The sequence below is a fragment of the Acinetobacter sp. YH12138 genome (assembly GCF_015218525.1).
GTDB classification, from domain to species: Bacteria; Pseudomonadota; Gammaproteobacteria; order Pseudomonadales; family Moraxellaceae; genus Acinetobacter; species Acinetobacter amyesii.
Window position 1 is genome coordinate 461373 of record NZ_CP048670.1, and the last position, 57671, is coordinate 519043.

At 40.3% G+C, this 57671-nt stretch carries 46 protein-coding genes (2 of these 46 cut by a window edge); 22 read left to right on the forward strand and 24 right to left on the reverse strand.

Annotation, left to right across the window (positions count from 1 at the left end; all coding sequences use genetic code 11):
* A protein-coding gene (locus tag G0029_RS02225; protein WP_180109682.1) for a permease crosses the window boundary here: on the forward strand, positions 1-509 show its 3' portion. 373 nt of this gene lie to the left of the window's left edge; only the last 509 of its 882 coding nucleotides appear in the window; its start codon lies off the left edge, out of view; the stop codon is at positions 507-509.
* Positions 510-544: 35 nt separating this feature from the next.
* On the opposite strand, the gene G0029_RS02230 is transcribed toward G0029_RS02225, so the two are convergent.
* From G0029_RS02230 to G0029_RS02275, 10 genes are all read right to left on the reverse strand, one after another.
* Positions 545-838 carry a hypothetical protein gene (locus G0029_RS02230; protein ID WP_180109683.1) on the reverse strand — a complete coding sequence of 98 codons (294 nt, stop codon included), beginning with the start codon at positions 836-838 and terminating at the stop codon, positions 545-547.
* Between the two features lie 65 nt (positions 839-903).
* A complete protein-coding gene (gene rdgB / locus G0029_RS02235) occupies positions 904-1527 on the reverse strand; it encodes an RdgB/HAM1 family non-canonical purine NTP pyrophosphatase (protein ID WP_078192870.1) in 624 nt (207 codons plus the stop codon).
* Between the two features lie 103 nt (positions 1528-1630).
* Entirely contained in the window at positions 1631-2221 is a 591-nt protein-coding gene (locus tag G0029_RS02240; RefSeq protein WP_078189669.1) for a tetratricopeptide repeat protein, read from the reverse strand.
* Positions 2218-2811: a methionine biosynthesis protein MetW gene (gene metW, locus G0029_RS02245; protein WP_067763682.1), complete on the reverse strand. Its 594-nt coding sequence runs from the start codon at positions 2809-2811 to the stop codon at positions 2218-2220. Before metW ends, G0029_RS02240 begins: the two co-directional genes overlap by 4 nt.
* Positions 2811-3971, reverse strand: coding sequence for a homoserine O-succinyltransferase MetX (gene metX, locus G0029_RS02250; RefSeq protein ID WP_078192713.1), 1161 nt, complete (start codon positions 3969-3971; stop codon positions 2811-2813). Before metX ends, metW begins: the two co-directional genes overlap by 1 nt.
* 104 nt (positions 3972-4075) lie before the next feature.
* Positions 4076-5773: a 2-isopropylmalate synthase gene (leuA, locus tag G0029_RS02255; RefSeq protein WP_180106291.1), complete on the reverse strand. Its 1698-nt coding sequence runs from the start codon at positions 5771-5773 to the stop codon at positions 4076-4078.
* Positions 5774-6036: 263 nt separating this feature from the next.
* Positions 6037-7143 carry an alpha-hydroxy acid oxidase gene (locus tag G0029_RS02260; RefSeq protein WP_180106421.1) on the reverse strand — a complete coding sequence of 369 codons (1107 nt, stop codon included), beginning with the start codon at positions 7141-7143 and terminating at the stop codon, positions 6037-6039.
* A 33-nt stretch (positions 7144-7176) separates the two neighbouring features.
* Positions 7177-7860, reverse strand: a complete 684-nt coding sequence (locus G0029_RS02265; RefSeq protein ID WP_180106293.1) for a Fe2+-dependent dioxygenase — start codon at positions 7858-7860, stop codon at positions 7177-7179.
* Positions 7861-7970: 110 nt separating this feature from the next.
* The gene (locus G0029_RS02270; RefSeq protein ID WP_180106295.1) at positions 7971-10223 is read right to left on the reverse strand and encodes a TonB-dependent receptor; all 2253 of its coding nucleotides are present in this window, start codon (positions 10221-10223) and stop codon (positions 7971-7973) included.
* 315 nt (positions 10224-10538) lie between these two features.
* On the reverse strand, positions 10539-12713 hold the full coding sequence (locus tag G0029_RS02275) for a TonB-dependent receptor domain-containing protein (RefSeq protein ID WP_180106297.1): 2175 nt from the start codon (positions 12711-12713) through the stop codon (positions 10539-10541).
* A 273-nt stretch (positions 12714-12986) separates the two neighbouring features.
* On the opposite strand from G0029_RS02275, the gene tig reads away from it, so the two are divergent.
* From tig to G0029_RS02295, 4 genes are all read left to right on the forward strand, one after another.
* On the forward strand, positions 12987-14318 hold the full coding sequence (gene tig / locus G0029_RS02280) for a trigger factor (protein ID WP_078192708.1): 1332 nt from the start codon (positions 12987-12989) through the stop codon (positions 14316-14318).
* A 194-nt stretch (positions 14319-14512) separates the two neighbouring features.
* On the forward strand, positions 14513-15118 hold the full coding sequence (gene clpP / locus G0029_RS02285; protein ID WP_078192707.1) for an ATP-dependent Clp endopeptidase proteolytic subunit ClpP: 606 nt from the start codon (positions 14513-14515) through the stop codon (positions 15116-15118).
* 29 nt (positions 15119-15147) lie between these two features.
* Positions 15148-16458 (forward strand): ATP-dependent protease ATP-binding subunit ClpX, encoded by a 1311-nt coding sequence (clpX, locus tag G0029_RS02290; protein WP_078189661.1) that lies wholly within the window; start codon positions 15148-15150, stop codon positions 16456-16458.
* Between the two features lie 163 nt (positions 16459-16621).
* Positions 16622-17335 carry a DUF2846 domain-containing protein gene (locus G0029_RS02295; RefSeq protein ID WP_180106299.1) on the forward strand — a complete coding sequence of 238 codons (714 nt, stop codon included), beginning with the start codon at positions 16622-16624 and terminating at the stop codon, positions 17333-17335.
* A gap of 130 nt (positions 17336-17465) precedes the next feature.
* Here G0029_RS02295 and G0029_RS02300 read toward each other — a convergent pair whose 3' ends face one another.
* Positions 17466-18992, reverse strand: a complete 1527-nt coding sequence (locus tag G0029_RS02300; protein WP_078189659.1) for a fumarate hydratase — start codon at positions 18990-18992, stop codon at positions 17466-17468.
* 858 nt (positions 18993-19850) lie between these two features.
* Between G0029_RS02300 and G0029_RS18540 the strand changes: the two genes are divergently transcribed.
* From G0029_RS18540 to G0029_RS02310, 3 genes are all read left to right on the forward strand, one after another.
* Positions 19851-20042 (forward strand): hypothetical protein, encoded by a 192-nt coding sequence (locus G0029_RS18540; protein ID WP_413782958.1) that lies wholly within the window; start codon positions 19851-19853, stop codon positions 20040-20042.
* A gap of 344 nt (positions 20043-20386) precedes the next feature.
* Positions 20387-21607 (forward strand): OprD family outer membrane porin, encoded by a 1221-nt coding sequence (locus tag G0029_RS02305; protein WP_180106301.1) that lies wholly within the window; start codon positions 20387-20389, stop codon positions 21605-21607.
* A 49-nt stretch (positions 21608-21656) separates the two neighbouring features.
* Positions 21657-23279 carry an alkaline phosphatase D family protein gene (locus tag G0029_RS02310; protein WP_180106303.1) on the forward strand — a complete coding sequence of 541 codons (1623 nt, stop codon included), beginning with the start codon at positions 21657-21659 and terminating at the stop codon, positions 23277-23279.
* Positions 23280-23431: 152 nt separating this feature from the next.
* On the opposite strand, the gene G0029_RS02315 is transcribed toward G0029_RS02310, so the two are convergent.
* From G0029_RS02315 to G0029_RS02330, 4 genes are all read right to left on the reverse strand, one after another.
* Positions 23432-24106, reverse strand: coding sequence for an acid phosphatase (locus tag G0029_RS02315; RefSeq protein ID WP_180106305.1), 675 nt, complete (start codon positions 24104-24106; stop codon positions 23432-23434).
* A 259-nt stretch (positions 24107-24365) separates the two neighbouring features.
* Positions 24366-26507 (reverse strand): phosphate acetyltransferase, encoded by a 2142-nt coding sequence (gene pta / locus G0029_RS02320; protein WP_180106307.1) that lies wholly within the window; start codon positions 26505-26507, stop codon positions 24366-24368.
* 59 nt (positions 26508-26566) lie between these two features.
* Positions 26567-27784 (reverse strand): acetate/propionate family kinase, encoded by a 1218-nt coding sequence (locus G0029_RS02325; RefSeq protein ID WP_111884043.1) that lies wholly within the window; start codon positions 27782-27784, stop codon positions 26567-26569.
* Positions 27785-28276: 492 nt separating this feature from the next.
* Entirely contained in the window at positions 28277-29542 is a 1266-nt protein-coding gene (locus G0029_RS02330) for a glutamate-5-semialdehyde dehydrogenase (protein ID WP_180106309.1), read from the reverse strand.
* Positions 29543-29845: 303 nt separating this feature from the next.
* On the opposite strand from G0029_RS02330, the gene G0029_RS02335 reads away from it, so the two are divergent.
* Entirely contained in the window at positions 29846-31174 is a 1329-nt protein-coding gene (locus G0029_RS02335) for an alpha/beta fold hydrolase (RefSeq protein ID WP_180106311.1), read from the forward strand.
* 28 nt (positions 31175-31202) lie between these two features.
* Here G0029_RS02335 and G0029_RS02340 read toward each other — a convergent pair whose 3' ends face one another.
* Positions 31203-32072: a class I SAM-dependent methyltransferase gene (locus G0029_RS02340; protein ID WP_180106313.1), complete on the reverse strand. Its 870-nt coding sequence runs from the start codon at positions 32070-32072 to the stop codon at positions 31203-31205.
* Between the two features lie 130 nt (positions 32073-32202).
* Positions 32203-33225 carry a beta-N-acetylhexosaminidase gene (nagZ, locus tag G0029_RS02345; RefSeq protein WP_180088981.1) on the reverse strand — a complete coding sequence of 341 codons (1023 nt, stop codon included), beginning with the start codon at positions 33223-33225 and terminating at the stop codon, positions 32203-32205.
* Between the two features lie 200 nt (positions 33226-33425).
* On the opposite strand from nagZ, the gene G0029_RS02350 reads away from it, so the two are divergent.
* The 7 genes from G0029_RS02350 (at position 33426) to G0029_RS02380 (ending at position 43726) form a co-directional block, all read left to right on the forward strand.
* A complete protein-coding gene (locus G0029_RS02350) occupies positions 33426-35636 on the forward strand; it encodes a carboxy terminal-processing peptidase (RefSeq protein ID WP_180093328.1) in 2211 nt (736 codons plus the stop codon).
* Positions 35637-36071: 435 nt separating this feature from the next.
* Positions 36072-38138, forward strand: a complete 2067-nt coding sequence (locus G0029_RS02355) for an EAL domain-containing protein (protein ID WP_180109684.1) — start codon at positions 36072-36074, stop codon at positions 38136-38138.
* A 242-nt stretch (positions 38139-38380) separates the two neighbouring features.
* Positions 38381-39973, forward strand: a complete 1593-nt coding sequence (locus tag G0029_RS02360) for a peptide chain release factor 3 (protein WP_078192693.1) — start codon at positions 38381-38383, stop codon at positions 39971-39973.
* 106 nt (positions 39974-40079) lie between these two features.
* Positions 40080-40907 carry a hypothetical protein gene (locus tag G0029_RS02365; RefSeq protein ID WP_180106317.1) on the forward strand — a complete coding sequence of 276 codons (828 nt, stop codon included), beginning with the start codon at positions 40080-40082 and terminating at the stop codon, positions 40905-40907.
* 74 nt (positions 40908-40981) lie between these two features.
* The gene (locus G0029_RS02370) at positions 40982-41938 is read left to right on the forward strand and encodes an RsiV family protein (protein WP_180106319.1); all 957 of its coding nucleotides are present in this window, start codon (positions 40982-40984) and stop codon (positions 41936-41938) included.
* 8 nt (positions 41939-41946) lie between these two features.
* Entirely contained in the window at positions 41947-42768 is an 822-nt protein-coding gene (locus tag G0029_RS02375) for a TatD family hydrolase (protein ID WP_180106320.1), read from the forward strand.
* 151 nt (positions 42769-42919) lie between these two features.
* On the forward strand, positions 42920-43726 hold the full coding sequence (locus G0029_RS02380) for an enoyl-ACP reductase (protein ID WP_180024423.1): 807 nt from the start codon (positions 42920-42922) through the stop codon (positions 43724-43726).
* A 151-nt stretch (positions 43727-43877) separates the two neighbouring features.
* Here the strand turns inward: G0029_RS02380 and secB are convergent, their stop codons facing one another.
* The 4 genes from secB to rsgA all read right to left on the reverse strand — a co-directional run bounded on the left by secB (position 43878) and on the right by rsgA (position 46208).
* On the reverse strand, positions 43878-44333 hold the full coding sequence (gene secB / locus G0029_RS02385) for a protein-export chaperone SecB (RefSeq protein WP_078189641.1): 456 nt from the start codon (positions 44331-44333) through the stop codon (positions 43878-43880).
* 40 nt (positions 44334-44373) lie between these two features.
* Entirely contained in the window at positions 44374-44628 is a 255-nt protein-coding gene (gene grxC / locus G0029_RS02390) for a glutaredoxin 3 (protein ID WP_078189640.1), read from the reverse strand.
* Positions 44629-44648: 20 nt separating this feature from the next.
* A complete protein-coding gene (locus G0029_RS02395) occupies positions 44649-45056 on the reverse strand; it encodes a rhodanese-like domain-containing protein (protein ID WP_078189639.1) in 408 nt (135 codons plus the stop codon).
* A 93-nt stretch (positions 45057-45149) separates the two neighbouring features.
* A complete protein-coding gene (gene rsgA, locus G0029_RS02400; RefSeq protein ID WP_078192688.1) occupies positions 45150-46208 on the reverse strand; it encodes a ribosome small subunit-dependent GTPase A in 1059 nt (352 codons plus the stop codon).
* A gap of 125 nt (positions 46209-46333) precedes the next feature.
* Here rsgA and orn point away from each other — a divergent pair, with 125 nt between their 5' ends.
* Positions 46334-46891 (forward strand): oligoribonuclease, encoded by a 558-nt coding sequence (orn, locus tag G0029_RS02405; RefSeq protein WP_067763591.1) that lies wholly within the window; start codon positions 46334-46336, stop codon positions 46889-46891.
* 55 nt (positions 46892-46946) lie between these two features.
* On the opposite strand, the gene G0029_RS02410 is transcribed toward orn, so the two are convergent.
* Entirely contained in the window at positions 46947-47387 is a 441-nt protein-coding gene (locus tag G0029_RS02410; RefSeq protein WP_180024422.1) for a GNAT family N-acetyltransferase, read from the reverse strand.
* 199 nt (positions 47388-47586) lie between these two features.
* Here G0029_RS02410 and G0029_RS02415 point away from each other — a divergent pair, with 199 nt between their 5' ends.
* From G0029_RS02415 to G0029_RS02435, 5 genes are all read left to right on the forward strand, one after another.
* Entirely contained in the window at positions 47587-48357 is a 771-nt protein-coding gene (locus G0029_RS02415; protein WP_180106321.1) for a ThiF family adenylyltransferase, read from the forward strand.
* Between the two features lie 115 nt (positions 48358-48472).
* Positions 48473-50287 carry a tetratricopeptide repeat protein gene (locus G0029_RS02420; RefSeq protein WP_180109685.1) on the forward strand — a complete coding sequence of 605 codons (1815 nt, stop codon included), beginning with the start codon at positions 48473-48475 and terminating at the stop codon, positions 50285-50287.
* A gap of 236 nt (positions 50288-50523) precedes the next feature.
* Positions 50524-53304: a type VI secretion system Vgr family protein gene (locus G0029_RS02425; protein WP_180106323.1), complete on the forward strand. Its 2781-nt coding sequence runs from the start codon at positions 50524-50526 to the stop codon at positions 53302-53304.
* A 4-nt stretch (positions 53305-53308) separates the two neighbouring features.
* Positions 53309-55240 (forward strand): hypothetical protein, encoded by a 1932-nt coding sequence (locus tag G0029_RS02430; protein ID WP_180106324.1) that lies wholly within the window; start codon positions 53309-53311, stop codon positions 55238-55240.
* A 7-nt stretch (positions 55241-55247) separates the two neighbouring features.
* A complete protein-coding gene (locus G0029_RS02435; RefSeq protein WP_180106326.1) occupies positions 55248-55892 on the forward strand; it encodes a hypothetical protein in 645 nt (214 codons plus the stop codon).
* 41 nt (positions 55893-55933) lie between these two features.
* On the opposite strand, the gene G0029_RS02440 is transcribed toward G0029_RS02435, so the two are convergent.
* Both G0029_RS02440 and G0029_RS02445 read right to left on the reverse strand, forming a co-directional pair.
* On the reverse strand, positions 55934-57337 hold the full coding sequence (locus G0029_RS02440; protein WP_180106328.1) for an efflux transporter outer membrane subunit: 1404 nt from the start codon (positions 57335-57337) through the stop codon (positions 55934-55936).
* A gap of 10 nt (positions 57338-57347) precedes the next feature.
* A protein-coding gene (locus tag G0029_RS02445; protein WP_180106330.1) for a MacB family efflux pump subunit crosses the window boundary here: on the reverse strand, positions 57348-57671 show its 3' portion. It continues 1656 nt past the right edge of the window; only the last 324 of its 1980 coding nucleotides appear in the window; its start codon lies beyond the right edge, outside the window — the gene reads right to left on this strand; it ends in the stop codon at positions 57348-57350.

Here is a 57671-nt window from a genome sequence, read left to right on the forward strand (position 1 = left end):
TTACAGCCGTCAGTTCAGCCCAACTCCCATGGTCGAGCGTGATTCAAAAAGTGGCGATGTCACCGCCTGTATTTGCCTTGATGATTGCAGGTGTCTGTCGAATAGTTGGATTACAACATTTAGAAGAACATCAGATCTTAGATTGGCTGTATCAGGCTGCAAAAATTGGAATGAGTTTCACGGGGATGTGTGTCTTAGGCATGTGGCTGCGTCAAACCAAGGTGCAGTGGCGTGATCTGATGAACAGTAGTCGTATTTATGCGATGAAACTCACCGTTGGCGCGGTGATCTGTAGTTTGAGTTATGCCTTTCTTCCGATTCCTCAGATCGAGAAATATATTGGGGTGATGTTCATGCTGTTCTGCTTACCCCCTGCAGCCAATATTGTGGCTTTAGAAACGCATTATCAAGGAACAGGCACTTCGGCACGTTATATTGCTTCAGGCACGATTATGAGCTGTATCGTCGTCAGTTTTTATGGGTTAATTTTGCATCTTTTTTCGCTTTAAAATGAAAGTGAATTATAGATGCCCACAAAGGGTGACTACTTGAGCTGTTTGCGAATCTGCCAATCACGCACGAGGGCGTATATCATTGCGATACCTATCAGGCCTGGAAATCCAACCTGACCTTGCGACAGATTAAGCATGATCGACAGTATGATCAACACTGCAAAAATAGCGTAAGTGGTACGAAAGCCCGAGGTGAGCGGGTAGGTCAGTTGCGCATGGCAATGAGGGCAGCTTATTTTTTGAAAACCAAGAAATGAGCGTGTTGGGATTTCAGTTGAAGTGTGATGGCAAGCGTTGCATATGATCTGTATCGGTTGAAGTGCCATAATTATTCTATTTTTATTCAGGAATTGGAGTTAATCTTTGGCATTAAGATTAACTCCAATTCAAATTATTTCAAACTTGCTTTAAATAATTTCATCGCTTGACCACGATGGCTGATTTTATTTTTTTCTTCTTTTGATAATTCAGCACTAGAAACGTTTAGTTCAGGCAGCCAAAACAGTGGGTCATAGCCAAAGCCATTTTCACCGCGTGCTGCTTCCATCACTTCACCGCGCCAAATCCCTTGGAAAATTTGTGGGAGTGGGTCTTCTGCATGTTGGACCAAAGCCAAGACACATACAAACATCCCTTCGATGGCTTCACCCTCTTTACGGAGTGGTTTGAGGTCAGCAAGCAACTTGGCATTGTTAGCGGCATCATTGCCATGTTCACCTGCATAGCGCGCAGAGTAAATCCCCGGTGCGCCACCAAGCACAGGTACGCAAATGCCAGAATCATCTGCAATGGCTGGCTTGCCTGAAATTTTCGACGCATGACGCGCTTTGATAATGGCATTTTCAACAAAGCTTAGACCGTCTTCGATGGCATCTTCAATGTTCAACTGACCTTGTGGAATCACTTCAACAGGCAAATTCAGTTCCGCAAACATTTTTTCAAATTCTGCAATTTTGCCTTTGTTATTACTTGCAAGCACCAAAGTGCCTTGAGATAACCAATCAGTTGAAGCCATGTGAATATTCACCATAAAACAAGATTTGAGGCTATTTTAACAAGATGCTGTGGTTGACAGGCAATAAAAAAGCACCCGAAGGTGCTTTTTAAGATTCAAAAACTTATTGTGCTTGAATCCATTTGTCTGCACGGTCACGTGCTTGACGAATTTGGTCTTGGCTTAAGTTGGCTGCCAATGCCGTTTTCTTACCTTCAGACAAGCTAATCACTTTGTTGTCGAGCATGCCATCACGGGTAGAAAGCTCATACCATTGGTATGCACCCATGTAGTTTTTCTTTTGCTCTTCCATCATGGCTAAGTTAAAGCTTGCGCGGTTATCACCACGGCTGGCTGCTTTTTCGAAATATTGACGAGCAAGCGCTTCATCTTTTTTAGTCCCAATGCCATCTGCAAGCATACGACCTACATTAAGCTGTGCTGCAGATAAACCTTGATCAGCAGCAGCCTTATACCATGCAAAAGCTTGACGTTCATCTTTGGCAACGTCTTTACCTTGTTGATATTTAGTGCCTAAGTAAAACTGAGCACCGGGCTGACCTGCTTTAGCAGCTTTACTTAAGCTGTGAATATCCATAATTGAATATTGAGCAGCTTGGCTAGAAACTGAAGATGATGGAGCAACATAATCCGCATGGGCTTGTATGCTAAAAAGTCCAATCAGTAGCGTCGTGCTTAATAATAATTTTTTCATAGAGCGCTCACTCGATAAATTGCGACTTCACCAAATAGATTTGGAAGACGTTTACTGAGTAAACTGTCTTGTTGATCCCCATTCACGGCAAGTCGGTTAATAATCCGGATGTTATTTTCAGCACACAGCGCTTCAAAATCACGGAAAGTACATAAATGAATATTGGGCGTGTTATACCACATATAGGGTAACGCGTCTGAAACGGGCATCATTCCTTTTAATGCAAGGAAAGAACGAGTCTTCCAATGTGCAAAGTTTGGAAAGGTAATAATAGCCTGTTTCCCCACACGCACCATGTCTCTTAAGAGAACGTCTGGTGCATCTACAGCTTGCAAGGCTTGTGCCATAACCACATAGTCAAAAGACTGGTCGGCAAAGCGACTTAAACCTAAGTTCAAGTCCTGTTGGATGATATTTAACCCGCGACTGACTGCAATTGCAATCTTTTCTTGATCAATTTCTAAGCCATATGCACGAATATTGTGCTTTTTGCTCATATGTGCAAGCAGTTCACCGTCACCACACCCTAAATCGAGTACGCTTGAATCTGGTTTAATCCAACGTTCAGCCAGTTGATGATCAATACGCATTAGTTGGTCTCCTTCGGTGTTTCTTGCAGGTGTTTTACACCGCCTAGGAATGCACGTAAGCTTTTCACATATAACGGAATCGGGAACAAGAAAGAGTCATGGCCTTGTTCAGCATCAATATCCACATAGCTCACAGGCTTATGATTGCTAATTAATGCATCTACAATTTCTTGCGAACGAGCAGGGGCAAAACGCCAGTCCGTTGTAAACGAAACAACTAAAAATTGACACTTGGTTTTAGACATCGCGGTTTTTAATGATTGCTCATATTCACGTGATGGATCGAAATAATCTAAAGCCTTGGTCATGATCAAATAGGTATTGGCATCAAAGTTACGGCTAAATTGCTCACCTTGATAACGCAAATAACTTTCGACTTGGAATTCGACGTCAAAGCCATACATAAATTTACCTGACTTTAAGTCACGGCCAAATTTTTGTTTCATGGCTTCTTCAGAGAGGTAAGTGATATGACCGACCATACGGGCCAAGATCAAACCTCGCTTAGGATAACTATCATTTTCTAAATAGCGACCATCATGGAAATCAGGGTCAGACAAAATCGACTGACGCGCCACTTCGTTAAAGGCAATGTTTTGCGCAGACAGTTTTGGTGTACTCGCAATAATCACGCACTTTTGTAAACGATCTGGATAGTCCACAGACCATTGTAGAGCTTGCATGCCCCCTAAAGAGCCGCCAATCACCGCATACCACTGCTGAATTTCTAAACGATCAGACAACATGGCTTGGGTTTTGACCCAGTCACGGACAGTCACTAATGGGAAATCAGGACCATAAGGACGATTGTCATTTTCAGGATTTGGAGAGGTCGGTCCAGTAGAACCGCTACAGCCGCCAATATTATTTAGTGCTACGACAAAGAATTTTGACGTATCAATGGCTTTGCCTGGTCCAATACATGCGTCCCACCAACCCGGCTTACGGTCATCTTCATGATGATAACCTGCTGCATGGTGATGGCCTGACAGAGCATGACAAATCAAAATGGCATTGGATTTGTCCGCATTCAGTTCGCCATAAGTTTCAACCATGAGCTCAAAACGTGGGAGTATGCGATCGCATTCGAGCTCTAACGGCTCTTCAAAAATAAACTTTTGTGGGGTAACTAAGCCCACTGAGTCAGCTGGAAAAGACACAGGAATAATTCGCCTTAAATCTTTAGTATGAATAATAAAAGGATACCACTTGAGGGTATCCTTCTAAAGTCATTTTATTGCTATTTGATATTTAAAGCATTGAATTAGACTGCAGCAGCAATCACTTGTTCAGTACTTAAAACACCTTGTTCAATTAAACGGTTAGTGCTGGCAATAATCGCTTCGATGGATGCAGTCACGATGTTGTCATGTACACCTGCGCCGAATGCAGACTTGCCTGTGCCTTTCACTTGAAGCTCAATCAACGCCAAGGCTTTGGCATGCGCGCCTGAACTGATGCTGCGTTCTTCATAGTTTAAAACATCAATCGGCAACTGCAAGGCATTTAAGATAGCAGAGATTGGGCCGTTGCCTTCACCGCGCAATTGCTGGATCTCACCGTTCACTTCGACATCAAGCTCAATGACTTGTTTGCCATTTTCATCATGTAAGCGGTAGTTTTTCGCCGCATAATGCGTGTCTTTGGCCGCTACATAAGTGTCCTTAAATAAAGACCAGATTGCTTGCGCAGAAATTTCGGTACCGTCTTCATCTGTTTTTTGCTGTACGATTTGTGAGAATTCAATTTGAATACGGCGAGGCAAAACCACGTTGTAATTTGATTCTAACAAGTACGCAATACCGCCTTTACCAGACTGTGAGTTGACACGAATCACGGCATCATAGTCGCGGCCCAAATCTTTCGGGTCGATTGGCAAATAAGGCATATCCCACATTTCTTCGTTCTTTTGGAACTCGAAACCTTTTTTAATGGCATCTTGGTGTGAACCAGAGAACGCGGTGAAGACCAAATCACCAGCATACGGATGACGAGGGTGTACCGGTAAGCCTGTGCATTCTTCAATGATTGAAATGATTTCGTTAATGTTTGAGAAATCTAAGTTTGGCGCAACACCTTGGGTATACATGTTCAATGCAATCGCTGCAACGTCCACGTTACCTGTACGTTCACCGTTACCAAACACACAACCTTCGACACGGTCAGCACCAGCCATAATCGCCAACTCAGAAGCGGCGATACCACAGCCACGGTCGTTATGACAGTGTACAGAAATAATCACACCGTCACGGCGTTGAATATTACGGTGCATCCATTCCACTTGGTCGGCATAGACGTTCGGACCTGAAACTTCAACCGTTGCAGGCAAGTTTAAAATCACTTTGTTCTCTGGAGATGCTTCCCAAATTTCAGTGACCGCATCACAAACATCTTTAGCAACTTCTAATTCTGTTGCAGTAAAACACTCTGGACTGTATTGGAATACAAATTCAGTTTCAGGTTGTTTTGCAGCGTATTCTTTGACTTTCATTGCGGCGTTAATTGCTAATTGTTTTGCACCAGCAACATCAACATTCAACACTTTATTGCGGAAAGTTGGAGAGTTTGAGTTGTAGATATGCACGATGGCACGTTTCGCACCTTGTAATGATTCAAATGTACGTTGAATCAAATGATCACGTGCTTGAACCAAAACTTCGATGTACACATCATCAGGAATATGGCCGCCTTCGATCAACAAACGCGTGAAATCAAAGTCGATTTGTGATGCAGAAGGGAAGCCGATTTCAATGTGTTTGAAACCAATTTTCACAAGCATTTGGAACATTTTGAACTTTTGTTCAATGTTCATTGGCTCGAAGATCGCTTGGTTACCGTCACGAAGGTCGGTACTCATCCAGATCGGCGCTTTATTGATTTCGTTATTTGGCCATTGACGGTCTGGTAAGTCTACACGTTGGTACATGCGACGGTATTTTTTGCTTGGATCTGCCAACATCATGTGAAAACTCCTTATAGCACCGTGGATAAATGTCGTGGATAAACGGCAAGGTACTACTTATATAGATTGTGTCTATTCTAGCAATTTACAAGTTTAATATCGGAGTCTTTAGTCGAAAGTCGAAATAAATCTGTAAAGATTCACATGACTTAGCTTTACCGTAAGCTCGTAAATGTATAACTAGATATTAGTCCATATATTCCGGAAATAATTTCCTTTTTTTGCGTCAAGATGCCATTACTGGAAAATATTTTTCTATAAAATTAGCTTTTTTGAAAAATATAATCTTTATTGATCTCATCGACGGTGGCTGTTCCCATCAATGCCATCGTAATCTCAAATTCTTCTTTCAGTATTTTGAGTACATGGGCAACGCCTAAAGCCCCCGCAGTCGCTAAACCATAAATGCAAGGACGTCCAACTAATACGGCAGATGCACCCAAGGCTATCGCTTTAAACACATCTGAACCTCGACGAATACCACCATCATATAAAACTGGAAAATCCGTAGGCACAACTTTTTTAATCAGTTCTAAAGCGGTGAGAGGGGAAATGCAACTATCCAATACGCGCCCTCCATGATTCGACACAATAATGCCTTGCACACCGTGTTGCAGGGCAAGTTCAGCATCATGTGGATTGACAATGCCTTTTAAAATAATCGGTAATGAGGTGTTTTGACTGAGCCAAAGGATATCCGCCCATGTTGGTGCGATTTTCATCAGACCGTTAAATACGGGATGGTCGCCATCATTGAGCTCAGGCAATGGGATATGTGCAGGGGTATGCGGATGTTGCATGCCTTCAGGCAAATGGAAAAACACTCGACGTTCACGGTCACGAATCCCTGTATGCGGGGAATCAATGGTTACTACAATCGCTGTGTAAGCATGTTCTTCTGCCATCTTGACCAGTGATAATGACTTTTCGCGCTCACCTTGCCAATACAATTGGAACCATTTGTACGGATTGTCCTGCTTTAACTCACGCATATCTGTATTGGTAAACGTACTGAGGATCATATTGCTGCCAAGGACTTCGGCAGCGAGGGCTGTTGCAGCTTCAGCATCAGGATGAAATTGTTGTTGATGACCTATCGGGGCTACAAAAATAGGATGCGGGAAACGTTGCCCTAAGATTTCGATTTGGGTATGACCTTGGGTTAGATCTTTCAGCATACGTGGTAGCAGTTGTATCTGTTCAAACTGAGACAAATTGCCACGGACACTGTGTTCATCCATCGAGCCGCCTTGCAAGTACTGCCACACCATGTTGGAAAGGTGTTTTTCAGCCTCGACTTCATAATCTGCAATGGTTTGCAAATGAGCTGGAATCTGAGTGAGTGGCGCTAAAATGTTGTGATCAGTCATTGTCAGTTTGTCCATGTCTATTGACCTTGAGCTTTAAATTTCGGCCCATTTGCGGATAAGGTTGTGATACAGACTAGTCAACTTGACGACTTCACTATGTGCGTCACCCAATTGCATACGCAAATTTTGAATGCTTTGATCGAGATTAAATAACATGTGACGCTCAGCATCTTCACGGATCATACTTTGCAACCAAAAAAATGATGCAATACGACAGCCTGCAGTCACAGGAGTAACTTCATGCACACTGGTAGATGGATACAAAATCAAATCTCCGGCAGGCAATTTCACTTCGTGGTAGCCATAGGTGTCTTCTACCACAAGTTCACCGCCTTCATATTCTTCGGGTTCACTTAGAAAAATCGTGCAGGACAAATCGGTACGAATTTTTTGATTGCTGTCGGGCATCCAACGAATGGCATTGTCGACATGGAAACCAAACGTTTCACCATTTTCATAGCGGTTAAAATAGGGCGGCAAAATATTGAGGGGGAGAGCCGCTGATGTAAAAAGCGCGTGTTGTGCCAATTCATGCAAAATGATATCGCCCAAATGCTGGGTGAGCGGATGTTCAACATCGAGTTGCTGATTATTTTTTACATTTTTAGACAGTGAGCCCGTAGTTTTTTGACCATTAGTCCATTCTACTTTTTGCATTTCTGTGCGGAAGTAGTTGACCTGTTCTTTACTCAATACATTTGGAATATGGTGAATCACGGTCTGACCTTTTGAAATGTAATGTTTGTGTTTCGATCATATACAAAAATAGCCTCGAAGCGAGGCTATTTGAGTCAATACCATAAATTACTTATGGTATTTATTTTTTCTTAGTATTTGAAGTTAACAGATAGAACTGCGCTGCGACCTTCTGCTTCAGTGGCATAGTGAGATGCGTAGGCTTTAGTGAAATAACGTTTGTCAGAAAGGTTATTTACATTCAACTGTAAATCCACATTTTTGTTAACGGTATAACGCGCCATAGCATCGTAGCGTACATAAGATGGAGCCCATTTGATGTTTGCAACATCACCATAAACTTTGTCTGAATATACTGCACCACCACCCAAAGTTAATTGCGGCAATATCTTATAGGTAGTCCATAATGTTGCTGCTTGTTTAGGTACATTAGGCATTTGGTTGCCATTATAAATGGCATTATCTGTACAAGTTGCTGTTGAACCTGAACCACGGCATGATTTACCATTTTTTGTTAATTCACTATTAAGATAAGTATAACCTGCCGAAATATCCCATTTATCGGTAATTTGACCATTTAATCCTAATTCAACACCATCAACTTTACTTTCACCTACATTCGCATAAGTTGTTGGGTCAAGTTGTACACGAGTATTTTGTTTTTCAGTACGGAAAATCGCTGCTGTTAAATTCAAACGATCATTTAACAAGTCCCACTTAGTACCCAACTCGTAAGTTTGCGCTTCTTCAGGATCGATCATTTGGTTATTAGCATTTATGGTTTCGCTGTTATCTCCCCAACCAGCATTTAAGCCAACAGGACTGGCAGAGGTAGCATAACTTGCATAAATTGAACCATTTTCAACAGGTTTAAAGGTTATACCTGATTGATATGTAAAGAAGTCTGAATCATTGTTAGCTGTATATGCAGCAGCTGAAGATGTAGCACGAAAGTTTTGTTCAGCTTCAAACTTGTCCCAACGCACACCAAGATCAAGTAACCATTGTGGTGTGATTTCAATGCTGTCTAATAAATATACAGAAGTGCTTTCAACCGTGGCATCAAAGTCTTGGCGGGCTTCTAAACGGTCTAAAAATGGTTTTTGAGTTGGATTGTTTAGAGAAGTACACCAATTGCTTGAAAGGTCTTTACAGTCGCTGTAAAACCCCGTTGAGGAAACTTTGCCATCTTTACTGTTAATGATGTTATAACCACCTTTGTCAGTTTCTTGCTTGCTATATTCAGCACCGACATTAAAACTGTGATTAATGGCATCTGTAGCGAATTTACCTGTCAATGCTAATTGATTTGTAAAGGTATCGCTATCTGTGATGGCAGAGTTTTGACGATGCCATACTTTGCCATTGGCTACATTGCCTTTAGAGTCATCAGGGTTTGTCCAAACATAATCATTTTTAGATTTGCTGTACATTGCAGTGTTTGTGAGGGTTAAGTTGTCAGTTAAATCATGTTCTAACTTGATTGTTCCTGCTTGGTTTTCTTGTTTTTGGAAGTCACGATCTTTCCAACCATAATAAACGCCTTGTTTTACTTCCGCAGGTTTACCCTGTGGTTTACTTAAACCAGCATCCCAATATGGAACACCTGAATCTGGAGTGTCATCCGATTTTAAATAGTAATAACTTAAAGTTGCACGAGTAGGGGTGTCTAAGCCAAAAGTAATACTAGGGGCAATACCTGCACGTTTGTATTCAGCACCGTCAGCTTGACCTGCTTTCTCATTCATGTGTCCCATAACGGCAACACGTGCAGCAATCCCATTACCAAAATCTTTGTTGCCATCAAGCGTCACACGTGCGTAAGCATCTGTACCGCCAGCAACAGTACCTTCTAAAAAGTCACCTTTTTTAGCCACTTTAGAAATCATGTTGATGCTACCGCCAACAGTACCTGCACCACCCATAGCAGAAGCAGAACCTTTGGTGACTTCAACTTGTTCTATGGCAAACATTTCACGGTTTTGTGAGGTTGAATTACGAATACCATCTAAATACATTGAGCTTTCAGAGCTGTAGCCACGGATAAATGGACGGTCGCCATTTGGGTTGCCGCCTTCACCAGCACCGAGGGTAATACCAGGTACTGTACGTAAAGCATCACTTAAAGTTGTGACTTGCGTGTCTTCAATCAGTTGCTTAGAAATCACTGATACAGATTTTGGTGTATCAAGAAGGGGAGCAACAAATTTAGCATTCGCAGATTTATCAACTTTTAAGCTTGGTGCCTTTTCAGCAACAACTTCTTGGTTAATCGTTGGAAGTTGAGTAACTTGCTCTTGCGCGACTGCATTAACGGCAATAACAGAAAGAGAAGAAGCAATTGCTGAAGAAACAATTTTCTTACGTGTTTTAATGAAGGCCATTTCGAACCCGATTTGGAATAGTGAATTTGTATGCGAATAATAATGATTCTTATTTGTTCTTACATCTTTGTGTAATTGTAAATCACGATAAATAATCATATTGTGATAGTAGTATTTAATGTAATGATATAACAAGTATTAATTAAGACTATGTTTTATTTAAATATTGATAAAATATATTGTTTTTTTATGTTTAATTGAGATTATAAATATAGACATGATTGTGAATTAAATAAGCATAAATCGTAATTGTTAATGCAAAAAAAAACCTGCCGAAACAGGTTTTTTAGTTTTGTCTTTTATAAGTACTAAAAGTTAGAAATCATAAGAAATGGATAACCAGTAGTTACGACCAGCTAAGTAAGTTCCAGCCATTGAAGAACCTATAGTCATGTAGTCATAGTAAGATGTCTCTACACCTTGGCTATTGATATAAGTTCCATTGCTTGTGAAGTCTTTATCTAATAAGTTATTTATAGAACCATTAATACGAATATTGTCGTTAAGGCTATAACTTGTACCGAGGTTAAATAAATTATACCCCTTCAACTTATTGCCAGTTGCAGCATAAATGATGCCAGCATCACCAGCAGTTTGGACTGTACTATAACGTTTACGATCAGATTTATACTCATGCTGTAACCAAACATCGAGTGAAGGATTAATATGCCAAGTAGATGTCATATTAAAAGCATTTTTGGGTACGTTATTTAGGTACGAGCCTTTATTTTCACCTTTTGTGATCTCACTTTCCATATAGGTATATGCAGCTTTAATATCCCATTCAGGGATAATGCTGTATTTCAAGCTAACTTCAACGCCCTTAGTTTCTGCTTCATTGGCATTAATACTTTGTGAAAAACTATCTTGAGTAATATGGGAACCATAGCTCACACAACCTGCTTGGTTTGGATTTGTTTCAGAGTAACAGTTCCAAAGGTCAGCTCCATCAGTTATCAGATCTTCAATTTTATTAAAGAATGCCGTTGTGGTTAAGTCAAAGCTACCTTTGTTATAATTAAAGCCTAATTCATAGTTGGTGGATTCTTCAGGTTTAAGATTAGGAGAGCCGACACCAAAAGTTGCACCTTGACCACTAACACTAATCACGCCATTGTGTAATGCTTTTGCAGAAGGTGCTTTGTAACCCGTACTTACACCACCTTTCAGTGTTAGATTTTCATTAGTATTCCAAACTAAATATGCTCGTGGGCTGAAGTGACCACCAAAACCTGAATGATCTTCATAACGCCCACCTAAAGTTAAAGCAACTGAATCTAAAAGGCGCCATTCATCTTCAGCGTAGAAAGATAATGAGTCTTTTTTGAATTTTGAACCCACGCCTGCAATATCGTCAGCAATTTCTGCTTCTTTATATTCGGCACCTACTGTGATTTTATGATCTGCAATAGGCATGACGATATGTGTATCAGCAACAAAGTCAGTGTTTTCTAATGTACGATCTGTACCTGCAAATGCATTTAATGGGAATGTGTTTCGTGGAATAGTACGGCCTACGGTTTCAGTAGTTGTATGGCTTACGTAAGATGACCATTTACCAAAATCATAGTTACCCTCATGTCCAGCAGAAATTTGATCACGGTTAAATTCTAGTTCGTCTTTATAACCATTAGCACGGCTCGGTGTGTCTTGAGTGCCCAGTCGATTATCATCATTTTTATAGTTTTGACTTGAATGGAAGCCATCTAACCAGAAACTATTTTTATCATCTAAGTTAAAGGATAATTTACCACCAAAATCAAAATTATCTGCTTCACTTGGGCGTGGGTCACGGCCAGATGTACCTGGAATACGTTCAGATTTTTGACGGTCTAAATAAGAACCACGTAGCTGCATCCCTAAGCGTTCGCTTATAAGAGGGCCATTTAAAACAAAACTGGTTTTTGCTGAGTCGGCTTCCCCATTATGTTCCATGAGGTTACCACTCACAGTAACATTACCAGTCCATGTATCAGACACTTTTTTAGTAATAATGTTGATTACACCACCCATTGCCTCTGAGCCATAGCGAGTAGCCATAGGACCACGAATGACCTCAATACGCTCAATTGCAGCAAGGGGTGGTAAGTAACCATTTGATGATTCACCGAAACCATTTGGAGTTACGTCAGAAGATGTTGTTTGGCGACGTCCATCAATTAAAACCAAACTATAGTCATTACCTAGACCACGCATTTTAACGTTTAAGCCGGATGTTTTACCAATACCGTCACGAATATCAATGCCCGGAATGTCAGCTAGTAAATCTGCAATAGTAGAAGCATTTTTCTTTTCTATGTCTGCTTTTGTAACAACACTGATTGAAGCAGGAGCATTCTTGATCTTTTGTTCATAACCAGCTGCAGAAACAACAATGGTCTCCATCTGTTGAGCTTGAGATTCAGCCGTTTCAGCATGTGTGAAACTCGCAGTGGTTACAATTGCCCCAAATAAAGCAGCGGAAAGAGGGTTGAGATTAAATTTACTCATAAAAGAATTCCAAATATGGATGAGATAAATATATGAAAATAAATTAAAAAAAATATCATTAAGAATAATAGTGAGAAAGTTTCTCATTTTCAATAGTGAATTAAAAAATAATCAATATTTCTTCTAAAAAAGCTGAAAAATTCTAAAAATAAGAAGGGCATCCATGCCTGAATTTATAGTGTTATAATCCATTTTTGTATATCTTTAATTGTTGTCATATAATGTGGCACTTTTTTTTAAAACTGTTTTAACTAACAAATTATCGAGGAAGCCATGCAAGTAACTTCTGAAGCGGTTTCGGGCGTTGCCCGTCGTTTAAATGTATCTGTACCGACGAGCCGTATTAACGAGCAGTTTGAAGCTCGCTTGAAACGCACTGCCAAAACTGTGAAGATCAACGGCTTCCGTCCAGGTAAAGTACCTGTAAACGTTGTTCGTCGTGAATACGGTGCTGGTATCTATCAAGAAGTTGTAAACGACATCATTCGTGACACAGTATTCGAAGCGATCCAACAAGAAAAAATCAATGCTGTTGGTATGCCAAACATTGAAAAAACTGAAATGAAAGATGATGCTTTAGTTTATGAAGCAACTGTAGAAGTTTATCCAGAAGTTGAAGTTAAGTTCGAAGGTCTAGAAGTTGAACGTAAAACAACTTCAGTTGACGACAAAGACGTTGAGAAGATGATTGAAAATCTTCAAAAACAACGCGCTTCATGGGTTGAAACTAAAGGCATGGCTAAAAAAGACATGCAAGTAACGTTCGACTTTGAAGGTACTGTTGATGGCGAGAAGTTTGAAGGCGGCGCTGCTGAAGACTTTAAACTCGTTCTTGGTTCTGGTCGTATGATCCCTGGCTTCGAAGACGGCATCGTTGGTATGAAGAAAGGCGAAGAGAAAGTTATCGATGTAACTTTCCCTGAAGACTACCAAGCTGAAAACCTTGCTGGTAAAGCTGCTCAATTCAAAATCACTGTTAAGCTTGTTGAAAAACAAAAACTTCCAGAAGTTGATGCTGAATTCTTAAAAATCTTCGGTCTAACTGAAGAAGAAGGCGTTGAAAAGCTGAAAGCTGACGTGCGTAAAAACATGGAACGTGAAGTGAAAAACGGTCTTCGTAACCAAGTGAAAGGTGCAACTTTTGATGCGCTTGTAGCTGCAAACGAAGTAGAACTTCCAGAAGCAATGGTTGCTCAAGAAATTGACCGTCAACGTCAACAAATGATCCAACAATTCACTCAACAGTTTGGTGCTCAAGGCGCTAAAGCGTTTGATTCAAGCATGCTTCCAGATGACCTATTCAAAGAGCAAGCTGAAAAATCAGTTAAACTTGGCGTATTGGTCAGCAAAGTATTAGCTGATGCTAAAATTGAAGTTGATGCTGCACGTGTTGATGCTTACATCGAAGACATGGCTTCTTCTTACGAAGATCCTAAAGAAGTAATTGAATACTTCAACAACGATAAACAGCAACGTGCTCAAATCGAAGCTGTTATTCTAGAAGACCAAGTTGTCGATCACATCTTAGCTTCTGCTAAAGTAACTGATACAACTGTGAGCTATGAAGACTTATTGAAAGAGCAACAAGCTCGTCAACAAGGCTAATTTCTAGCTTTCAAAAAAAGGCGCATTAAGCGCCTTTTTTTATCGAAATTTGCCCCCAAATAAGTTGTCCTGATTTCACAATGCTTATGAAAAAAATATCTGTTATTTAATTGGGAATCTTTTGCAATTTCGACAAATATCCCTCATATTGTGAATTATGGGTTGAGTCAGAAAAATTTAGGAATAAATAACGTATGTATGTTCCAACAATTGAAAACGCACTAGTGCCAATGGTGGTAGAACAGTCATCTCGTGGCGAGCGTTCTTTTGATATTTATTCACGCCTTTTGCGTGAACGTGTGATTTTTTTAACCGGTGAAGTTGAAGACAACATGGCAAATTTGATTGTTGCCCAAATGTTGTTCTTAGAAGCAGAAAACCCAGATAAAGATATTCATTTATATATCAACTCACCAGGCGGTTCGGTTACTGCAGGTATGGCGATTTACGATACCATGCAATTTATTAAACCTGATGTTGTGACTTACTGCATGGGGCAAGCAGCATCGATGGGTGCATTCCTGCTTAATGCCGGTGCTAAAGGCAAACGTTACTGTCTTGAAAATGCCCGTGTCATGATTCACCAACCACTCGGTGGTTTCCGTGGTCAGGCATCTGACATTGAAATTCATGCACGTGAAATTCTATTCATCAAAGAACGTTTAAATCGTTTAATGGCAGAGCATAGTGGTCAAGATTACGAAACTGTTGCTCGAGATACTGACCGTGACAACTTTATGACAGCGCAAGCTGCGAAAGAATACGGTCTTGTGGACGAAGTTTTATCTAAACGCCCATAAGTTTTAAAGAATTAATTATTGGAGTGAATATGTCCGAACATCCTCAAGGACAAAAGCATTGTTCATTTTGCGGTAAAACGCAGTCTGAAGTCGGGAAACTGATTGCAGGTGAGGACGCGTACATCTGTAATGAGTGTGTGGACGTATGTCTTGACCTAGTTCAGACCAGTCAGCAAGTTGAATCAAATGACTGGGCAACTCGTCCTTTACCAAAACCGCATGAAATCCGTGCTGCGCTTGACCAATATGTGATTGGTCAAGATGTTGCGAAAAAGACCCTCTCTGTTGCGGTATACAACCATTATAAACGCCTAAAAGTTGGCACCAGTGGTAAAAAACCAGAAGACGGTGTAGAGATTTCGAAAAGTAACATCATGTTGGTTGGACCAACAGGTTCAGGTAAAACACTGCTTGCTCAGACACTTGCGCGTCTTTTAGATGTGCCATTTGCGATGGCAGATGCAACGACTTTAACTGAAGCCGGTTATGTGGGTGAAGACGTTGAGAACATTGTTCAAAAACTCCTTCAAAAAGCCGATTACGATGTAGAAAAAGCACAAAAAGGCATTATCTATATCGATGAAATCGACAAAATTACCCGCAAGTCTGAAAACCCATCGATTACTCGTGATGTATCGGGTGAGGGTGTTCAGCAAGCGTTATTGAAAATGATCGAAGGTACGGTTGCGTCAATTCCGCCTCAAGGTGGTCGTAAGCATCCGCAGCAAGAATTTATTCAAATTGATACTTCAAACATCCTGTTTATCTGTGGTGGCGCATTCTCTGGCTTGGAGAAAATCGTACAGCAGCGTCAGGAAAAAGGAGGTATTGGCTTTACAGCTGAAGTGCGTAAGAAAGATGAAACTAAAAAATTATCTGACTTATTCCGTCAAGTTGAAGCGACAGATTTGGTTAAATTCGGTCTGATTCCTGAATTTATTGGTCGTTTGCCAGTCATTGCAACCTTGGAAGAACTCGACGAAGAAGCATTGATGCAGATTCTGACTGAACCAAAAAATGCATTGACACGTCAATACCAATATTTATTTGAAATGGAAAATGTTGACCTTGTATTTGAAGACTCAGCATTACGTGCCGTGGCTAAAAAAGCCCTTGACCGTAATACGGGTGCGCGTGGTCTACGTTCGATTTTAGAAAATTCATTGCTTGAAACGATGTATGATCTACCAAGTCGTTCAGATGTGGGTACGGTTGTCGTCAATGAAGCGGTGATTAATGGGGAAGCGGAACCTGAATTTAAATCAGAACGTCAACCAAAGAAAACTGAAGAAGCTGCGCCGAAGTCAGATTTAAAAGTTGTGAACTCTAAATCTGCTTAAGCGCTATTCGTCTGAAACGTGTGTAAATCCAAGATTTGCACACGTTTTTTATTTCCAAAAATAAAAGCAGAATGTTAATCTCAGCAGGATGGCGTGGATGCCTGAATGTAAAAAACTGAAAACAAAAGTGTAAAAATAAAAAAAGACGCAGTGAGGGATAATCATGCGTGGAGTTGCAATTCTACTTTTAAGCAGTGTAGCGCTGCTGGGTTGTCATGGAAAATCAGCCATTGAGCAAACGTCATTGGCTTCGACATTAAAGCCTGTGGATCCTGAAAGTACACCGGGCCATATTGAACAATATCGATTGGGTATGTTTACCATTGGTGGTTGGGTCAATCAGAAACAAGGCCGACATTTTCAAGAAGTGAAAGCTCAGCATGATCAAGCAGCGATTGTGTATTTATATCGTCCAGACAGTAAATGGAACCGTCAAGAAATTGTGGCCAGCAGCTTATTTCTGAACAGTGAGCGTATTCCAAGTTTATTGAATAATCATTATTACTGGGTGGAGTTACCGGCGGGGAATTACCGCTTATCATCGAGTCGCCCTTTGGGGGTGAATCATTTTCAAAAACCTAAATATTTAGACTTTGATGTTGAAGCAGGTCAAACTTACTTCATTAAATATGATGAAGAGAATTTATCCAGTAAAAGAACGGTTTCAGGGCCATTGCTGCTCATGCCTGAAAAAATTGGTCGAAATGAAATCGCATTTACAGAGTTGAAATCCAACAGTTTTAACTTTGTGGCAGAAGATCAAAACTCTGGAAAAGTACGGAAAAGTGCTCAGAAGTTGAAGGCACCTCATTATGATCCTGCGGAAGATGTGCAGTTGACCAAGCCTTTTAAACTGTGGAATCCATTAACTTGGTAATGTAATTAGCTCGTGTTTTTTAGTGTAGGAAAATATTAAATAGAGAATGTCATTCGGCAAACAGCCTAAATATTGACATTAAAAAAAGCACCCGATAGGGTGCTTTTTTTAGATCTTGAATGTGGCGAAATTAGTTCGCAGCAGCATCAACTACTGGGATTTTACCAATTTTTGCTTGCCAGATTTTTGGTGCAGTCGCGTGTACAGAAGTACCATTTACGTCAACAGCTACAGATACTGGCATGTCTTTTACAACAAATTTGTAGATCGCTTCCATACCTAAGTCAGCGAAAGCAACCACTTCAGCTTCACGAATCGCTTTCGATACTAAGTAAGCAGCACCACCGACAGCCATGAGGTAAGTTGCTTTGTTGTCTTTGATTGCTTCAACAGCAGCAGGACCACGATCCGCTTTACCAATCATACCGAACATACCAGTTGCTTCAAGCACTTGACGTGTGAACTTATCCATACGTGTTGCAGTTGTTGGGCCAGCAGGACCAACGACTTCGTCACCGACTGGATCAACAGGGCCAACGTAGTAAATAAATTTACCTTTTAGGTCAACTGGAAGTTCTTCACCTTTGTTTAACATGTCAACCATACGTTTGTGCGCAGCGTCACGACCTGTATAGATTGTACCGTTAAGAAGCAGTGTGTCACCTGGTTGCCAAGAGTTCATTTCTTCTTGAGTAATGTTGTCTAAGTCAACACGTTTAGACGTTGATGAATCCCAAGTCACTGCAGGGTAGTCTTCAAGGCTAGGCGCTTGAATATGCGCTACACCAGAACCGTCTAATTGGAAATGCGCATGACGAGTTGCAGCACAGTTTGGAATCATACCTACTGGTTTACCCGCAGCGTGACATGGGTAGTCTTTGATTTTGATATCAAGAACAGTGGTTAAACCGCCAAGACCTTGAGCACCAATACCTAAAGCATTTACTTTTTCGAAGATTTCGATACGAAGTTCTTCGATTTGGTTTTGTGGGCCACGACGAAGGAGTTCGTCCATGTTGATTTCTTCCATCAATGCTTCTTTTGCAAGCATCATGGCTTTTTCAGCAGTACCACCAATACCGATACCGAGCATACCAGGAGGACACCAACCTGCACCCATTGTTGGAACAGTTTTAAGTACCCAATCCACGATAGAGTCAGAAGGGTTAAGCATTGCAAGCTTAGATTTATTTTCTGAACCACCACCTTTAGCAGCAACAGTAATATCAACTTTATTACCCGGAACGAGTTTGTAGTGAATTACAGCAGGGGTGTTGTCTTTGGTATTTTTACGACCAAAAGCAGGATCAGCTAATACTGATGCACGAAGAATGTTTGAGTTTTCAAGATAACCTTGACGTACACCTTCGTTGATTGCATCGTCTAGGCTCATGGTTAAATCAAATTTAACGTCTAAGCCCACTTCAAGAAATACGTTTACAATACCCGTATCTTGACAGATAGGACGATGGCCTTCTGCACACATACGAGAGTTAATTAAAATTTGTGCAATCGCGTCTTTTGCGGCTTTGTTTTCTTCACGGTCATACGCACGGCTCATCGCTTGGATGAAGTCCTGTGGGTGATAGTAAGAAATGAACTGAAGCGCATCTTTTACCGATGTGATCAAGTCATCTTGCTTGATAATAGTTGTCATACAAATATCTCTTGAGCGGGCTGATAGCTAGCGGGCTAAATTATAAGACAAAAACACAGTTGTGTGGGTATTTCGCTTAATCTTTGGCCGAAAGTTTAATAGGCTTAAACAGCACCATGTTTCGCTGTCATAAATGGGCTGAAAATGACGTTTTAACTGTCATATTTCATGAAATATTTGTCACAAAACTAGAGCTTAAAATTTATATTGATTGTTAAATTACTGAAAATAAATAATATTTATTATTTTTTAATATTTCATATTTGTCATATAACTGTCATAAAACTTTTACATAATGACGTCATCAAAGTTAGAGTGTGAAATATATGGTTACTCCAGTGTTGTCAGTTATTGGTTTTTCTCTGTTTATCGCAGCAACTTGGTTCTATGGTCAACAAGAAGATCAAGCCTAAAGCTTTATCTTCTTTTTTTTGCTTAAAATTTTATAAAAATAATATTCTTCTTCAAATCTTCAAATCTTCAAATCTTCAAATCTTCAAATCTTCAAATCTTCAAATCTTCAAATCTTCAAATCTAATCATGAGTAATAGCTAATTTTTAGTCTTTGCGTCAGTGTGTGTGATAATCATCGATGATCTTTGTTGCTTTCAAATTTTTTACAAAACTTTAATTATAAACACTAAGTTTTGAAGTAATTAATTGAGAAATAAAATAAAAATGAGCTCTGTTACTGTACGTTAAACTGTTGAATCAGATTGGGATATACTGAAAAATTTACAGCTCAAGGCATTACATGACAGTCCTGATGTATTTATAGCAACATATGAGAAAACTAAAACTCATAGTGACTCTGAATGGCGTGATAAAACTGCGCAAAAAAGACCATGCCAGTTTCTATTGGCATTTGACGGAATGAGAGCTGTAGGCATGGTTGGAGGTACTATTGATAAACAGCATGAATTTACTGTAGTTGCAATGTGGTTGTATGAGAATTATCGGGGAAACAGTGTTGCTGATCTTTTAATATCTAGTCTACAAAATATGCAGCAAACCAAGGTTATACAAAAATTGTACTTCGTGTTGAATTAACTAATTTACGAGCTACTCAATTTTATTCTAAATAAGGTTTTATAAAAGTTCTTGAGCAATCTTCTTTAAAATCAGGCTTAGAGCTAAGCAGTCAAAAAATGGAGTGCTTGTAGTCCTTTTTATGGTCAACTTTTTTTCGTATATAAGTGCTTAAAAAAAATAACTCTAATTTTTATATTATCAAATATTTATATTTAACTTTTGTTTTATTTTTCATGTAATTGTCATGGGATTGCAAGTGTATTGTCATACAGAGTCTTTAGGTTATTGCAGTATTTCTCAAGGACCAAAGAGGTTAGACGTTGAATTACAAAGCACTCATCTGCTGTATGGTTTTCACCCCCATGCTGACAATGCAGGCAGCACAAGCAGAATTTATTGAAGATAGTAAAGCAGAAATAGATTTTAAAAATTATTATTTTGATCAAGATCAAGAGCCTAACGATAAAGATTCGACAGTTTGGGGACAAGGTATTGAATTGAGTTATCAATCTGGCTTTACCGAAGGTCAAGTCGGTTTTGGTTTAGATGCTACTGCGGCAGCAGGTATACGTTTAGACGGCAGTAAAGATAAAGCCAAAAATTCGTTGATGTTTCCTTTAGAGGGTGATGGTAGTCCAACAAATTATTGGACACGTGCATATCCCACTTTAAAAGCGCGCTATCAGAAAACTGATGTAAAAGTCGGAGAGTTACGCCCTAATTTGCCCATTTTAAGTCGAAGCTTTGCTCGCTTGCTCGAATCTGCCTATTTAGGTGGTCAAGTCACTTCTAAAGATGTAAAGGGATTGACTTTAACGGGTGGTTACGTCACTAAAGCAATTCCACGTGCATCACGAGATGCGTCAAAGCTTTCTATTAAAGGCGCGACTGAAACCAGTGATGGGTTTATGTTTGGCGGTGCGGACTGGAAGCCCAATAAAAATTTAACGCTACAGTACTATGCAGGTGAGCTAGATGATTTTTATGTACAGCAATTTATCGGCGTGAAACACAAATTTCCATTCAGTGAAAACCAGAGTTTTAATACGGACTTACGTTTATTTGATACTCAAGCGACTGGAGCTAATGAGCGTGGTGAAAAAGGCTATGGTGCCAAAGTAGATAATCAGACAGCCAGTGTAGACTTCAAATACAAATTTAAAAATCATCAGCTGCAATTTGGCGCGCAAAAAATTGGTGATGATGGCGATTTTCTGCATATGAATCAGGGCAGTTTAGATAATGGTGCGGATGGTACGTTCATTTATTTGCCAACAAATCGTCTGTTGCAGAACTTTACTAATGCAGGCGAAAAGTCCACATGGTATGGCTATCGATATGACTTCAATAATCAATACTTAAAAGGCTTAAATGTATCGTTCCTGAAAGTACAAGGACGTGACTTTGGTAAATGTGGTTGTGCAACTGAGTCCGAAATTGACTATACCTTGCGTTATAAAGTGCCGGAAGGCAAATTCAAAAATTTAGGTTTTACCGCTCAATACGGAAAATTCAAAAAAAGTACAGGAACAAAGCAGGAACAAAGCCGTATCTACTTGACCTATACCATGCCAATTTTCTAATCCAAAACTGATCAGATTAATTTATTAATAAGTTTATAGAGAAATAAAAATGAATCATATTAATTCGAATCGTCGTCAATTCTTAAAGGGTTTGATGGGATTCGGGTCTTTAGCGTTATTTTCTGGACTGAGTCCAGTAAGCACGTGGGCAAATGCCAAATTTCCGATTAGCCCATTTCAATTAGGTGTTGCCTCAGGTGAACCTTGGCCAGATGGCTTTGTGATTTGGACGCGTGTTGCACCATATCCACTTTCTGTAGATGGTGGGATGCCGAAGGAAGCTGTTGAAGTGGATTGGGACATTGCTACAGATATTGAATTTAAGAAAATTGTGCAAACTGGGAAGGCGCAGGCACATCCTGACTTACATCACACAGTACATGTAGAGATAAGTGGTTTAGCACCGATGACACGCTATTATTATCGATTTAGATTGGCTGGTTATGAAAGTTCTGTAGGTACAGCAAAATCGGCGCCAGCAGCACATCAAATGCCAGAACGAGTTCGTGTTGCTGTAGTAGGTTGTCAGCATTATGAAACAGGCTATTACACGGCTTATGATTACTTGAGCAAAGAGAAAGAGATAGATTTAGTTTTCCACTATGGTGACTATATTTATGAAGGACCAGAGGGTAAAGGCGGGGGACGTGCAATTGGAGATCTAAGAGTTTCAATTCCTGCACGTCAACATATTGGTCCTGAAATTCAAACTTTACTGCAATATCGTATTCGTTATGCGCAGTACCGTGCGGATCCTGATTTACAAGCTGCACATGCCTCTGCACCTTTTGCAATGACCTTTGATGATCATGAAGTGGATAACAACTGGGCTGCAAATATTGAAGAAAAAGGCGAGAAGAAAGACATATTTTTACTGCGCCGCGCAGCAGCGTTTCAAGCGTGGTACGAATATATGCCTGTACGCTTAAAACAGAAGCCGAATGGTCCAGATATCCTTGCTTACCGTACTTTAGATTATGGCAAAATGCTACGGATGAATATTTTAGATACACGCCAATACCGTTCTCCAATTTTATGCACCAAAGCTCAGTTAGAAGATGGGTTTGATAAAGTAGATTACTGCCGTACGGAAAATAGCCGAAATGAGCAGGTTCTTGGTAAAGCACAAGAGCAATGGTTGGCGAAGCAAATGCGCCATGATAAGCGTTGGAATGTCTTGGCACAGCAAATTCAGGTTATGCCTTGGGTACGTTATAACAAATCAGGCAAAGCTTATTTTGGGAAAGATACGTGGAATGGCTATCCATACGCACGCGAGCGCTTGATTGAATCTATCAAAAAAAATGCACCTCATGGTAATACAGTAATTTTATCAGGAGATTTGCATCAATATTTTGCAGCGAATATTCCAAGTGATTTGAATGATTTTAAGAGCCCATCGATTGCAACTGAATTTTTAACTACATCAATAACCTCTACCGGCAATGGTCAACCAATTCGTCCAGGGCAGGAAGATGTGCTGAAGTTAAATCCACACATCAAATTTATCAATGATCAACGCGGTTATCAGACTTTAGACTTTTTTAAAGACTATATGCGTACAGACTTAAAGGTTCTAGACTTTGTTGAAAAACCAGGTGGAAAAATGACGACCGTAGCAAGTTTTGAAGTGGCTTACGGCAAGCCAGAACTGAAGCAGATTGAATCTTAATAAAACGGTATCAAAATACTTCTGCTAAATTAAATAAAGCGCTTAGATGGTTCTAAGCGCTTTATTTTTATATTGGATATGCACATCTATTAAAAACCACTGCCCATGCATGTGATCTACTATCTATGCAATGAGACAAGATGCTGATTTTTTTAATCAGATTTTGTATGTGTGGCAGAGATAAGGTGGTTAATTTCAGTTTTGGCTTTAATCATATCGGCTTGGAACTGTGGATCTGCCTGCAAGCGTGAAAATTGTGCTGCACCCATAATACGGCCAGCATCGACATCACTTTGCCAATGCATATTGCACACGACTCGGCTTTGACCAAATTCAATACCACGTTTAAGAATTTGACTTTGACGCTCAGGACGTAACTCTGCTAAGACTAATGCATATGTCCAACCGATAGTTGTATGTCCAGAAGGATAGGAAACATATTGATTTTTTTCATTTTCTTCTTCAGGGGTACAAGTGCTGACATTAAAATAGCCATATGGACGTTCACGGCTATATTTCTTTTTTGCAGTTTGAGTAGAGTATCTACTATCAAGTTTAATCTTTCTTAAAATTTCAAATAAAGTAGGTGTATTTTTCTCATTAATTTCTACGCCAAATGCAGATGAAAAAGGTCGCCCTAAGTGTGCATTTGAAACATCAGCATCAATTTGTGCTTGCTGCCAGCGAGCCGTATTTTTCAAATATTGAGATTGTTTAAAAATACTTTGATCACGAATAAAATCTCCACTATAGGCTTGTGGAGGAGTAGATAATATTTCAAGACTATTTGGAGCTGAGTCAGGTGTTAGATATGAATCTGCGGCCATGGAGTGTGCGCTTAAGCAAACCCATATTAATGTAGAGATGGCACATGGAGTATAAAATTTTAAGTTTGTCATGATATAGCTAAGTTTTGAATAATTAAAAAAGCGCTCATACCATAAGCAATAATATTGACTCTAAGATGACAAGAATTAATAAGATGAAAATTATCGCAATATAAATAAGATTGAAATGCGGGAAAATCGGAATGAATAAAAAACCACCCAATCTTTCGAAAGGGTGGTTTAGAACTCGAAACTAAAATTAAGCTTTTTGCTGTTCAGATTGAATTGCCGTTAATGCAATGGTAAACACGATGTCATCGACCAATGCGCCACGAGACAAGTCATTTACAGGCTTGTTTAAACCTTGCAGCATTGGGCCAACACTGACTACATTTGCAGAACGTTGAACTGCTTTATAGGTTGTATTACCTGTATTTAAGTCTGGGAAAATAAATACATTGGCACGACCAGCCACTTTCGAGTCAGGTGCTTTAGAGCGTCCCACACTTTCCACCGATGCAGCATCGTATTGAAGCGGGCCATCAATAAGTAAGTCTGGGCGGCGTTCTTTGGCAATACGTGTTGCTTCAGCCACTTTTTCGACATCTGCACCTGTACCAGAAGTACCTGTTGAATACGAAATCATTGCGATACGTGGGTCAATACCAAAAGCTTTCGCTGAATCTGCAGATTGAATCGCAATCTCTGCAAGCTGTTCTGCATTTGGATCTGGATTAATTGCACAATCACCATATACATAGACTTCATCTGGTAACAGCATAAAGAACACAGAAGAAACCAGTGAATAATCAGGTGCAGTCTTAATCAATTGGAATGCAGGACGTACGGTATTCGCCGTAGTATGTACTGCGCCTGAGACTAAGCCATCCACCTGATCGAGTGCAAGCATCATGGTACCTAAAACCACAGTGTCTTGTAGCTGTTCACGTGCTTGTAGATCATTGAGTTTACCTTTACGCAGCTCAACCATTTTAGGCACATAGTTTTCACGAATCAGATCTGGATCAATAATTTCCAAATCATGTGGAAGTTCGATATTACGTGCTTTTGCAACTTCAATCACGGCTTCAGGTTTTGCCAATAAAATACAGTGTGCAATGCCACGTGATTGACAAATGACAGCCGCCTGAATGGTGCGTGGTTCATCGCCTTCAGGTAGAACAATTCGTTTTTTCGCAGCAATCGATTTTTGTACCAATTCATGACGGAATGCAGAAGGGGACAAGCGTGGTTGATATGAACCATTTAATACTTCAGTAATCCACTCAGCATTGATGTGGCTTGAAACAAAGCGAGTCACTTGCTCTGCACGTTCGACGTCATCGACAGGAATTTCATTGCCTAAATTTGAAAGTTGTTGTGCCGTTTCAAAAGTGCTTAAAGGCGTATGTAAAATCGGTAAGCCTTGCTTAATCGCAGTTTGGCAGAAATCCAAAACTTGTGGGTTCGGTTGATGGTGTTCAGTCAAAACCAAACCGGCAAGTGGAATACCATTGCTACTTGCAAGGCTAGAAGCCAACAACACATCAATACGGTCAGAGGCGCTGATAATCAGTTCGCCTGCCACAAATTTGTGAAGTTCATGTTCAATATTAGAGGCAACTAAGCTGCTATGCAGTACGCGGCGATGAGCAGCATCGCCTTGGTTGATCCATTCTGATTGAATATGCGTCGCCAAGTCAGACATGCGCGGTACGCTGAGCGTATTACTAAATGGAACGAGGCCAATGACAGGTAGCTGTGTAGAACCAATTTGCGGATTACTTTGTTGTAATTCGAGTACAAATTTATTGGTATCACTGATTAAACGCAGATTTGGATCAAGCGTGACAGGAATTTGCGCAGATTCTTCTGGCAAACCACGTGTGCGCATAAACAACAGGCCCGCAGTACGTTCAGATGCTGCACCACCGAAATGGCGTAGAGAACTGTCAATTTTCTCAGCAGTTTTCGTGGCATTTTGAATATCTGCTGTGCTGACAATAATTACTTTAGCATCAAGAGCTTTTGCTAATGTCGCGTTCAGTTCTGAGGCAAAGTTATCTCGGCTGTTTGGAACCAAGCCTTCAACAATAATCAGATCATGCTTTTTTGCAATTTCACGGTGCAAACGAACTGCTTCTTCGAGCAATTCATCACTTTCATCATGACTCAGTTGTTTCACGATGGTGGCATGATGAATGGGTTCTACCGTTTCATTATTAAATAAATGACGATAAAGAGCCGTTGTACGGTCTACAGTATCTGCGACATTTTCCTGTGAAAATGGTTTCAGAAAACCTGCTTTGACCCCTTGGCATTCCAAAGCATAAATTAAACCTAAGCATGCAGATGTTAAACCTACACCTTCCCCAGTTGGCACGAGTAAAATTGTTTTCATACGGTGTCTAAATTAAAGCTAAAAATTAATATTGAAGGCGAAGGGGCTGATGCGATTGCTTATGCAATCGCAGCTTCAGCATCAGACTTTTTTGTAGCAGACGCTGTCACCTCGTCTACAACATGCTCAGTTTCTTTGGCAATACGGCCTTCTTCATCGGTTGGAACAACCCAAATTTGTGGGCCAGTACCGTGGTCAATACGACCTTCAGTACCGCGTTTTAAGTTGTCATTTAATTCTTTACTCAGGTTGAAACCAAAGTGTGGTAAGTATGAAACCGTTTTTTCACGAATGTAGGCAGAGTTTTCACCAATACCACCGGTAAAGAATAAACCGTCAATACGTGGTAGACCACAGCTTAAACCTGCTAAAGATTTAGCTAAACGGTAGCAGAAAACTTCAATGGCAAGTGCGGCATCTTCGTTGCCTTGTTCCGATGCTTCGATCAACGTACGCATGTCATTTGAAAGATCAGACAAACCGAGTAGGCCTGATTGGCTGTTCAGCATCTTGTCGATTTTGTAGATATCCCAACCTAAGTTGCTTGCAAGGAAGCTGTGAATACTTGGGTCGACATCACCACTACGTGTGCCCATCACCACACCTTCAAGAGGTGTTAGTCCCATTGACGTATCTACAGATTGACCATTCCAAATCGCACAAGTCGAGCTACCATTGCCCAAGTGAGCAGTTAACCAGCCACCTTGTTTAAAGCTACCTGCCAACATTGAGCCACGCTCAGATACGTAGGCATGGCTAGTACCATGGAAGCCATAACGACGCACGTTATGCTGTGTGTACAAGAATTTTGGTAATGCATAACGGTATGCATGAGACGGCATTGTTTGGTGGAATGCTGTATCAAATACGGCTACTTGCGGAAGTTCAGGGAACAAACGCATCGTTGCTTCGATACCCACCAAGTGAGCCGGGTTATGCAATGGAGCAAGTGGAGTTGCTTCACGAATACGTTCAATAATTTCTGGTGTTAAGAGCTCAGCTTTGGTTAATGTACCGCCGTGAACAACGCGGTGACCAATCGCTTGAGGATTATGGTGAGCCAAACGCTCTAAAATAGTTTCAAGGGCTTTTTCATGGTCAGCATGTGGAATAGACAGCTCAAGCGCATCACCACCTGTAGTGACCCCTTTAATACGTGCATCAGCAGAACCTAGGTTCTCGGCTAGACCAAAAATACGATCTTCACGGCGCTCAGAAACTAACGCATATTTGATAGAAGAAGATCCGCAGTTAATTACTAATACTGATGTAGACACGTTTAAATACCCGAATTCTAATTGAAATACTTATCCATAATATTGATCTGATTGCAGTTGTATTGATTGATACAATTTAGATCTGTGATGATGTTTTATCATGGGTTTTTTTATCGTCCTAGATAGACTTTAGGAGATTAGACTTAAGCACTATCGACCCTGAACACAATAATAATTAAAATTTATCAGTTCATAGTTTTCATTTATTAATAAAATAGTCCTCAAAATTTATACGATTTAAGGGATATACATAGAACATAACATGCGTTCGCTGCGCTGTAATCCTCAAATTGTTGCAAAAAAGCAGGTAAATTTAACTTTTCTCATTCTTCTTAAGTATTTAATTGTCAAAAAATCTGTTTTCGATTCTATATCCTGTGTGTTTGCAGGCTTATATTTCAATATGTGAACCCTGGGTCTAGTTTTTTAAATCGCCATAAAAAAGCTGTGCCTTTAATCAGAAAAGCACAGCTTTCATTGTCTTATTGGGTGTTATTGGCGAATTTGACCATCACCAAATACAATCCATTTTTGAGAAGTCAGACCTTCTAGACCGACTGGTCCGCGTGCATGGATTTTATCGGTTGAAATACCAATCTCAGCACCAAGACCATATTCAAACCCATCCGCAAAACGAGTTGAGGCATTGATCATCACTGAACTCGAATCTACACGCGCTAAGAACTGACGAGCCAGACTAAAGTTTTCGGTAATGATTGAGTCTGTATGGTGAGAGCCATATTTGTTGATGTGCTCAATTGCTTCGTCTAAGCCTGTAACAACTTTCACTGCCAAAATCGGGCCTAAATATTCGGTGTACCAATCTTCCTCAGTTGCAGGAACAATCAACTCACCCAAAATGCGCTGCGTTTCAGCACAGCCACGCAGTTCAACTTTTTTCTCAGCATAAAGTTCAGCAATGCGTGGTAAAAACTCTTCAGCGACATTTTCATCGACAAGTAAGGTTTCCATGGCATTACATACGCCATAACGGTGTGTTTTGGCATTAAGCGCAATAGGTAATGCTTTTTGCAAATCAGCCTGAGCTTCCACAAAAACATGGCAGTTACCATCAAGATGTTTGATAACAGGCACACGTGCTTCATTGGTAATACGTTCAATTAAGCTTTTGCCACCACGAGGTACGATCACATCGACATATTCAGGCATAGTAATTAATTGGCCAACCGCAGCACGGTCTGGGGTATTTATCACTTGAACGGCATGCTCAGGTACACCTGCGGCAGTTAAGCCATGTTGAATCGCTGCCGCAATTGCTTGGTTAGATTCCAAAGCTTCAGAACCACCACGTAAAATAATCGCGTTACCTGATTTAAGCGCTAAAGATGCGGCTTCAAGGGTTACATTTGGGCGAGATTCGTAAATCATGCCGACAACACCTAGCGGCACGCGCATTTTGCCCAGCTGAATACCTGTCGGACGAAAGGCCATATCGGTGATTTCACCAATCGGGTCAGTCAGTGCGATTACATCTTTTAGACCTTGAAGCATGCCTTTAAAGCGTGTGGGGGTAAGTTCTAAGCGATCAAGTAGAGCACTATCCAAGTTGTTGTTATGCGCTTTGGTCATATCCACTTGGTTAGCTGCCAAAATTGCAGTTTCACTGTTTTGTAAAGCAGTATAAATTGCTGATAAGGCATTATTTTTAGTCTGGGTAGAAGCCCCTGCGAGCACACGTGATGCTGTGCGTGCTTGCTGTCCTACCGTTTGCATGTATTGTTCAATAGACTCTTGCATAGCGGTTTGATCACTTAGAAATTTCAACTCGATATTAACAGCCTGTGACTGAACAATGAAGCACTTAAGTGCATATTCGACTGTACTTGCTGACCAGAATTAACATTTTGAAATTGTTTTTAGAGCAAAAGTAGATAAGCGGCGGGGATATCAGTTGCTTGTAAAATGAACCTCTGTATAGAATGAAACAATAGCGACATTGAAGTCGTACAAATAACGATTAAAGAGCAGGACGCTAAGTCGAGCAGAGTCTCTAAATGAATTCCTGACAATAAAAATAAGGCAGGAATGGAGGAAAGGAATATGAATTCCATTATCCAAATGGATCCCACCGTACAGGAAAGTACGCATTACAGTTTTTTCGATCTGTATGACAAGCAAAGCTTTAAACAGCCTGCCAGAACGACATGGATTGATGGCTGGAAGGTCGAATATATGGCCATTGCACAACCTGAAACCATTCATCGCACCCCGATTGTTATTATTGGTGGGGCATTTCAAAACTTTAATTCCTACAAATATTGTGTCGAACAATTATTTGCGGCAGGCCCTATTATTTTAATTGATTTACCATCCATGGGCTCAAACCAGCAAATTACCAATGTCGATACTGCGGTGTCAGCAGGGACTTTAGAGTTGGGTGATCTGGCGCAGATGTTGGGCGTTTGGTTGGATATCGTTGGGCTAGAAAAAGTATCCGTGATGGGGATGTCACTAGGTTCAGTGGTGGCAGCAGGTCTGGCAGATCAACGTCCTGAATTGATTGATCGCATGATTTTAATGGGCGTGATGCAAAAAACGCGCAAGAGTTGGCGCATGTTGCTTGAAGAATCCTTGCATTTGATGAAAGAACAACGCATGGATGAATTTGGTCAAGCGGTGATTTTGTATTTAGTCAATCATGCCAAACTGGATGTGACGCGGATGTCACCGACAGCAAAGCGTTTGTTCTTTAGACAAATGGCTGAATTCACCAATACTGAACAAGAGCGTTATGACATTAACTGTAATCGTTTGCTGCGTTTGCAGGACGTGCCGATTCCACAGTGTGATGTATTGGTGTCATGCGGGCAGTACGACAGTTTTACTTTGCCACATGAAAATGCAGGTTTTGCCTTGCAATGTCCGAATATGCAATTTGCCATGATTGCCAATGCGGATCATTTACCGCAGTTGCAACGCCGTAAGGAAACCATGAATTTGTTTGCAACTTATCTACGCGGTGAGTCTATTCAGCAGTTGGATGGGATCATTCCAATGAGCCGAGAGCAAATGCAAAATATTGAACGCCGTGGCGAAGCGCGTGTAAGTGTACAACAGCCATTCACGCATTTATCTCATCGCTATTCAGACCTCGTGGTTGACACTCAAATTATAGATTTAAATTATTTCGGCGTGTTGCTGAATGTACAGGCTGAAATGTTGGACTCCATGCACGCATATCCTCGGGATTTGGCATTACATCTAGAAGATGAAGAAGGTGAGTTTAAAATTGAATGTCTCATCTTTGACGTTGTAGATACGCAGGTTCGTGCTTTGTTTAAGCATGGTAGTTTTGAGTTGGCGGAGCGTTTATTGCGCTTTGTACAACGCCAAAAAGAAGATGTGTTGATATTAGAAGCTGTAAGTTAAAACATGAACATATAAAAAAAACAGCGCTTTAGCGCTGTTTTTTTGTTTTAGCATGGACCATCCAAACCAAATCTCCACAGTGCTGCTCTGCATCGTGAAAAGGAATCACTTGTTCTTGCTGCTGTTGTGGAAAGTATAAGGCCGGCTGAACGACTTTTACTTCTTCAAATCCTGTATGACTGAAAAACTGCTGTAATTCAGCAGGGGATTGAAAATGAAAAGTAAAAGCGCTGCGTGACATAACTTTGAGTAATTTACTACTGGCCCAAATAAAGCGTGCTAAACGGTTCTTGACGGGTTCTGGATAGATGTCGGTCAGATAATGTAATTCCTGAAACGAGGCGCCATATTCGGTGATCCCTTGCAATAACTTATTCAGTAGGGTTTGATCAAAATAATTAATCAGACCTTCGCTAATCACCACCAAAGGACGTTCAGGGTCAAAACTCTGAAAAATACGTTCAAAATCTTGAGTGAAAATGTCACCAGTTAAGACCTCAGGGGCATGCGGGTCAATTTGTTTGAGTGCTTGTGTTTTGATTTTTGCCATATCCGGCAAGTCGAGTTCACGATAGTCAATTTCAGGATGCTTGGTGCGAAAATTCCAACCGCGCGGGGAGAGGCCACAGGCAATTTCAAGGACTTGTAGCTGAGGGTGTTGGGCAATGAGTTGATCTAAATATTGATCGATCATGGCATGGCGCTGTTTAAGCGTCGAACGCATGCTACCGCCCACATTCTTTTCTGCCCAGCTTTCTAAAGGATGGACTAAACGTGCTAAAAATTTGCCTTTACGTGTGGCAAAAACGGGATGCGAAATCCCCATGCTGTACCAAATATAGCCGGTGTAATGTGCAGTAAAGGAAATGTGTCGATGTTCCGATAAACTTTGTGTCATGTCGTCCTGACCTAATGTTGTTTTTATTGGCAATTTTTGTATAGCGCCGAAGCACTTATCTTGTCTTCATCATAAATCAAAAAGGAGCACCTTGTCGTGCTCCATTTTCTAGAATTTTGAAAGTCTTGGATTAGCAATATTGATTTTTAAAATCCACAATACGGTTACGCACGTTTTGCCAGTCCGCCCCGAGTTCAATGCTTTGTCCAATCTCAATTTGTGGGATTTTACCGCGCATACGTTCTAGGCGTTCTTGATTTGGGAGAGCCAAGTTTTGAATGCCATCCAGCGCAATGCATGCAGATTCACGGTTATTACATACAAGGCCCATATCACAACCTGCATTTAATGCTGCTTGGATACGAGCATCTGCGCCGCCAGCGACACAAGCGGCTTGCATGCTTAAATCATCGGAGAATAAAACGCCATCAAATTGGAGCTCTTGACGTAAGACTTTCTGTATCCAATACGGTGAAAATCCAGCAGGATTAGGATCAATATTTTCATAAATCACATGCGCAGGCATTAAGGCATCAAGCTGTGGTTGCAGTTGAATAAAGCTTTGCATGTCTTTTTGATAGATTTCTTCATAACTACGATGGTCAATGGCAGCAGCAACATGTGAGTCTGCTTTCACCGATCCATGGCCTGGGAAATGCTTACCTGTAGATGCCATCCCCGCACGTTTCATACCTTTTAAGAAAGCACTTGCCAATGGAATAATGTCTTGCATATTTTTGGCAAAACCACGGTCACCAATCACATCACTGACATCATTTAAATCCAGCACCGGTGCAAAACTGAAATCGATGCCGACCGCAAGGACTTCGGCTGCCATCAACCAGCCACATTGTTCAGCCAGTTCAACAGCTTTTTCAGGTTCAGTTAAGTAAATTTCTCCAAACTTACCCATAGCTGGTAGGAGTGTGAAGCCTTGCTTTAAGCGTTGTACACGACCACCTTCCTGATCGACGGCAATTAAAATATCAGGACGGATTTGACGCATATGGTCGGTCAGGGCACGAACTTGTTCAGGAGATTCAATGTTGCGACCAAATAAAATCATGCCGCCAACTTGTGGTGCCTGTAATAGTTCAATATCTTCTTGGGTAAGTTCTGTGCCAGCAATGTCGAGCATTAATGCGCCAATCATATTCGGTGTCCGTGTTGGAATTTTTAAGGAAAAACAATACCTGAATTCTGCAATGATTTGCTACACTTTGTCAGCAGAGAATATGATAAAACTACACGACATAAACATATTAAGTTGTTTAAGATTTTGAATCTATTCAATTCAGGTCGAAAACCAACACGGTAATATTGGTCTTAATACCAAGGAAGTACAAATTATTTATGAAACTTCAAACATTAGCTTGTGCCGTTGCGATTGCGACAGGTGGATTCTTTTTCACTCATGTGGTGAATGACGCAATTGCTGCCAATAATACAGAAGCAGTGAGCGCGGGTACTATTCAACCCACTCAAGAACAAGCCTTGGTCTCACGTCAGCTTGCAACATTGGTAGACCGTCAACACTATTTAAATCAGCGTTTAGATGCCAATACCTCTAATCGTATTTTAGATTTTTATATTGATAGTTTAGATGCTGAACATACGTTGTTCTTGGCATCAGATATTGAAAATTATAAAAAACGTTATGGCTCAACTTTTGGTGCAAATCTCAAAGCGGGCAATTTAACAGGGCCGTATGCGATTCATGCGCAATATCGTGAGCGCTTAAAACAGTTCTACACCTATATGTTGGAAGAGCTGAAAAAGCCACAGAATTTAAATCAACCGAATAACTACATCGAAACCGATCGTGAAAAAGCGCCATTCTTTAAATCGACAGAAGAACAGCGTGCGCATTGGAATAAAATGTTGGTCTCTCAGCTGATCAACTTAACCATCAGCAAAGAAGAAGAGAAAGCCAAACAAAAAGCGTTGAAAGATGACCCAACACTGGCAAATGGTCAAGACTTAACAGGTCCTGAAGACTTAACACCTGTACAGACTTTAACCAAGCGTTATACGCGTCAGTTAGAGCGGATTAGTCGTTTAAAAAGCGATGATGTGCTTGATAAAACTCTGAATGCCATGATGCTGACGTATGATCCGCACAGTAACTATTTCCCACCTGTAGATGCGATGGAATTGAACCGTCAAACCACGCTGCAATTGGAAGGGATTGGGGTGTCGATTCGTCCTGAACGTGGCAACGAAGACTACACTAAAATTGAAACGATTGTAGAAGGTGGTCCAGCCAGCAAATCAGGACAAGTCAAGTCAGGTGATCGCATTGTTGGTGTTGCCCAAGATGGCGACAAAATGGTGGATGTGATCGGTTGGCCGAGCAATGAAATTGTCGGACTGATTCGTGGTAAACGTGGCACCAAAGTGACTCTACGTTTATTGGGTGCTGGTGCGTCCATGAATCAAGCGCGAAATGTCACAATTGTACGTGATGTGATTCAAGAAGAAGATGCAGGCGTGCGTTCACGTACCGTTGAAATTGAGCGTGATGGCAAAAAGCATAAGTTCGGTGTAATTGAAATTCCATCGTTTTACTTGAACTATCGTGCACGTCGTGCAGGTACAGACTACCGTTCTGTGTCAGAAGATACCAATAAAGCCTTAAAAACTTTAGATGCTCAAAATGTTGAAGGTATCATCATTGACTTGCGTAACAACCCTGGTGGCTCACTTGAAGAAGTGGCACGTATGCTTGGTCAAGTGATTAAATCAGGTCCAGTGGTGCAAATCCGTGATGGCAATGGCAATGTCAGCGTGTTTGAAGATGATGATGGGGGCGCGCAAACTTATGCAGGTCCATTGGCAGTATTGATTAACTTGGCTTCGGCGTCTGCGAGTGAAATTTATTCTGCTGCGATTCAAGACTATGAACGTGGTGTGGTGATTGGTAGCACCACAACGGGTAAAGGAACAGCGCAGGTACAACTTGACTCTTTAGCCTATGGTCAAGCAACCTTAACGCAACGTAAATTTTACCGCGTGACTGGCGGCAGTACCCAGAATAAAGGAGTCGTGCCTGATATTAAGTTGGTTGATATTTACAATGAAGAATTTGGTGAACGTAAAGCGAAAAATGCTTTACAGTGGGATACCATTCCTACAGCACCGTTTAAACGTGAAGGCTCGATCCAAGCCTATGTTCCCGATTTGATTAAGTCATCTCAGCAACGTGTCAGCATTGATCCGCAATTTAAATATTTAGAGCAACGTACTGCGATTGCGAAAAAGACAGAAGAGCAAAAGCGTGTGGTGCTTGACTTAGCGAAGCGTAAAGCCGAGCTGTTGGCACTAGAGCAAAAGTCTTTGGATGCTGAAAATCAGCGTCGTAAAGTGGTGGGTCAAAAACCTTATGCCAACTGGGAAAGCTACCAAGCGTCTATGGATGCATTGGTGGAGGCACGTGCAAAAATGAAGGCAAACCAACGTCCAGCACTGCCTGAAGAAGAAGTCTTTGTGACGGAAGCAGCAAACGTTCTGATGGACTATGCAAAATTACAAGGCAAAACGCATACAACAACAGCCAAAAAGTAAGTAATTCATCCATAAATAACATTGAGATGATTGCTTGAGTTTTGACAGAAAAGATGAATTTACCCATTGAAAAATAGCGAGCTACGGCTCGCTATTTTTTTGTGAGTAGGGCGATGTTCGATTTAAATCTAGAAAGCAATCTATAAATGATTCTAACTTATTCATTTTATTATGATTAGAAACTGTTCTAAAATAATAAACACCTGATGCAATTTTTATCAAAAGTTTAAGTTTTAGTGAACTTCATCAAGCTTTATTTTTTTAAATTAATCAGTTGTTTAAAATCTTGAAAGAAAGACTTGACCATTACCGTAGACTAATAGATTCTAAGAGAAAATAAGTAAGTAATTGAAAATGTAACAAGTTAAAGGGAAGAGATAGATTGGGTAATTCGGTTAAAGAAAGTGCCACGATAACCTAAGCGGAACGCTTGATATGACCCATATTCATTATGATTACAATCTGGTCGTTGGTTCAATCGTAGTTGCATTATTAAGTTGTTACTTAGCGGTTTCACTCGAACAAATGTTGTTCCGTGGAACACGACCAAGATATGAAAATGTCATTTTATTATTCAGCGGTGCAATTTTAGGTGCTGCGATTTGGTGCATGCATTTTGTAGGTATGATGGCCAGCCATTTGCCTTCAAATCATAGTTTTGATACTAGTCTTACTCTGACATCCTATTTTATTGCCTTTGTCGCGTCCACTTTTGCCGTGTGGTTAACCACACGACTGACGCTACCATTTCCTCGTTTAATTTTAGGCTCAGTTTTAATGGGGCTAGGCATTTCCGGAATGCATTACACGGGGATGCTGAGTTTAGACGTTCAGGGTTATGAGCAACGATACGAACCTTTAATTGTTATCTGTTCAATTTTAGTTGCGATCTGTGGCTCGTGTTTGGCATTTTGGCTGACATTTAAAAATAAGTATTCGTCTAAACGTAACATCATGAATGCCTTTGTTGCGGTCATGCTGACTTTTAGCATTGTTGCTATGCATTATATTGGTATGGCAGCTGTTGATTTTGTACCGCTAAACTCGATGGATGTATTGGTTGCGGCTCAAATTAACCATAATTTATTGCTATTTATTGTCTTATTTGTCACCAGTTTATTGTTGATGGCGGCCTTTAGCGTTGCAGTACTTGAGCAACGTTTAGAACATCGCAGTTTGCAATTGATGCGCGCAAATCGAGAACTGGCTAATCAAGCGGTACAGGACAATTTGACCCGTTTACCTAATCGACTATTTTTGGCTGAATATGCACATTTTCTATTTACAGAGCATCGCTTAAGACAAGATAAAATTGCTTTTATTTATATTGATATCGACCGTTTTAAAGCGGTCAATGATGTGTTTGGACACCATGTGGGTGATCAACTACTGATTCAAATTGCTACGCGTATTCACCGTTTAATTAATGATAAAGCCAAATTGCTACGAATCGGTGGGGACGAGTTTCTGATTGTGCTTGAGTCGGCAAGCAATGACTCTGCCACAGCAATGTCTGAAAAAATATTGGAATTGATGCAAGAAAGCTTTTTGATTGCAGGTAAGGAAATTAACATTTCAGGCAGTATTGGTATTGCGATGTACCCTGAACATGGTGCGAACTTACAAGACCTACTGATCAATGCAGACACCGCAATGCTGAGTTCGAAGTATCAGGGGCGTAATACCTATTCATTTTTTAATTATACCGCTGACCAATTTGAAGAAAAAAGTCAGACGAAACTGATCAATGATTTATATAAAGCGGTAGAAGAACAACAATTTATCTTATTTTATCAGCCAAAATTCAATGCCACTGATCGTGAAATTTGTGGGGTTGAGGCCTTAATTCGTTGGAATCATCCAACCTTAGGTATGCTGACGCCAAATAAGTTTATCAATGGTGCGGAAAAAACTGGACTGATTATTGCCATGGGCTATTGGGCGCTTGAAGAAGCCTGTAAGCAAATTCAGCACTGGGAAAAGCTGAATATGCCGCTGTATCCGATTGCGGTCAATTTATCGGCCATCCAGTTTGAGCATAAACATTTATTTAGTACTTTAGAGTCGCTTTTTGCACGTTATGAAATTAACCCGTCAAATTTAATTATTGAAATTACCGAGTCAACAGCGATGCATCATATCGATGCCAGTATCGTGACTTTTGAACATTTGAGACAGATGGGGATTAAAGTTGCGATTGATGACTTTGGAACAGGACATTCAAGTTTCTTGTATTTAAAAGAACTACCTGTAGATGAGCTGAAAATTGACCGTGAATTTATCCGCAATTTGAGCGTTGGCTCTAAAGAAGAAATTATTTTAGAAAGTATTATTCACTTGGCAATTCGACTGGGGCTAGCAGTCACTGCAGAAGGTGTAGAGACAGAACAACAAGCAGAAATTTTAAAACGTTTAGGTTGCCAACAGTTACAAGGATATTTGTTAGGAATGCCGATGCCAGTGGTACAGCTTGAAGAAAGCATGAAAGCGAAAGTTGAATAAGGTCATTTGTGGTCTTATCGTATTGCCAATGAGTATAGAAGAAAAGACAGTGGAATACGTTATATCGTCGATAAAAACAGGTCGTCATCCAATGTAAAACATCAAGACACGCCACGCTAAGATTTTGACTCAACCCGATGTGGTTGATTATTTTTAATGGTCAATCTGATACAATATCGCCAATTTTCCATATTGATCAGATCTGATCTTTTGCACTGCGAGTTTTGCAGTAGGTGTCTTTCATGAGTTTTAAAGAAGAATTAGCGACACAGGTCGCTCAGCGACGTACTTTCGCTATTATTTCCCACCCCGATGCCGGTAAAACCACAATGACAGAAAAACTGTTGTTATGGGGGCAGGCGATTCAGGTTGCAGGTATGGTAAAAAGCCGTAAATCTGATCGTGCGGCAACGTCTGACTGGATGGAAATGGAAAAAGAACGTGGGATTTCGATCACCACCTCTGTTATGCAGTTCCCGTTTAAAGACAAGATGATTAACTTGCTCGACACCCCAGGGCATGAAGACTTTTCTGAAGATACTTACCGTACATTAACCGCTGTTGACTCTGCGCTTATGGTGATTGATGGTGCAAAAGGTGTCGAAGATCGTACGATCAAATTGATGGAAGTGTGTCGTATGCGCGACACGCCGATTATTTCATTCGTCAACAAAATGGACCGTGAAATTCGTGAGCCATTAGAACTGCTAGATGAAATCGAAAACGTTTTAAAAATTAAATGTGTTCCGATTACTTGGCCACTGGGCACAGGTCGTGACTTTGCGGGTGTATTTAACCTACTCGAAGAAAAATTCTACGTTTATAAGGCGGGTTTCGGTTCAACCATTACGGATATTGAAGTTCGTGATGGCTATGACTATGCAGATTTGCGTGAAAAAGTAGGTGATCTAGCTTGGGCCGCATTTGAAGAATCATTGGAGTTGGTTCAAATGGCCAATGAGCCTTTAGACCGTGATGAATTTTTGGCAGGTCGTCAAACGCCAGTCTTGTTTGGTACGGCACTCGGTAACTTTGGTGTAGACCATGTGTTGGATGCATTTAGTCAATATGCACCTGAACCTAAAGCACATCCGACTCAAGACCGTAAAGTTGAAGCGACTGAAGAGGGCTTCACAGGGTTCGTCTTTAAAATTCAAGCCAATATGGACCCAAAACACCGTGACCGTATTGCATTCATGCGTATCTGTTCAGGTAAGTATGAAAAAGGCTTAAAAATGAAACATGTACGTCTAGGTAAAGATGTACGTATTAGTGATGCTTTAACGTTCCTTGCTGGTGACCGTCAGCACCTTGAAGAAGCATGGCCGGGTGACATTATCGGTTTGCATAACCATGGTACGATTCAAATTGGTGATACCTTCACTTCGGGTGAAGATTTACACTTTACCGGTATTCCTCACTTCGCCCCTGAAATGTTCCGTCGCGTGCGTTTAAAAGATCCTTTGAAGTCAAAACAGCTACAAAAAGGCTTAAAAGAACTTTCAGAAGAAGGTGCGACTCAGGTCTTTATGCCGCAAAACAGTAACGACTTAATTGTGGGTGCTGTGGGTGTGCTTCAGTTTGAAGTGGTGGCTTATCGCCTGAAAGAAGAATACAAAGTGGATTGTATTTACGAGCCTGTAAGTATCAATACCGTACGTTGGGTATCGTGTGATGACGAGAAAAAATTCAACGAATTTAAGAAAAAAGCACACGACCAATTGTCTGTCGATGGCGGTGGTCATTTAACTTATCTTGCACCAAGTCGTGTGAATTTACAGTTAATGCAAGAACGTTATCCGGATATCGTGTTCAGCAATACACGTGAACACTAAGTTGTTCTTTTACAGAAATAAAACAGCTTCTTCGTGAAGCTGTTTTATTTTGTGGTAGAGTTTTTAAATCCATACATTACGCAATCATTTGGTCGTTTAGGACATCATGAAAAAATTCAAGGATGCTACAGTTTTTGCACTTTTGGGGAGTGTTTTGCTGCTCAGTGCATGTGATTCAGGAAAAGAAAACAAAGCGACAAAGCCGGCCGATGATGGCGCTTCTGAAGCGGTCGTGATCAATCCAGATGTTTTGCCCTATTTAAATATTCGAGAGCAAGCCGCAAAAATTGCCAAACCGTTTTGTGAAAATAAAAGTTGTATTGATTTAGAGATACAAACCATTCAGACCGTAGATACGTGGTTGAATGGTTGGATTGAAAAAAATCAAACCAGCGTCGTACAAGATCAGATTGCATTAAAGCAAAATATGAATCTCCAACAAGCCGTCGATGCGTATGTGAAAAAATCAGATGCTTGGCAGGCAGAGTTTAAAACCAATAAAGCCTACGAATTGGCCATGTACACACGAGTTCCATATCAAAGAAATCAGTATGTGTTGCTGCAAATCGGTGTTGATACCAAACAGGAAAATATCACAGTCAAAGAGCGGTATTATTTTTTTGTGGCAGACCGCCGTGCGAAAAAGAATCTTAAACCTTTAGATGTTATTGAAGCAAAGCAACAGCAAAATATGGATGCTATTGTGCAACAAGCCTATAGCAAATGGTTAGATGAACAAGAGGTGGATGTCAAAAAATCGGCACCGAAAAAACTCTATTGGGGCCAAGCAGATTGGTTCTTTGATCAAGAAGGTGTCGGTTTGCATTACCGTACAGATGAAATTGTCAAAGATGGTAAACAACTGGATATTTATCTCAGCAAAGCACAAACACAACAAATATTGAAAGCTGACGTTTATCAGCATATGTTCTAATCAACGAAAGTATTTAATTTGATGAAATATTTACCAAAATAAATATCAATTATTCAAAATGAAAGGTTGAAGCAATGGTGCAAAAAAATAAAATTTGGGCAAGCTCAATATTGGCAGTTTCTGTTGCATTCACGGCGTGTCAGCCACAACAAGCTGAACCTGAAAAAAAGCCAGATCAAGCCAAAACTGAACAGCAAGATTTGAGTGCAAAACTGATTGGTGATGCGGAAAAATTACAACTGAATTTACCTGAATGTGATGGCGGGGTCTGTCCTGAAATTTCAGTTGAACGTTTAAACAGTAATCAAGCCTTTATTGATGAATTTATTGATGCGGAAATTCTAAAACAGTTAGGTGAAATTCTATCTGTATCGCCTTTAGAAGATAAAACGCTGAGTACTGATGCTCCCGCTGCAAGTGAAGTTCCTGCAGCGTCTGAAGCAAAATCTGCTTTGGCAAAGGTTGAAACGCCCAAATTAAAATTGGAAAAAGCCACGCAGCCTTACATGCAAGCGTTCTTAAAGTTAGATAAAGAGTTGAAATCTTTAAGTGCCAATCAGCAAATCAGTTTGATGATTAAACCTAAAATATTAAATGCTGAAAAACCCTTGGCAACAGTGGTTTTAAATACCAGTTCATATTTAGGTGGAGCGCATGGTTCTTCTGCACAGCAATATTACAACTTTGATTTAAGCACTCAAAAATTGGTGCAGCTCAACGACATATTATTGCCTAATCAACGTGCTGAGCTTGAAAAGCGGGGCTATGAAGTATTTAAAACTTGGGTGAAAGATGCCAAGTTGGCAGACAATATTCAAGAATACGAACAGATTTGGAAATTTAAACTGTCTGATAATTTTTATCTGAGTCAGCAAGGTTTAATTTTGCAATATGCCGAATATGAAATTGGGCCGTATGTGGTGGGTTTACCACGTTTGACCATTCCTTATGATCAATTGCAAAGTGTATTGAAAAAGCAATATCTACCTCCAGTTGAAGCTGCTGAAGCCTCAGCCGCAAAAGCAAATTAATTAGTTCAATGACTTACTCATTGTTTGATACGCATACGCATTTTGATGTTCCCGATTTTGACGCTGATCGGGAACAGTTGGCGTATGCTGCCAAACAGGCGGGTGTCGATGCGTTAGTATTGATTGGTTTTGTACAGTCACGTTTTCAAGATTTGCTGCATACCCAAGAGTTTTTAGCTTGTTTATCCAATGTTCCAACAAGCTATTTAGCTCCCGGCTTACATCCGTTTTATATTGAGCAACACCGTACAGAACATTTGTTCGATGTGGAACAGATGCTAAAGCAGCATGATTGTGTTGCTGTGGGTGAAATAGGTTTAGATACCTTTTTGAAACAGCATAAGCAGCCTGAACTTTTTCAAAAGCAGCAGCAGTATTTTTCCGCACAACTTGAGTTAGCACAGCAGTTTGATAAACCAATATTGCTGCATATTCGTAAATCCCATGCGGAGGTGCTTTCGATGTTGAAAAAGCATCAATTTAAGCTCGGTGGTATTGCACATGCATTTAGTGGTGGTGTTGAAGAAGCGAAGGCATTTACCAAGCTAGGTTTTAAAATTGGTGTAACGGGGCAAATCACCAATCCCAATGCAAAAAAATTACATCAAGTGGTTCAGACTTTAGGGGCGGCACATTTGGTCTTAGAAACCGACTGTCCCGATATGACACCCTTATGTTGTCAGCATTCGACGGAAGGGCGTACCCGTAATACGCCGGTCAATTTGCCCTATGTCTTGCAGGGGTTAGCTCAGAGTTTAAATCGTACCGAATCTGAGATTGCAGATATATTATGGACTAATTCATTACAAGCATTGCATCTGGACGCTTAAGCGGCAACAAATATTGACGCCGCTTGATTGAATCTGATTTTATTCGCATCGTGCATGCAATGATGGTTTTCTAAAAAAAGGCGCATTATGCAATTTCTAAAATGCTTTAGACTTGGCATTATGCTGTTAAATTATTTTGAGTGAGTTTCACATGGCACAAGGACTATTGGCTGGCAAACGCTTTTTAATCGCGGGTATTGCAAGTAAGTTATCAATCGCATTTGGTATTGCGCAAGCTTTACATCGCGAAGGTGCAGAACTGGCTTTTACTTATCCAAACGAAAAATTAAAAAAACGTGTAGATGATTTTGCTGAACAATTTGGTTCAACTTTAGTTTTCCCATGTGATGTAGCAGTGGACGCTGAAATTGATACCGCTTTTGCTGAACTTGCTAAACATTGGGATGGTCTAGATGGTGTTGTGCATTCAATTGGTTTTGCACCGGCACATACTTTAGATGGCGATTTCACTGATATTACCGACCGTGAAGGTTTTAAAATTGCTCACGACATCAGCGCATATAGTTTTATTGCGATGGCTCGTGCGGCAAAACCTTTATTGGCTGCACGTCAAGGTTGCTTATTGACGCTGACTTACCAAGGTTCTGAACGCGTAATGCCAAACTATAACGTTATGGGTATGGCAAAAGCGTCACTAGAAGCAGGCGTACGTTATTTGGCAACAAGTCTTGGCACTGAAGGTATTCGTGTAAATGCGATTTCAGCAGGTCCGATTCGTACCTTAGCGGCTTCAGGGATTAAATCTTTCCGTAAAATGTTAGATCTAAATGAAAAAGTCGCACCACTTAAACGCAATGTAACTATTGAAGATGTCGGTAATGCAGCATTGTTCCTTTGCTCACCTTGGGCAAATGGTATTACAGGTGAAATTCTGTATGTTGATGCAGGCTTTAATACTGTAGGTATGAGCGCTGACTTAATGATGGATGCTGAGTAATTTGCTCCTCCCTTTTTAAAAGGGAGGGTGGGAGGGATTTTGTTAAGTAGAAGTAAATCCCCCTCATATCCCCTTTTAGTAAAGGGGGGGAAGCTAAAAAGCAATAAAAAAGACCGCAAAAGCGGTCTTTTTTAGATTTGAAGATAAGCGATTAAGCTTGGCCTTCAGCAGCAGTTTGTGCACGTTGCAAATTCGCTTCGAATTCAGCATCGAAGTTAATTGGTGTAAGCAATAATTGTGGGAAGCTGCCTTTAGTAACCATATCGTTCACAGCTTCACGTAGGAATGGGAACAAGATATTTGGGCAGTAAGCACCAAGAATGTAAGGAAGACGTTCTTCTTCAACGCTATCGATCAGGAAGATACCTGCTTGAGTAACGTCAACGATAAATGCAGTGTCACCCGCATTGTTCGCTTGAACGACAACTTTCAGTGAAACTTCGAAGTGTGTTGGATCAACTTTTTCTGCAGAAGAAGAAAGGTTGATATTTAGTTCAGGCTGCCATTCTTTAGTAAATACTTGAGCCCCAGGTACTTCGAAAGAAATATCTTTAGTATAAATACGCTCTAATGCCAATTGTGGTTGAGCTTGTTGTTCTTCACTCATTGTTTATTCCTTAATATGAGGTGACGATTTATGTTTAAAATTAAGATAGCATGCCGTCGAGTTTGCCTTCACGCTCTAAAGCATAAAGTTGGTCAAAACCGCCAATAAACTGATCATTAATAAAAATTTGAGGAACGGTACGGTGGTTGGTGCGTTGCATCAATTCAACACGTACTTCAGGCGCTTCATTTGATAAATTAATTTCTTTATAAGCCACGCCTTTACGCTCTAGGAGCTGTTTTGCACGAATGCAGTAAGGACATACAGTTGTTGAATAAATCGTAACTTCAGCCATGTTAATCTCCTAAGAAGCGCTTATTTGCTTTTAACTAGAGGTAAGCCTTGAGCTTTCCAGTTGCTAATGCCGCCGTCTAAACGGTATGCATCTGCATGACCGACTTGTTGCAATGCAGAACCTGCCACTTGACCAAGGTTACATACAAAAACCAACGGGCGATCAGAAGTTTTTAACTCTTCAATGTGTTTTGTAATTTGGCTATATGGAATATTACGGCTACCGCTAATATGACCTTCGCGGAAGTCTTTCGCATCACGTAAGTCAATCAATTGAGCATTTTTAGCTTTAACTAAAATCCCTAAAGATTGAGGTGAAATTTTGCGACCATTACGCTGGCCTTCAAGAATAAAGAACAGCACGACCAATACAGCCAGCGTTCCAAATAAGAAGGGGTGATTCCCCATAAATTCGAACCAACGTTCCACAATTCACCTAACTACAATTTTAAATTGCCAAGAGTATAGCCCATAAATATGGTGATCAAAATCACCCCTTCAAGGGCATGAACAGAATAAAAATTAATTTTTTTGCTGCGCTTCCGTGATTTCGTCGATCAGACGTAAATAACTGTCTAATCGGCGCGGTAAAATTTCGCCATTTTGAGCCGCCATTCTAAGCGCACATTGCTTTTCATGTTTATGCGTACAGTTACGGAACTGGCAATAGCCCAAATGTGACTCGATCTCAGGGAAACCTTGCTGAACTTTTTCCAATTCTAGGTGCCATAAACCAAATTCACGGATTCCTGGTGAATCAATCAATGCAGAACCTTCACCAAACGCAATTAAGCGCGTAGAGGTGGTGGTGTGCTGACCGAGCGCGGAGTTTTCCGAAATAATATTGGTTTTTTGCGCAGCATCCGGAACAATAGCATTAATTAAAGTGCTCTTACCAACCCCAGACTGACCTACAAATGCGACAGTTTCACCAGAAAGTCGAGCAGAAAGTGTGCTTAAGTCACCATCAGATTGAGTTTGCATGACCTCATAGCCCAAGTCACGATATTCTTGTAATAGCGTTAAGATCGGATCGTTGTCTTTAAGCAAGTCGGATTTATTTAAGACCAATAATGCTGGAATATCGGCATCTGCACAGGCCACCAAATAGCGGTCAATCAGGCCTGGTGCTGGCTCAGGAAGTGGTGCAAATACAATCACAATCAGGCTGACATTGGCTGCGACAGGTTTCACTTTGTGATAACGGTCAGGGCGTGTCAGTAAAGATTGGCGTGGATGAATCGCGGTAATAATCCCTAAACCTGTGATCGGGTCAGCTTGCCATTTGACACGGTCACCCGTCACCAATAATTCGAGATTGGTACGGGTATGGCAGCGCCAAACACTGCCTAATTCGATGGGTTTCCAATGGGGTTCAGGTTCACCAGCTTGCACAATAGGTTTTTCAGGATGTTGGTCGGGTGTAGACAGCGCTTGAACTTCAAGTTGACGACCATAATGTTGGACGACCAAGCCTTCCAAATCTGCAGAAGTATCGATTTCTTCCTGACGAGATTTATGTTGCTTCTGAATGCGACGTTGCTGCTGTTCAGTCAGTCGGCGCTTACGAATTAAAGCCATTCATATCCTAAAAAACCGTGAAAACTAGATGGCAAAAATAGCATGAAAGCAGGGTCTATTTACAGCGCAAGCCCAATAAATTTGCTACTATGTTCATTTTTACAGCCTAATAAGATTGCACATTTATGAGCAGCACACCTGATACACGCCTGATTTGGATTGACCTTGAAATGACAGGTCTAGATACAGATAACGACCAGATTATTGAAGTTGCAACAATTGTGACGGATGATAATTTAAATATTCTGGCGGAAGGGCCTGTGCTTGCGGTACATCAGTCTGACCGTGTGCTCAATGCAATGGATGAATGGAATACTCGCCAACATGGTCAATCGGGTCTGATCGAACGTGTACGTCGTAGTAAATTGACAGCACAAGATGCTGAACAGCAAACTTTAGAATTTTTGAAAAAATGGGTGAATCCAAAATCATCACCAATGTGTGGTAACTCAATTTGCCAAGATCGTCGTTTCTTGCATCGTTTAATGCCTGAAATGGAACAATACTTCCACTACCGTAATCTCGATGTATCATCAGTTAAAGAATTGGCGAAGCGCTGGCGTCCGGAAATTATGGGTGGATTGAAAAAGAATGCCTCACATTTAGCGATGGATGATATCCGTGACTCCATTGCAGAGCTTAAATACTACCGTGAATATTTCTTTATTATGAATAAAGACTAAGGTTGTAAGATCGAAAAGAGGCGAAAGCCTCTTTTTTTTATCCGAGATATTTTCTCTATCGTTGATAGATGTTGGCTTGATGAATCTCGAGAAAACTTGCAGGTTGAACCAAATCGGTAAAGCCAAATTGACGATATAAACCATGTGCATCCGCCGTCGCAAGCAACATGCGTCTTAGATCTGAGGAGCCACATTTTTCAAATAAAGTACTCACAATTAATTTTGAATAGCCTTTGCCTCGATGCTCATCGGCGACATAAATATCGGCTAAATAAGCAAAAGTTGCATAATCCGTAATGGCACGACCAAAACCGATGATTTCATCATCGAGAAGTAAGGCCACGGCCAAAGAGTTTTCAATCGCTTTTTTCACCACATGTTTTGGAATATCTTTTGACCAATAGGTATGGCTTAAAAAACGATGCACGGTGTCTAAATCCATTTCATTTTTGTCATCGGTAATTTTTAAATTATTTGGCAGAGGATGGATGTCCATGGCAATACACACTTGAGTTTTAGATTTATGGTTATACTTTTTAAAGCAGATCTCCGTTCGCTGTAAATGTTTATTTTGATGGATTTAGACCTGATGCGAATGCCGCTCTGTTGCGCTGACTGCTGAATTGCGTTTTATCAAAGAAAAAAAGCAGTGAATTTGCTAAAATGGCGGCTGATTTAACACTGCCTCCAAACCTATGACTGAACTGCTCCAAGATGATGAATATGACCGCCGTTTTGCTGGCGTAGCCAAAATATATAGTGATGAAGGTTTTCATCATTATGAAAAAAGTCATGTCATGGTGATTGGGATTGGTGGTGTAGGCTCATGGGCGGTCGAAGCTTTAGCGCGTACTGGTATTGGTGAGCTGACCTTGGTCGATATGGATGTGGTTGCTGCATCGAATATTAATCGACAATTGCCTGCCATGAGCACGACATTGGGACATGAAAAAATTGAAGTGATGGCAGAGCGCTGCCGTGGGATTAATCCCCGAATCAAAATAAATTTAATTGATGATTACTTAACACCTGAAAATGTGAAAGAAATATTAGCCGGCAATCCCGATTTAATTTTAGATTGTATTGATGACGTGAAAGCGAAATTCGCCCTCATGTTACATTGTCGTTTTAATAAAATTCCTTTGATTGTCTCGGGTGGTGCAGGCGGTAAACTTGATCCGCTGAAAATCCGAGTCGCAGATTTATCAAGAACAGAGCAAGACCCGATGTTGGCCAAATTGCGGACACAATTACGCGGCAAAGGAATTTGTAAAAAGCCGAAAGAAAAGTTTGGGATTACCTGTGTTTATTCGATTGATAATCCATTTTCCAGTGCTGATGTTTGTCCAAGTGCGGGCTTACGTTGTGGTGGATATGGTTCAGCAGTAGTCGTGACGTCCAGCTTTGCGATGGTGGCTGTGTCAGAGGTGCTCAAAAAACTTGATGCAAAACGAGCAAAAGCATGACAGCTATCTCATTTTGAAAAAAATAAAGCACCGAATTCGGTGCTTTTTTTGTATATAGAATTAAAATCAGACACAATGTTGGAATAATTAAAATATTGATTTTTTTGGGGCGAGTATGTGGTTTTTACTGATACTAATTTTGGGGATGGGAGCACTTGCGTTTTGGATGTGGAAAAGACCCGATCCAGTGAAACGCGATCAGGCTAAAGCGGTTGGGCATGACTTGTGGATAGACCAATTAGATGCACAGCTGAAATTTGCAGAACGTTTAATGCTTGATGCACCAACCGACTATGCGCGTGCCTATGAGTTGTATCAAAATTTGGCCAAACAGCATGAAATTCCGCAGGCCTATGTCGCTATGGGGCAGATGCATTTACAAGGCTTAGGCCGAGAAGTCAGTGTGGAAAATGCGCTGGCTTTATTGGAAAAAGCCAATAGTTTAGGTAGTGATGATGCTGCATATGTGTTGGGGCAAGTTGAAGAAGGTATCTATGGCGGTGTGCCCAATATTGAAAAAGCGCAATATTGGTATCGACATGCGATTTCACGCGGTCATTTGGATGCGCAATATCGACTCGCCGAATTAAATCCAGAAGATCAGACACATGCCGAGCAGCAACATTTAGATTTGTTGCAAAAAAATGCGGACAATGGACATGCCAATTCACAGTATCAATTGGCACAGTTCTATTTAAAACAAGCCACGCCAAATATTGCTCTGGGATTGGAATATTTACTGAAAGCTGCCCAACAAGATCATATGGCGGCTATTCAGCAATTGCAGCAGTTCTATGCTCAAGGAAAGTATCTTGCGCAAAATGATAAAAAGTCATTGCAATATTTAAAGCGAGGATTGCTACTCGGGCACCAGCAGCAGTTGTATGAATATTATCAAGCAGTATTGATGGGTAGAATCGATGTCGATCAGCGTCAGCGGGTTTATCATGATCTTTTGCAGCAGGCCAAAGAGCACAAAGTTGCTGCAGCCAGCCGATTATTAGGTATTGCACATTTTCATGGTTGGTACTTGGAGAAGCAGGAAACTTTAGGTTTTCGCTTTCTGACCGAAGCTGCTCAACTTAAAGATGCTGAAGCGATTAGTCTTATTGCCGCACTGTATTTTGAAAAGTATTTGGTTCGTGATGATCCGCAAAAAGCATTTGAGTTATATCAAACAGCGTATCAATTCAAACCATTATTCATTAACCAAGTTGGTTTGGCCCTATGCTATCTACATGGGGTCGGTGTTGAGCGAAATATCAAGCAAGCGCAGCAACTTTTAGTTGAAGCGGCAAGACACTTAAATGATATGTCCATTACTTGTGTCGCCGATCAGAATTATGTGATTGGACGTTTTTATGCATTGCCAGAATATCCTTTACCACATCGTGATCAGTGTCTGAGTTATCTGGAAAAAGCCGCAGAACAAGGTTCGCAGGATGCTGCTTGGTATCTCTACCGTTTAGCCGTGGACAATATCTTGCCTGATCTACAGTTTGATGAAGCTCAAACCCAGCGAGCATTGTTGAAGGCGGCGAAATTAGGCCATCCTGATGCACTTACGCAACTAGGTCTAGTTAATTTAAAAGGACAATGGGGAACACAAGATTTCCAACAAGCGTTGCAGTATTTGTCGCAAGCGGCGGGATTAGGAAATGTGACTGCCTTGTACCAGCTTGGTGAAATGTCAGAACATGGTTTAGGTGTACAGCAAGATTTAACCCAAGCACATAGCTATTATGCACAAGCGGCTCAGGGGATGAATGCTGCGGCGTTAACGCGATTGGGCTATTTATATATTCATGGCATGGGCGTAGAGCGTGATCTTAAAATTGCACAGCAATATTTGGAAAAAGCGGCCTTGCAAGGCTATGTCGAAGCACAAGAACAATTGGAGAATATTCACGCATTTTTAAATGCCAATTAATCGTGATGCAAGGCAGTAAGGTGGTATGAAGAGACCTGAAGTTTAGTTTGATGGTCTCTATATTTTTTTAATGCAGAAATAAATAGAGTAAAAATAACATAAAGAGTTGATGTGAAAATTTGAATTTTTACTTACATAAAACCCAACAAAGCAGGCAGTTTATGCCTAGAAAAATATGAGTTTTTTTGATTAAATACCCCGCATATTTTATAAAAATCTGATTTTAGATAATAACGATGCTGAACAATATTTATTCTGCACTTGAGAAATTGGGCATTAGTCCACAAAAACGTGCCTTGCATATTCAATTTTCCAATACCACGCTGAATGAACAAGTATTCTTGCAACGTATTGATGGGGAACATGCCTTAAGTGAAGGTTTGAATGTTCAGCTCATCTGTCTCTCAACTTCTGCCACGCTCGAACTGAAACAATTTATTGGCACGCAAGTCGCAATCGATCAGGTGACCGATGCTGGACAACTTTTCCGTATTACCGGGATCATTACAGAAGCATTTCAAGGCCAAAGTGATGGTGCATTAACGCTATATAAGTTGACCTTAGAAGATGCAACAGCATTATGGCATAAGCGTCGTAATAGCCGTGTGTTTATGAATAAATCGGTCAAAGATGTGGTCGAGATTATTTTTAAGGAATGGCAAAAAAAGAGCCCACTTTTTGCAGCGAGCTTAAGTTTGGACTTAAGTGGCTTAAAAAAAGAGTATGACGTTCGACCATTCATGATGCAAAGTAATGAAACCGACTATGATTTTATTACTCGCTTACTACGCAGTGAAGGCATTCATTGGTTGGTTGATGAAGCTCAATCTTTTGTAACATCGTCTGTGACACCCATAGCAGCTCAAAAGCTACGTTTGATTGATAATAATAGTCAATATCAAGCTTTGGAGCGACGTAATATCCGTTTTCATCGCAGTAGTGCGACTGAAAAAAATGACAGTATGACCAGTTTTATCGGTCAGCGCAGTCTGCAACCAACGTCGGTACATGTACAACGATGGCAAGCGGATGTGCTTGAACAGGACGAGGGTGGTGGTGCAGTACAAAGCAAGCATCTACATAGTCAAAATCAAGATAATGCGAGCTTAAGTTTAGAGCAGGCATGGCATGTGAGCCCTGCCTGGATACAAGATCTGAATGGTGAAGATGCTGCAACAGCTTCTAATAGTGCTCAAGTTGAACGTCTCAATCAAAATTTTAGTGATTATTATGCGGCTCAAGCCAAACAATTTATTGCTAAAAGTACCGTGCGTGATACACAAGTTGGTTACTGGTTCAAATTGGATGAGCATCCAGAGATTGACCAGCATCGTGGTGCCGATCAAGAATTTTTGATTTTATCCAAGTCTTTTTATAACCAAAATAATTTACCCAAAGACTTAACCGATCAAGTTACACAACTGATCCATCAAAGTCAGTGGCAAGTCAAACAAAGCGAGGCGGATGAACGCCAAGCCAATACCTTGGCTTTGCAACGTCGAAATATAACGACCGTCCCTGAATTTAATCCGCTCACACATCGACCAGTAACACATCCACAGCGTGCTAAAGTTGTGGGTCCTGCTGGTGAAGAAATCCATGTTGATGAATGGGGAAGGATAAAAGTCCGTTTCCTATTTACCCGTTCCGATGATCATGGTCATGATGGTGGTGCAGGTGCGAACAATAATGACACAGACTCGGCTTGGGTTGATGTGTTGACCCCTTGGGCCGGCGAAGGTTATGGTGCACGCTTCTTACCTCGAGTGGGTGAAATAGTCGTCGTTGATTTCTTTGATGGTAACATTGACCGACCTTTTGTCGTGGGTCGTATTCATGAAGCGCAGCGTAGTCCCACTAAATTTGACAATAAAGGACAATTACCAGATACCAAAAAACTTGCGGGAATTCGCTCCAAAGAAGTGGCGGGAGAGGGTTTTGGTCAATTACGCTTTGATGACACTACAGGACAGATCTCGACCCAACTGCAAAACAGCCACGGGACAACACAACTGAATTTGGGGCATTTAAGCCATCCTAAAGAAAAGGCTGAGAGTGAAAGTCGGGGTGAAGGTTTTGAGCTGCGGACCGATCAATGGGGGGCAGTACGAGCTGGACAAGGTTTATTACTTTCGACCCATAAGCAGAATCAAGCATGTGGGGTGCATTTGAATGCCAATGAAGCTCATACTCAAATCGAAAGCGCATTGAATAATGCTAAAGGGCTGAGTGATGTAGCGAAAAACCAACAGACCGACCCTCTTGAAGTATTGGAGAGTCTTCAAGCCTTTATTGAGATATTAAGTCAGGATGATCAACAAAAAGCTGCCGAGTTTAAATCGGCCATTATGGTCTTGGCCTCACCCAATTCGATTGCTTTAAGCAGTAATGAAGATATGCATGTATCTGCAAATGGTCAAATCAGCCAAACTGCAGGCGATAGTATGAATATTTCCACGCAAAAATCCTTAATTGGCCATGCAGGAAAAAAAATCAGTTTATTTGCAGCACAAGAAGGATTGAGAGCATTTGCAGGTAAGGGGAAGGTTGAGATTCAGGCGCAAGGTGATGGTGCAGACCTCATTGCACGTAAAGGCATTCAAATTATTTCTACTGAAGATACGGTTTATATTACCAGTCCTAAAGAGATTAATTTAACTGCGGGTGGTTCGCAGATTAAAATAAATGGTTCAGGTGTATTTCCAACTACTGGTGGAAAATTTGAGGCAAAAGCGGGGCAGCATTTATTTAAGGGTGGAGAAAACATTGCAGTTGATGTACCTAGTTTTCCTGAAGTAGTGACAAAGGGTTTCACCAAAAAATTCATTGCGAAAAATGAAATGGGTAAACCTATAGCAAATATTAAGTATATGGCATTTTTTGAAAATGGTGATATTGAAACTGGTAAAACAAATAGCAAAGGTGAAACTAAGTTGTTCCAGACAGATACACAACAAAAAATATTTATACATTTCGATACTAAGTTTGATTCAAACATAAAATTTAATGAAGAGTAAAAATATGTCATTTACAGCAAAATTTATAATTAGATATCGACATCAAGCAGGTCATTGGGCAAATTTTGATGGAGCAAAATATAGAATAGTTGCAGCAAGTGGTAAAGTACTTAAGGAAAACCTAATAACTTCAAGTGCTGGTGAAACAATTGTAATTTCAACTGAAAAATCAGAAGATGTGCGTGTGGAGTTATTTAATCTAAAAACTAATACGTATGATATTCCGACCTTTGCGGTTAAAAATTGTACTGAGAATACACGTGAAAAAACGAGTACAAAATTCGTAAATGTTGAGAAAGGATATATCCAAGTCAAGTTTACAGCACCAAAAGCTATTAACTTAGATAAGAATCTTAAATATCATTTTGAATTTAAGCCTACGGGTGAAAAAGGGATAGTAACTCTTTCAAATCGGTTAAAAAGTGGTTTGACTAACACTTATACTACAGAACCGTCTGATTTATTAGATGGTGGCTATCCTAAGCAAGTTAAAGCAAAATTTACAAAGCTATTTACTGATGTTAGTCCATTAGCGAGAGTTCATCTGAAAGTTGTCAAAAAAGATAGTAAAGAGTCAAATGAGATTTCTACTACTTTTGCACCTAGAGTTATTCCTATTGGTTCTAAATTCCATTATAGGGAAATATCATTAGAAAAGGTATTTTGGGAAGATAAGTCAGAAGTAGCAGTTAAAGAAAGTAAAACAATAGCACAAAGATTGACTGAATATAGGAAAGTAATTGTTAGCATCAGTAGATCTGCGGGAACAACATATCAAATTGAACGCAAAGATTTAGGAGAGCTGATTGCTCCGAGTTTAAATCCTCAAAATGCAATAACATGGCAAGATGGTAAAGAAATAACAATTCGTATACCAAAGAAATTTAAGGGTGTCTTAATTATAAAAAACTTTAAATCTAAAAAGACAATAGCAATAATTAATGTAGCAAAGTTTCCAAATGAAAATGACACAATATCATTTGGACAGAGTAAATTTGAATTACCTAAACCACCTTCTAGCGGGGCAAAGAAGTTGATGGAAGATGCACAAAAAGGTATAACAGATGCACCACAACAGAAGGCAGAATTTCTAACATATACTATTTCTACAAATTGTAATGATCAAAGATTTAGAGAAAAGTATGCATTGGAAGATTTAAAAACCTGTAGTGATAAAGAGTTTGCAATTATTGTAAATGCAATTTTTACGAATTTTGTATGGGATAATGGAATTGTTCCAGTATTTTCAGCAGCAACTACTGGAGCACGAGACGCTGCAAAGAATGCATTTAGAGATGATTATATTAATAAGTATTTAATTCCTTTCTTTAAAAATATAGGTGTTGCTGCTAAAGATATTTTAATAGCAACAAAAATGCAAAATAAAACATTAATGATATTGTTTTTAGGGCTTTCACATTTGCGTTTTAAAATGAATATGAATGCAATTCGTCACTTAAAAAAGACTATGTTTATGAATAATATACCAGTTAAGGAGCCTATTACTTGGAAATCTATTAAAACAGGTGCTGTAATAGGTTTTTTTATAGTAGCTACATCTGAGGTGATAGAACACTTAACTTCAGATAAAGCGAATAAGGATTGGACAAATTTAATAGGTACATTAATTGGTGTAGGAGTGAAAGCGATTATTGGTACAATATTGACTACTTTAGTTACCGCATTTATATTAGCCCCTTTTTTTGGTGCTGCAGCTCCTTTTATTGCAGTATTAACTGTAGGTCTTCTCGTTGGTTTTGCAATAGGGTTTCTTTTAGACTCTTTAGATAGTTATTATTTAAATTTTAGTGGAGGAATAAAATATCTTTTAAATAGGGTGCAGGATAGTGTTACTCCAAGTATTAAAAGGTTAATTGAAAGTATAAGTAAACTTGTAGGGGTTAATTATACTATTCCAAACTGGTTGATAAACTGAGTGAATTATGAAAAAATTTGAATTAATTGATAAGTCTATATTTATAATTTGCTTGTTTGCACTTTTAGTTTTTTGGTCATATTTACATTATGGTTATTTTGTTTATTTATGTATAAGTATTTTGTTGGGTTGTATTTTTTGGTTTTTAGGACGTATTACTTATAGTAAGTATTATTTTAAGTTTGTTTTTTTGATTTTTTCAATAATTTTAATTTATTCTTTTGGGGCAATTTACTTAACGGTAAAAAATGGTTGGGGAACTATTTTTATATTGATTTTTATGTTTATGATTGTTGATTTGTATTTCTCAATTGGCAAAATAAATAGAATGCAAGAGAAATATAAAGACAATATTGTTATGGATGGTAATTTGGATCGGTATTCCTATGATTTTGAAATAGAGAATGGGAAAGTTTGGGGGGATGGTGGGTTTTATAAAATTATTTTTATGTCTTTTTTGTTTATTATAGGCCCTTATTTTATAATTATTAATCCATACTATGAGTTTTATGCTGGTGAGATGATGAGTGGTATTAAGTCGAATCTATATGTTTATGCAGTTATTTTATTGATTTTACTAGTTTGGGAATATACATTAAAAAGAATTTATTTTTTTAGTGGTCTAAACTATACTTTTAATGAAAATGGCTAGATGTAAAAAAAAGCCCACCCGGGCTTTTTTACATATAGGACTTAAGGCAATTGCTTAATCGGACTGCCACCCAACGCCTGCATCAAAGTCACATAAGCATTGTATTGACTTTGCTTCGTCTGAACCAAAGACAGTCGGGCATTACGTGTGGTTTCTTGTGCATCGAGTAAGTTTTTCAACGCAATTGCACCATTTCGATAACGTACTTCAGTCAAACGCTCAGTCTTTTCTGCAAGCTGTACATTACGCTCTTGCAAAGCAACTTGTTGACTTAACTCAGTGCGGTTGGATAGCGCATTTTCCACATCGGCAAAAGCCTGATACAAGGTCTGACGATATTGAATAATAGATTTTTCATAATCCAAATCACTAATCGCAAGGTCTTTCTTCATATCGTTATATTGTAAGAAAGGTAAACTCAAACTCGCACCCAAAGCCAAAGCGGGGTTTTGCAATAAGTTACTCAAAGACGTACTGCTCGAGCCTAAACTGCCAGTCAAACTGATCGAAGGGTAGTAACTGGCTTTCGTTGCATCTTTATTTGCCAAAGCTTTACGTAATCTTAATTCGCTCGCTTGTAAATCTGGACGGCGAGACAACAACTCGGCTGGTAAACCCGCTGCAATCGTCGGTAATGCAATTCGAGGTAGGCGCTGCGGCTCTGAAATATTCAGTTGTTGCACAGGTTGATGCAATAACACAGCTAATGCAGTACGTGTTTCCACTTTTTGTTGGGCAATTTGGCTTAAGGTTGCTTTTTGACTTTGGACCGACTGTTCCGCTTGCGTTAGATCTAAACCTGACACAGCGCCGGCTTTATATTGCACCTTGACCAAGTCATAGGTTTTTTGCGTACTGGCTAAGTTTTGCTGCGCAATACTGTAGCGCTCATTTAAATAGCCAAGTTGCCAATATAGGTTTGCTGTTGTTGCAATCAAGCTTTGGGCAGTGGCTTGTAGGTCCTGTTCAGTCGCTAAAGCTTCCCATTTTGCGGCCTCAGTCTGGCTAGCCAAACGACCAAATAAATCTACTTCATAACTAACGCCACCACTGAGTGATACACCTTTTGATGAGTCATCACCTGAGTTAAGGTCAAAGTTATGTCCAGTTGAAACACTTGAACTCACGCGTGGCCCTTGTTTATTTACAGCTAAACCTGCTTGTAGTCGAGCTTGCTGTAAATTAATACCTGCTACAGCAAGGTCTGTATTCGCAGCTAAAACTTGATTCACCAACTGGTTCAATTCAGCATCATTAAACAATGTCCACCATTGGTCAGCATAAGTATCTGCATGAACTTGCTGACTCATGGCTTTCGCATTTTGAAATTGCGTCGGGATTTGTGTTGCAGGGGCTTCATACGGCGTCTTAACCACAGCGGCACAGCCGACTAAGCTACTTCCGAGAATGAAGGCACTTGCAAGTTTAGTTAAGGTCATTTGCATCATTATTTCCTTATTCGCGAGAAAGCGCATCGACAGGGTTCAGCTGTGCGGCATTACGTGCAGGAATAAAGCCAAACACAATACCAATCATACTAGAGCAGACAAAAGCAGCAACGATAGACGTCGTTGAATAGGCCATTTGGAATGTTCCACCGGCAAAATGACTAATCAATTGTCCAATACCTAAAGATAATAAAACCCCAAGCACACCGCCTAAGATACACACCAACACCGCCTCAATCAGGAACTGCTGTAAAATATCACTTTGACGGGCACCCACGGCCATACGTACACCAATTTCTTGAGTACGCTCAGTCACAGAAACCAACATAAT

Bases quoted from the DNA above. Each gene is read 5' to 3' on its own strand.
- G0029_RS02230 (WP_180109683.1), bottom strand. From the start codon at position 838: ATGGCACTTCAACCGATACAGATCATATGCAACGCTTGCCATCACACT.
- rdgB (WP_078192870.1), bottom strand. From the start codon at position 1,527: ATGGCTTCAACTGATTGGTTATCTCAAGGCACTTTGGTGCTTGCAAGT.
- G0029_RS02240 (WP_078189669.1), bottom strand. From the start codon at position 2,221: ATGAAAAAATTATTATTAAGCACGACGCTACTGATTGGACTTTTTAGC.
- metW (WP_067763682.1), bottom strand. From the start codon at position 2,811: ATGCGTATTGATCATCAACTGGCTGAACGTTGGATTAAACCAGATTCA.
- leuA (WP_180106291.1), bottom strand. From the start codon at position 5,773: ATGATGTTGGCAGATCCAAGCAAAAAATACCGTCGCATGTACCAACGT.
- G0029_RS02260 (WP_180106421.1), bottom strand. From the start codon at position 7,143: ATGACTGATCACAACATTTTAGCGCCACTCACTCAGATTCCAGCTCAT.
- G0029_RS02270 (WP_180106295.1), bottom strand. From the start codon at position 10,223: ATGGCCTTCATTAAAACACGTAAGAAAATTGTTTCTTCAGCAATTGCT.
- G0029_RS02275 (WP_180106297.1), bottom strand. From the start codon at position 12,713: ATGAGTAAATTTAATCTCAACCCTCTTTCCGCTGCTTTATTTGGGGCA.
- tig (WP_078192708.1), top strand. From the start codon at position 12,987: ATGCAAGTAACTTCTGAAGCGGTTTCGGGCGTTGCCCGTCGTTTAAAT.
- clpP (WP_078192707.1), top strand. From the start codon at position 14,513: ATGTATGTTCCAACAATTGAAAACGCACTAGTGCCAATGGTGGTAGAA.
- clpX (WP_078189661.1), top strand. From the start codon at position 15,148: ATGTCCGAACATCCTCAAGGACAAAAGCATTGTTCATTTTGCGGTAAA.
- G0029_RS02295 (WP_180106299.1), top strand. From the start codon at position 16,622: ATGCGTGGAGTTGCAATTCTACTTTTAAGCAGTGTAGCGCTGCTGGGT.
- G0029_RS02300 (WP_078189659.1), bottom strand. From the start codon at position 18,992: ATGACAACTATTATCAAGCAAGATGACTTGATCACATCGGTAAAAGAT.
- G0029_RS02305 (WP_180106301.1), top strand. From the start codon at position 20,387: ATGCTGACAATGCAGGCAGCACAAGCAGAATTTATTGAAGATAGTAAA.
- G0029_RS02310 (WP_180106303.1), top strand. From the start codon at position 21,657: ATGAATCATATTAATTCGAATCGTCGTCAATTCTTAAAGGGTTTGATG.
- G0029_RS02315 (WP_180106305.1), bottom strand. From the start codon at position 24,106: ATGGCCGCAGATTCATATCTAACACCTGACTCAGCTCCAAATAGTCTT.
- pta (WP_180106307.1), bottom strand. From the start codon at position 26,507: ATGAAAACAATTTTACTCGTGCCAACTGGGGAAGGTGTAGGTTTAACA.
- G0029_RS02330 (WP_180106309.1), bottom strand. From the start codon at position 29,542: ATGCAAGAGTCTATTGAACAATACATGCAAACGGTAGGACAGCAAGCA.
- G0029_RS02335 (WP_180106311.1), top strand. From the start codon at position 29,846: ATGAATTCCATTATCCAAATGGATCCCACCGTACAGGAAAGTACGCAT.
- G0029_RS02340 (WP_180106313.1), bottom strand. From the start codon at position 32,072: ATGACACAAAGTTTATCGGAACATCGACACATTTCCTTTACTGCACAT.
- nagZ (WP_180088981.1), bottom strand. From the start codon at position 33,225: ATGATTGGCGCATTAATGCTCGACATTGCTGGCACAGAACTTACCCAA.
- G0029_RS02350 (WP_180093328.1), top strand. From the start codon at position 33,426: ATGAAACTTCAAACATTAGCTTGTGCCGTTGCGATTGCGACAGGTGGA.
- G0029_RS02355 (WP_180109684.1), top strand. From the start codon at position 36,072: ATGACCCATATTCATTATGATTACAATCTGGTCGTTGGTTCAATCGTA.
- G0029_RS02360 (WP_078192693.1), top strand. From the start codon at position 38,381: ATGAGTTTTAAAGAAGAATTAGCGACACAGGTCGCTCAGCGACGTACT.
- G0029_RS02365 (WP_180106317.1), top strand. From the start codon at position 40,080: ATGAAAAAATTCAAGGATGCTACAGTTTTTGCACTTTTGGGGAGTGTT.
- G0029_RS02370 (WP_180106319.1), top strand. From the start codon at position 40,982: ATGGTGCAAAAAAATAAAATTTGGGCAAGCTCAATATTGGCAGTTTCT.
- G0029_RS02375 (WP_180106320.1), top strand. From the start codon at position 41,947: ATGACTTACTCATTGTTTGATACGCATACGCATTTTGATGTTCCCGAT.
- G0029_RS02380 (WP_180024423.1), top strand. From the start codon at position 42,920: ATGGCACAAGGACTATTGGCTGGCAAACGCTTTTTAATCGCGGGTATT.
- secB (WP_078189641.1), bottom strand. From the start codon at position 44,333: ATGAGTGAAGAACAACAAGCTCAACCACAATTGGCATTAGAGCGTATT.
- grxC (WP_078189640.1), bottom strand. From the start codon at position 44,628: ATGGCTGAAGTTACGATTTATTCAACAACTGTATGTCCTTACTGCATT.
- rsgA (WP_078192688.1), bottom strand. From the start codon at position 46,208: ATGGCTTTAATTCGTAAGCGCCGACTGACTGAACAGCAGCAACGTCGC.
- orn (WP_067763591.1), top strand. From the start codon at position 46,334: ATGAGCAGCACACCTGATACACGCCTGATTTGGATTGACCTTGAAATG.
- G0029_RS02410 (WP_180024422.1), bottom strand. From the start codon at position 47,387: ATGGACATCCATCCTCTGCCAAATAATTTAAAAATTACCGATGACAAA.
- G0029_RS02415 (WP_180106321.1), top strand. From the start codon at position 47,587: ATGACTGAACTGCTCCAAGATGATGAATATGACCGCCGTTTTGCTGGC.
- G0029_RS02420 (WP_180109685.1), top strand. From the start codon at position 48,473: ATGTGGTTTTTACTGATACTAATTTTGGGGATGGGAGCACTTGCGTTT.
- G0029_RS02425 (WP_180106323.1), top strand. From the start codon at position 50,524: ATGCTGAACAATATTTATTCTGCACTTGAGAAATTGGGCATTAGTCCA.
- G0029_RS02430 (WP_180106324.1), top strand. From the start codon at position 53,309: ATGTCATTTACAGCAAAATTTATAATTAGATATCGACATCAAGCAGGT.
- G0029_RS02435 (WP_180106326.1), top strand. From the start codon at position 55,248: ATGAAAAAATTTGAATTAATTGATAAGTCTATATTTATAATTTGCTTG.
- G0029_RS02440 (WP_180106328.1), bottom strand. From the start codon at position 57,337: ATGCAAATGACCTTAACTAAACTTGCAAGTGCCTTCATTCTCGGAAGT.